We start from the raw sequence: 56,645 nt of genomic DNA on the forward strand, positions 1-56,645 counted from the left end.
CTGACCACGCGCTTTCCTGTGAAGGGCGGTTTCTTGCGCCGCACCGTGGCCAATGTCCATGCGGTGGAGGATATTTCGTTCACGCTCAACAAGGGGCGCACCCTGAGCCTTGTGGGGGAGAGCGGCTGTGGCAAATCCACTGCCGGGCGCTCGCTTTTGCGGCTGGTGGAGCCGCAGGCGGGCAAGGTAACCCTAGATGGGGTGGACATCATGGCGCTGCCCCCGCGTGGGCTGCGCAGGGCGCGGCTGGACATGCAGATGATTTTCCAGGACCCGTTCGCCAGCCTCAACCCGCAGATGAACCTGATGCGGCAGGTGGCGGAGCCGCTTGAAAACTATGGCGTGGCCAAGGGACAGGCCTTGCAAGACCGGATTGCGGCGCTGTTTGACCGTGTGGAGCTGCCGCGCTCTTTCCTGCGGCGCTTTCCGCATGAGCTTTCGGGTGGGCAGCGCCAAAGGGTGGCAATTGCGCGCGCGTTGGCGCTCAACCCCAAGCTCATCGTGGCCGATGAGGCCGTGAGCGCGCTGGATGTGAGCGTGCAGGCGCAGGTGCTCAACCTGATGATGGAATTGCAGGCCGAGCTGGGGCTGTCTTATCTCTTCATCAGCCATGATATGGCGGTGGTTGAGCGGGTGAGCCATGATGTGGGGGTCATGTATCTGGGGCGGATCGTGGAGTTGGGCCCGCGTGCGGCGGTGTTTGAGAACCCGCAGCACCCTTACACGCAGGCGTTGATGAAGGCGGTTCCGATTGCCGATCCGCGCCGGCGCAAGGACGAGCGCGAGCTGAATTTCAAGCCGATCCCCTCGCCGATCCATCCGGTGGGCCATGTGGCGGCGCCGAGCGCATATAAGGAAGTGAGCAAGGGGCATTATATCCTGACAACGGACAGCGGATATTGACAGAGTGGTTTCGCCTGCTGACGCAGGCGACCCGCTCGGCGGCTGTGCCGCCTCGCCACTGGCGCTCATCAAGAGCCGTTTGCGCTGAGGGGCGGGGTTGGAGTGGGGGCCAGCCCCCACGCCCCCGAGGTATTTTTGACCAGAAGAAGATGGGGCGTTTGGCCTTTTTCGCGCTGAGGAGATTGTGATGAGAGTGTTGACGCCCTTTGAGTTGATGGAGGCGCTTGTGAGCTTTCCCACGGTGAGCCGTGACCCCAACACCGATCTGATTGACTGGGTGGAGGGCTACCTGGCTGGCCACGGGATTGAGAGCCACCGTCATTGGCGCGACGAGGCGCGCACGCATTGTGCCTTGTTTGCCCATGTCGGCCCTGCGGTTGCGGGGGGTGTTGTGCTGTCGGGCCATACCGATGTGGTGCCTGTGGACGGGCAACCCTGGACCTCTGACCCCTATACGGTGACTGAGCGGGACGGGAAGTATTATGGGCGCGGCACCTGTGACATGAAGGGTTTTGATGCGCTGGCGATCTGGGCTTTGGTGGAGGCCAAGCGGCGCGGGGTGGCGCGGCCTTTGCAGATAGCGCTCAGCTATGACGAGGAGGTGGGCTGCACCGGCGCGCCGGCGATGATTGAGGCGATGCAAAGGGTTTTGCCCAAGGCCGAGCTGGCCATCATCGGGGAGCCGAGCCTTATGAAATGTGTGAACGGCCATAAGGGGGGGATCGGAATTGCGACCCATGTTGTGGGCTTTGAGGTGCATTCCTCGATCATGCACCGGGGCGTGAGTGCGGTGATGGAGGCAGGCAAGCTGCTTGTCTGGGCCAATGATATGAATGCGCAGACCATGGCGGCCACGCCCACGGCGCTGGCGCAGATGTTTGATCCGCCCTGGACCAACGCCCATGTGGGCACGATCGAGGGCGGCACAGCCAACAACATCACCGCCAAGGACTGCCGGTTTGTCATGGGGTTTCGGGTGGTGCCGGGGGAGCGCAAGGAAGACTGGGTGGCGCGCTACACCGCGCGGGTGCGCGCGGTGGAGGCCGAGATGCAGGCGGTGCATCCCGAGGCGCGCATTGATCTTGCGCCGCTCTTTGATGTGCCCGCGCTTGAGCCGGAAGACAACGGCGCCGCCGAGGCGCTTGTGCGCCGTCTCACCGGCGACAACGCCAGCCATGTGGTGAGCTATGGCACCGAGGCGGGGCAGTTTCAGAATGCTGGGTATTCTGCCGTGATCTGTGGCCCCGGCAGCATTGAGCAGGCGCATCAGCCGGACGAGTATATCGAGGTCAGCGAATTCGAGGCCGGTCAGCGCTTTATGGAGCGCTTGCTTGCGGAGCTTGCGGCATGACGGGGGCGATCCCCCTGGGGATGCAGGCCGCGCCCGAGCATGTGGGCGCGCTGCCGCGTGAGGCGGATGTGGTGATCATCGGCGGCGGGATCATCGGGGTTGCTGCGGGTTATTACCTTGCCAAGCGGGGCCTCAAGCCGCTTGTGCTGGAAAAGGGGCGTGTCGCCGCCGAGCAAAGCGGGCGCAACTGGGGTTGGATCCGCAAGACAGGGCGCGATTATGCCGAGCTGCCGATTGTGATCGAGGCGCAGGCGCGCTGGGAAGAGCTGGCGGCGGAGTGTGAAGACTTCGGCCTGAGGCGCGCGGGCGTGACCTTTCTGCCCAAGAGTGAAGCACAGCTTGCGAAATATGAGGGATGGCAGCGCGAATTTGGCGCGGCGGCGGGCACAGTTATGCTGAGCCGTGCTGAGGTGGCGGCGCTGTTGCCCGACGCGACCGACCCCTGGGGCGGGGCCATGCACACGTCAAGCGACATGGTGGCGGAGCCGTTTGAGGCTGTGCCGGCGATTGCGCGCGCCGCGGTGCGCGCAGGCGCGATGATCCGCGAGGGCGTGGCGGTGCGCGGCCTGTTGCGCGCCGCCGGCGCTGTGAGCGGGGTTGCGACCGAGGCGGGGGAGGTGAAAACCAAGCTTGTGCTGGTGGCAGCGGGGGCGTGGTCTGCGCTGTTTTTGCGCCGTGAGGGTGTGAACCTTCCGCAGCTCTCGGTGCGCTCCAATGTGCTGGCAACCGCGCCGATGCCCTCGTTTTTTGACGGGGCGGCGGGGGAGGATGCCATGTCGTTTCGCCGCCGCAAAGATGGGGGCTACACCATGGCCTCGCTGGGGGTTAACCACCTCTGGGTGGGGCCGGATGCGCTGCGGCATGTGCCGTATTACCGCCAGCTCATCACAGGCGGGGATTTTGGCATGAGCTACCGCCCGCCGGCCCCGCGCGACTGGCCCGACGGATTGCTGACGAAGCGGCGCTGGCGGCTTGACGAAGAGACCCCGTTTGAGCGGATGCGGGTGCTCAACCCTGCGCCGAGCGACAAGGCCCTTGAGCGGATGCTCGACAAGTTCGCTGCGCGCTTCCCCAAGATCGGCCGGCCCAAGGTGGCGCGGCGCTGGGCGGGGATGATCGACACCATGCCCGATGTTGTGCCTGTGGTGGATCATGCGCCCATTGCGGGGCTGAGCATCTGCACGGGGATGTGCGGGCATGGCTTTGGCATTGGCCCCGCCTTTGGGCGGATCATGGCGGATATGATGCTGGGACGCGACGTCGGACATGACCTGAGGCGATTTGCGCTTGCACGTTTTGACACCTATGCCAAGCTTGAGCTTGGGCCGGATGTCTGAGGAGCGCTGCCATGCCAGTGAAGAACCGCTTTGCCGAGCTGAGCGACGCGTTGACCGCGTGGCGGCGGGATTTTCACGCCCACCCGGAGCTGCGCTTTGAAGAGACGCGCACGGCGGGGTTGGTGGCGCAGCGGCTGCGCGAGTTTGGCTGCGACGAGGTTGTTGAAGGCTTCGGGCAGACCGGTGTTGTGGCTGTGATACAGGGGCGCGGGCAGGGCGGCAAACCGGGCCGTGGGCGCACCATCGGCTTTCGCGCCGATATGGACGCGCTGCCGATTGAGGAGGCCACGGGGCTGGGCTATGCCAGCAAAACGCCCGGCAAGATGCACGCCTGCGGCCATGACGGGCACACCACCATGCTTTTGGGCGCGGCGCAGTATCTCGCCGAGACCCGCCATTTTGATGGCACGGTTGTGCTCTGTTTTCAGCCGGCCGAAGAGGGCGGGGGCGGCGCGCGCGCCATGCTCGATGACGGGCTGATGGAGCGCTTTGAGATTGATGAGATTTACGGGATGCACAACTGGCCCGGGATCGAGGCGGGGCAGTTTGCCGTGCTGGAGGGGCCGCAGATGTCGGCGGCGGAGGCCTTTCGCATTGTTGTGACGGGCAAGGGCGGGCATGGGGCCATGCCACATCTCTCGGTGGATACGAGCCTTGTGGCGAGCCATATTGTTGTGGCCATGCAATCGGTTGTGGCGCGCGCGGTGAACCCGCTGCGCGCGGCGGTGATTTCGCTTTGTGGCATTCGCAGCGACACCGATATTTACAACGTGATCCCTGACAGTGTGACCATCAAAGGCACGCTCCGGTATTTTGACACGGAGGTGCGCAAGGTGATCGGGGCGCGTATGGAGGCGATTATTGCCCATACGGCGCAGGCTTATGGCGGCCGTGCTGTGCTGGAGTTTGCCAATGATGGCGTGCCGCCGACTGTGAACGACAAAGAGGCGGCGCGCCATGCGGCGGCGGCGGCGCGGGCTGTGACGGGGCGTGCGACAGTGGCGATTGACCCTGTGATGCCGGCCGAGGACTTCTCGGAGATGCTTCAGGTGCGCCCGGGGGCTTATGTCTTTATCGGCAATGGCGACAGCGCCGATCTGCACAACCCGCAGTATAACTTTAACGACGCAATCCTGCCGGTGGGTGCGAGCTTTTTGGCCGAGCTGGCCGAAAGCCGTATGCCTTTGGCAGAGTAAACTGGGAGAAAGAAAATGGCTGTTAAGAACCGCTTTGCCGAGCTTCAGGACGAAATCACCGCGTGGCGGAGGGATTTTCACGAGCACCCCGAGATCCTGTTTGAGACCCACCGCACCAGCGCGATTGTGGCTGAAAAGCTCAAGGAATTTGGCTGTGACGAGGTTGTCACGGGGATCGGGCGCACGGGTGTTGTGGGGGTGATCAAGGGCAAGAGCGACACCTCCGGCAAGGTGATCGGGATGCGCGCGGATATGGATGCGCTGCCGATGCCCGAGGAAACGGGGCTGCCCTATGCTTCCAAAACGCCCGGCGCAATGCACGCTTGCGGCCATGACGGGCACACGGCGATGCTTTTGGGCGCGGCCAAATATCTGAGCGAGACACGCAACTTTGATGGCACGGCGGTTGTGATCTTCCAGCCGGCCGAAGAAGGCGGCGGCGGCGGCAAGGAGATGTGCGATGATGGCATGATGGAGCGCTTTGGCATTCAGGAAGTTTACGGGCTGCACAACTGGCCCGGCAAACCTGTGGGCGCGTTCTCGATCCGCTCGGGGCCGTTTTTTGCGGCCACCGATGTCTTCACCATCGAGTTCACCGGTGTGGGCGGACATGGCGCGAAGCCGCAGGAGACCGTGGACACCACCGTGATGGCCGCGCAGGCTGTGCTGGCCTTGCAGACGGTTGCGAGCCGCAATGCCGACCCTGTGGAGAATATCGTGGTTTCGGTGACCTCGTTTGAGACAAGCTCCAAGGCGTTTAACGTGATCCCCGGCGGTGTGACGCTCAAGGGCACGGTGCGCACGATGAGCCCGGCGATGCGCGACTTGGCCGAAAAGCGGATTGGCGAGATCTGTCAAGGGATTGCGGCGACCTTTGGGGGCAGTGTGGACGTAACCTACACCCGCGGCTACCCTGTGATGGACAACCACGCAGCGCAGACGGAGTTTTTGCGCGAAGTGGCGACGCGCGTGTCGGGCGGCTGTGAGGAGGCCCCGCTTGTGATGGGGGGCGAGGACTTTGCCTTTATGCTCGAAGAGCGCCCGGGCGCTTACATCTTGATGGGCAACGGCGACACGGCCAATGTGCACAACACCAAATATGACTTCAATGATGCGGCCATTCCGGCCGGGTGCAGCTATTGGGCGGAGATTGTGGAGCAACGCATGCCGGCCGCCAGCTGAGGCCCGTTGGGCCGTGGGCGGTTGACAGAGCCGGCGCGGCGCAGGAAAAGGCGCAAGGCTGCAAAACAAGAGTGCCAGCGCGCCCCTGCGCTGGCCTGACGGCTTTGGCGGCTCAACAAGAGGATAAGGCCAGATGAAATTAGGTTCCCGCGAGATTGGTCCGAGCGCGCCGCCACTTGTGATCGCTGAAATCGGCATCAACCATGGTGGCGCTCTGGATGTGGCCAAGGAGATGGTGCGGCGCGCGGCGCAATCGGGCTGTGAATGTGTCAAACACCAGACCCATTTTGTCGAAGACGAAATGACCGAAGAGGCCAAGGCGATTTTCCCACCCAATGCGGATGTCTCGATTTGGGACGTCATGGCGCGGTGCGCGTTGTCAAAAGATGACGAAATCGCCCTCAAGCGCTATACCGAAGATCTGGGGATGCTCTATCTGTCGACGCCGTTTTCGCGGGCGGCGGCCGATTTTCTGGCCGAAATCGGTGTTGTGGGGCTCAAGATCGGCTCCGGAGAGGCCGACAACCTGCCTCTCATCCGTCACATCGCCCGTTTGGGCAAGCCGGTGATCATGTCCACGGGGATGCAGAGCATTCAGAGCCTGCGGGCTTCGGTGGATATTCTGGCTGGGGCCGGGATAGACTATGCTTTGCTGGAGTGCACCAACCTTTATCCGAGCCCGCCGGAGATTGTGTCTCTGCGGGGCGTCAGTGAGCTTCAGGCGGCGTTTCCGGATGTGCCTGTGGGCTTTTCGGACCATTCGATCGGCCCGGAAATGGCCTTGGCGTCGGTGGCTTTGGGCGCCTGTATCTTGGAGCGTCATTACACCGATACGCGCTATCGCGCCGGGCCGGATATTATCAATTCCATGGACCCGGCCGAGCTGCGCCACCTGATTGACCGCTCCCGTGAAATCTGGATTGCCGCCAACAACCCCAAGGCGCGGACAGCGGCAGAGGAAGATGTCTACCGCTTTGCCCGGGCCAGTGTGGTGGCGGACCGTGACTTGCCGGCCGGGCATGTGATTGGCGAGGCGGATATCTGGGCGCGCCGCCCCGGCACTGGCGAGATTGCCGGTTATGAGTTTGACGCCGTGATTGGGCGCACAACCACCCGGGCGCTGGCGCGCAACACCCAGCTCAAATGGGCAGATCTGACCGCGTGAAACACCGCCGTGATATTGACGGGCTGCGCGCGCTTGCCGTGGGCGGGGTTGTATTGGGCCATGCGGGTGTGCCGTTCTTGCCTGCCGGCTTTGTCGGGGTGGATGTCTTTTTTGTCATCTCCGGTTTCTTGATCGGCACGATCCTTGTGGCGCAGTTGGAGGCGGGCAGCTTCTCGCTCAGGGCGTTTTATGCCAAGCGGATCTGGCGCATTTTTCCGGCGCTCTATGTGATGGTGCTGGCAACGCTTCTGGCGGGCTGGTTTTTGCTCACGCCCCATGAGCTGCGCTATTTGGGCGGAGCGGCTCTGGCGGTTTTGATATTTGCCTCAAATATCTGGTTTTACATCCAGATTGATTATTTCAACCCGGATGCCAAATATGAGCCTTTGCTGCACACATGGAGCCTTGGGGTTGAGGAGCAGTTTTACATTGTTGCGCCCTTGTTTTTGCTGGGTTTGGCGGCGCTCGCACGGGCGCGCTTTGGGGCCGGGCGCAGGGCGCTGCGCGGGCTGATCTTCAAAGGGGTATTTTTGGCGGCCTGTGTGAGCTTTGCCTATGCGCTGTGGGCGGGCCCGCGGGATGCGCAGGGGATTTTCTATTTGCCCTTTGCGCGCGGGTTTGAGCTTTTGCTGGGGGTGTTGGCGGCGGTTGGCCTGCCCTGGATGCGCCAGCCTTCAGAACGGGTGCGCTCGGGTTTGGTTTTGCTGGGGGCGCTTGTTATTCTGGCCAGCTATGTGGTGGTCTCTGAAAGCGCGCTCTGGCCCGGCCCGTTGACGCTTGTGCCGGTTGGCGCAACTTTGCTTGTCTTGTTGTTTGGGGGCGCAGAGCTGCGCAGCACGGCGCTCTTGGGCGCGCGGCCCTTGGCGGCGTTGGGCGTGATCAGCTATTCCGTATATCTCTGGCACCAACCGCTGTTAAGCTATGGCCTGATCTTTGGATATGATGCGGCAAAGCTGTGGCATATTGTGCTGTTTTGCGCAGCCAGCCTCGCGCTTGCGGCTTTGTCCTGGAAATATGTCGAACAGCCGTTTCGCTTTGGCGCTCTGCGCCTTTGGGTGAAGCGGGGGCTGTTGTGGGGCCTTGCGCTGGCGATTGTGGGCTTTGCGGTGGGCGGGCATGTCACCAAGGGCTATCCGGGGCGGATGTCGCCGCAGGTTCTGGCGGCGCTGGAGGGCAAGACCTCTTATGCCAGCAGCTATCGCCGGTGCATCGGGGGGCGCAAAGAGGGCACCCGGCTGGACCCGGCGCAGGCCTGTGTGCATGGCGCCGATGTGGCTCCGCGCGTTGCTGTCTGGGGCGATTCTCATGCGGCGGTCTTGTCAAGCGCGCTAGGAGAGGCGCTGGCAGAGCATGGGGTTTCGCTGCGCGAGCTCACGGTTGGCAGCTGTATGCCGGTGCTGGACACCAAGAATACCAAGCTCAAGCGCACGGAATATTGTGCCGAGCACAACCGCAAGATGCTCGATTACATCCTGGCCACCCCAGAGATAGAGACCGTGGTGCTCCACGCCTATTGGAACTCCTACACCGAATGGCGCGATTTTGAGACCGGCCTTGGCTGGCGCATCGAGGATAAGATCGTTGCGCTGCCGCTGGAAGGACGCGCAGGTATGGCACAGGGCGCGCGGCTGGCCGCACTGGGTGCGCGCTATGAGGCGCAGATGCGTGCGCTGAGCGCGGCGGGCAAGCGGGTGATCGTGCTTGGCCCCTTGCCGCCAGCTGGCTTTGATGCGGTTGAGTGGCGCGCGCGGGCGCTTTGGACGAAGGGGAGCGCGCCCGAAGATCTGCGTTATCCGATGGCGGCCTTTACGGGCTACAGCGCGCTCAGTTGGGAGATGCTGGCCCGCGCCGAGGGGCTGCAAGGCGTGCAGCTCCTGGATTTGAGTTCAAGGCTGTGCTCTGCTCAGGCGGGCTGTGATGTGCTTGTAAACGGGGTGGCGCTGCACTTTGATGACAACCATCTTTCGAAAGCGGGCGTGGCGCGGATTGTGGGGCCTTTGGCTGCGGCGGTGCTTGCGCCCGGGGCTTTGGCGGGCGCAGTCTCAAATCCCTGAGGCTCACATCCCTGAGACTCACATCCCCGAGGCTCACATCCCCGAGGCTCAAACCCCTGAGGCTCAAACCCCTGAGGGGCCGCTTACTCAGGGATGGTGCCGCCGTGTTTTTGCCAATACTCGGCCATCCAGCCAACTTGCCCATAGCCCAGGTGGGGCAGGCTGTCCCAGCGGCGCAGCCCTTTGCGGATCAGCGTGATCGGGCGCGGATCGCCGTGAAAGGCAACCACGCCCGCCTCGGGCGGCGGGGCTTTGGGGGCGCGCAACAGATCGAGCCCGATTGGCCGGCGCAGCCAGCGTTTGAAGCTGATCACCCACTCCGCAGGCCAATAGGCGACGCTATGGGCATGGGCCTGAACCCAGACCTGTTCAATCTTGTCGGCCGCAAACGCGGCGGCGGGATCCGCTTGAAAGCGTTCAAGGATCTGGCTTTCGGCCCCCAATGTGAAGGCAAACACCCCTGTGCCAAGCAGCGGCGGATGTTTGCCCGCCGGGCCGGGGACACCGCCCCTGTGCCAGTTCTTGCCTGTGTCGATCCCGATCAGGGGGGCGTCATGATCAAAGAAGCGGTCAAGATTGCCGGTCACAACCGTGTCCATATCAATGAAGAGTGCCCGCCCGGTGAGCCCGTAGAGGTCTTTTGCAAAGACCGCCAGCTTGGGCCACGCCCCGTTGAACCACATTTCGGTGCTACAACCGATGTCGGGGATGGGAAAGGTTTCCACACCGCTTGAGAGCCCCGTGGCGTCATCGGTGAGGCAGACAAACCGAAAGGGGCCGCTGATATGGGCCTGGCAGGCGCTGTAGAGCACGTTGACGTAATCTGGCCCAAACAATGTGCCCCATTTCATACACAAGACGACTCTCTGCATCTGCTCGCTTCCTTTGGGGCCGCGCTGGCAGCCGGGGTTTTGCTGTTTATAGCGCAGGGTTTGGGAAGTTTCGATAGCTATGACGGCTCAGCCTTAATCATTTGCACGCCTGTTGGCGCATCGTTATAGGTAGGAAAAAAGTGATCATGCTCATGGTGAAAAAACTCCTTTTTGTAACCGGAACCCGGGCAGATTTTGGCAAGCTGGAGCCCCTGGCTGCGGCGGCGCGGGACGGGGGCTTTGAGGTTTCTTTCTTTGTCACCGGGATGCATATGCTGGCGCGCTACGGGCTGACGAAACTCGAGGTGCAGCGCACCGAAGGGGTGAGTGTTCACGAGTTTCTCAACCAACGCCCGGGCGATGGGCAGGATATGATCCTTGCCAAGACGGTGATCGGGTTTTCTGACTTTGTCACCGAGCACAAGCCCGATCTTGTGGTGGTGCACGGCGATCGTGTGGAGGCGCTGGCCTGTGCGCTTGTCGCGGCCACCAATTATATTCGCTCAGCACATATCGAGGGTGGTGAGGTCTCCGGCACGATTGACGAGATATTCCGCCACTGCAACACCAAGCTGGCGGCCCATCATTTTGTCAGCTCCCAAGCGGCTGCCAAGCGGGTGGCCATTCTGGGGGAGCCGGGCGACAACATCCATGCCATTGGCTCGCCGGAGCTGGATTTTCACGCAGCGGAGTCTGGTGTGAGCCTTGAGGCTGTGCGACAGCGCTATGATATACCCTGGTCTGATTACGGGATTTCGGTGTTTCACCCGGTCACCTCCGAAGCGGCCAGCATGGGCGCGCAGGCCGAGGCGCTCTATGGGGCGCTTGCGGAGTCCGGGCGCAATTATGTGTTGATTGCCCCCAACAATGACCCCGGATCTGAGGCGATTTTTGAGGTTATCCAGCGTTTGCCAAAGAGCCGGTTCCGGCTCATTCCGTCGATGCGGTTTGCGCATTTCTCCGAGCTGATGAAAAATGCGGCTGTGATGGTTGGCAATTCCTCGGCCGGGGTGCGCGAAGCGCCGTTCTTGGGGATTCCTTCGCTGGATGTGGGCACACGCCAGGCAAACCGTGCCTCGGCGCGCTCGCTGTTTTGTGCTGCGGCACAGGATCGCGCGGCGATTGCTGCATTTCTGGCGCAAAACTGGGGCAAGCGGTATGCCCCGCATATGGCCTTCGGGGAGGGCAATGCGGCGGCGCGTTTTGTCGAGATCCTCAAGCAAGACAGTTTTTGGAGCGCGGGGCTTCAAAAAGTATTCCATGACGCAGACTGAGCCACGCCTTGGCGGCGCGCCCCGGGTGTTGGGCGCAGGGCTGCTCGGGGCCTATCTTGGGCTGGCGCGCGGGCTGGGCTGGCTTGCGCCGGTGGTGCTCAAGCGCCGTCTGGCGCGGGGCAAGGAAGACCCGGCCCGCTGGCGCGAAAAGCTTGGCGAGCCGGGGGCTGCGCGCCCGGCGGGGCCGCTTGTGTGGCTGCATGGCGTCGGGCTGGGCGAGGTGATGGCCCTGCGCGCCCTTGTCTGGGCCTTGCATGAGCAGGATCCGGCGCTTGAGTTCTTGATCACCTCCAGCACGCGGGTTTCGGCGCAGGTCTTGGCCAAGAGTGGCCTGCCGCGCAGCCGGCATCAGTTTATGCCCCTGGATTCTCCGGTTTTTCTGCGCCGTTTTCTGGCCCATTGGCGGCCTGATCTGGTGATCTGGTCGGAGCAGGATATCTGGCCAGCGGCGATCGTGGAGGTGGCGCGGCGCGGGGTTGCGCAGGCCTATGTCAACGCGCGGATCACCCCGGCAAGCCTGCGCCAGCGGCAGCGTTTGGGGGCGCTGTTTGGCGCGGTTTTGGACAAGATGGCTCTGGTGAGTGCGCAGGATTTGGCAAGCGAGGCGCGGTTGCGCCAGCTTGGCGCGCGCCGCTTTGGGGCCGTGACACGCTTGAAGCCGAGCGCGCCGGCGCTGCCTGTGGAGGGCGCCGCGCTTGACGCGCTGCGCGGCCAGCTTGGCGGGCGGCGGGTGTTGCTCGGGGCCTCGACGCATGAGGGGGATGAACGCGAGATCATGACGGCCCTGCACAGCCTTGATCCGGCAGACTGGCTGGTGGTGATTGCGCCGCGCGATGTTGCGCGCGCGCCGGCGATTTCGCGCCGGCTGACAGAGGCCCTGCGCGCCCATGCGCTGCGCTCAGAGGGGCTTGTGGCGCAGACTCCGGTGTTTTTGGCGGACAGCTACGGCGAAATGGGCCTGTGGTATCAGCTGGCGGATGTGGCGCTGATCGGCGGGGGCTTTGACAGTGTTGGCGGGCACAACCCCTGGGAGGCTGTGCCGTTTGACACGGCCATCTTGCATGGGCCGGATGACAGCAATTTTGCCGAGGATTACCGCGCGCTCGCGGCCTGCGGCGCGGCGCGTCAGGTGGCCAAGGGCGGGCTTGTGGCGGCGTTGCCGGGGCCTTCTGATGCGCGCGATATGGCAAGGTGCGCGCAGCGCGCGCGCGCCAAAGAGGCGGCGTCCCTGAGCGCGCTGGCGCGAGCGCTTCTGGCGCTGCGGGAGGCAGGAAGATGACTGTGCGTGTGCGGATATTCCTGTGGCTCTGGTCAGCGCTCTTCAGCCTTGGGGTGCCGCTGATTTTGGCCTATCTGCTGCTGCGGGCGCGCAAGGACCGGGCCTATCGGGAGAAGCTTCTGGAACGGTTCGGGGTGTATTCAGAGGCCCGGCCCGCAGATGTGTGGATTCATGCGGTATCGCTGGGCGAGCTGCGTTCGGCTGTGCCGCTTGTCAAAGCATTTCTGGCGCAAAACAAGCGCGTGGTGATCACATGTTTCACACCGGCGGGGCGTCAGGAGGCTGCGCGGGTGTTTGCGCAGGAGATTGCTGCGGCGCGGGTGAGCCTTGTTTGGGTGCCGCTGGAGCTTGCGTGGGTCTGGCGGCGGTTTCTGCGGCGCTTCCGGCCGCAGTTCGGACTTGTGATGGAGATTGAAATCTGGCCACGGATGGTCTTTGCGGCCCGGGCGGCCTCGGTGCCTTTGTTTATGTGCAATGCCCAGTATCCCTCAAAATCGGTGGCGCGCGACAGCAAGGGGTTGCGTCTGCGCCAGCATGTGATGCGTGGTTTTGCCGGGGCGTTTGTGAAATCGGAGTTGCAGGCCCGCCGTTTTGAGGCGGTGGGGGTGCAAAACATTGCCGTGATGGGCGAGCTGCGGTTTGACCAGCCTGTGCCGCCGGGCCTTGTGCGTGCGGGTCTGGCCGCGCGGCGCGCCTTGGGGCTTGAGACGCGGCCTGTGGTGGCATTTGTCAGCACAATCGAGGGCGAGGATGCGGTCTATCTGGAGGCCATGAAGCGCCTCGCCGCCCGGCGCGCGGACATGTTTTTCATCTATGTGCCGCGCCGCCCAGAGCGGTTTGATATGGTGGCCGAGCAGATTGAGGCTGCCGGGTTCAAGCTCATCCGGCGCAGCGCGGGTTTTGCTGAAACGCTCTCGGAAACAGAGCCTGTTGCGGCCTTGCCTGCGGGCACGCAGGTGCTGCTCGGAGATTCGCTGGGGGAGATGTATTTTTATCTGGCGCTGGCCTGCCGTGTTGTGGTGGGGGGCGGGTTTTCCCCCAAGGGGGCGCATAACATCATCGAGCCGCTCGCACTTGGAAAGCCGGTTGTGACCGGACCTGAGACCTTTACAATCGAATATCCGTTTGAGGAGGCGGCGCAGGCCGGTGTGGCGCAGAGCGTGGCCGATGTGGGGGCGCTGGTGGCGGCGCTGGACAGCGCAACCCCGCCCTCAGAGGCGCAGATTGCTGCCTTTTTTGCCGATCATGCCCAATCGGTGCCTCGGTTTTTGAACGCCTTGCCGAGCACACTTGCGGCGGCGCGGCGTGGATCAGGCGGAGCTTAGCCGGTCTTTGAGCAGCAGCTCGACAAGGCGATAATCAAACGGTGTGTCAATGTCATGGCAGCGCTCGGCGGGGATCTCATAGGGCAGCACCCGGCCCTCATAGATTGTCTGCGCACGGCGCAGGTAGGCCGGGTCTAGCACATAGACAAGGCCGACGTGTTCAAAGACCCGGGGCGCATCTTGGCGCGCCCAAACCCCGCCAGGCAGCGGCTTTGAGACATGCAGCGCGCCGGTTTCATCGGCTTCCACGAGGTTGAAATAAGGGTTTTTACGGGCTTCGCAGACGCTCATGACCATATCCGGACGGGCGTTGCGAAAAGCGCCGATCGCGCCGGACACATCTTCGGGCAGGCGCAGTGGTGAGGTGCAATCCAGGTCGACGAAGAGCTCGACCGGCGCTGTAAGCTTTGCCTCGGCCGCCTCAAGCGCATGTTGCCAAACGCCCCATTTGGGGGCCTGATCGGTTGCCAGATGGGCCGGGCGCAACCCGATATCGAGCGCGCCACGCGCCAGCGCGTGCTCATAGATCCGCGCGTCATCTGTGGACACGACGACGGCATCAATCTCGGCGTTGTCAAAGAGATGGTCCAGCGACCAGTCAATCAGCGGTTTGCCCAGCAGCGGGCGAAAGTTTTTGCCCGGCACGCCCTTTGAGCCTTTGCGGGCGCCTATGTGACCAAGGATCATGGTGTTCTGTCCTGTTTTGCGGCGTCTTCGGCGCGTTTGAGCGCCAGGTAATACTCTTTGATGGGGTGTTGCACGGGGCCTAAAACCTTTTCTGACCAGATGAGGTGCCGCCCCTTACGGTCTGTTATTTCGGCATTTTCCGGCATCATTGCCAGATCTTGGCCCTTCATGTCCAGCCCCGGAAAGGTGAGGGCGGCGAGCCCGGCCCAGCGGCGCTTGAGCCAGGGCAAGCGGGCGCGCAGGTGCGCAACCCAACGGGCACTCCACATGAATTCGGTCGGGAATTTCACGACCAAGCGTTTGGGCACGGCGCGCATGTGAGGTTGCGCAACCCATGAGATGAAGCGTTCGTCCGCGATCATCGGGCGAAAGTTAAGCCCGTTGTGGCTGTGATAAAGGCTTTGGAAGCGCTCTGCGATATAGGTGCAGTGGGCGGGGTGAAACACCACGACCGAGGAATTGCCCCGCGCATAGCGGCGTCCTTTGGTGATACGATAGAGCCAGCGCGCGAGCCCTCCGAAGGGCAGCACCGCGCTTTGCAGGATGGCCACGGTTTGGGGCGTTGTGAGCAGCTGGGTGAGCTGGCCGATGTCCCCCATCACCAATGTGTCGATATCCAGAAGCACGGTTGGCAGATCTGCGGGCAGAAGGCCGGGCTCAAACACGCAAAGCTTGGCCTGGCAGCCGCCACGCAGAAACGCGGGGTTGCGAAAAAATGGCGGCATCTCGCGGCTGTGCACATCGGCGAGAAGCCCCGGGCGCGGGCGGTCACTCACAAGAACCACCCTGGGGGGCTCTGCGGCTTTGGCGCGCACTGCACCAATCAGGGCGTTCAGCTCGGTGACGGAGTATTTGTCCCCCCAAAGGACGATGGCGAGCTGCCAGCTATGGCCGGTTTCACTCATTGAACTCTCTTGCACAAAACAGGCACGGTCAGCCGCCTGTGTGGCTCATGTGGCGGCTCATCTTGCCGCCAACGGCTTGCCGGTCATAGTCAAAATCATGGCCCTTGGGCTTGCGGGCGATGGCGGCGCGAATGGCCTCTTCCAAGGCGCTGTTGTCATGCTCATGGGCGCGCAGGGGCGCGCGCAGATCGGCCATATCTTCCTGCCCGAGGCACATGAACAATTCGCCGGTGCAGGTGAGGCGCACGCGGTTGCAGCTTTCGCAGAAATTATGGGTGAGCGGGGTGATAAAGCCGATTTGCTGGCCTGTCTCAACCAGCTCGACATAGCGTGCCGGGCCGCCTGTGCGGTGTGAGAGCTCTTTGAGCGTGTAGCGGCTGGCTAGCTGCGCGCGCAGGTCTTTGAGCGGCCAGTATTGATCAAGCCGGTCCTCATTGCCGATGTCGCCCATGGGCATCACCTCGATAAAGGTGAGGTCCATATCCTCGCGCTGACACCACTCTGTGAGGGAAAAGAGCTCGTCTTCGTTGAAGCCCTTGAGCGCGACGGTGTTGATCTTGACGCGCAGGCCGGCCTTTTTGGCGGCCTCGATCCCTTTGAGCACCTGTGGCAGGCGGCCCCAGCGGGTGATGTCGGCAAATTTTTGCTCATCCAGCGTGTCCAGCGAGATGTTTACCCGGCGCACGCCGGCGGCGTAGAGCGCCTCGGCAAAGCGCGCGAGCTGAGAGCCGTTGGTTGTGAGGGTCAGCTCTTTGAGGGCACCGCTTTCCAGATGCCGTGTCATGGCGTTGAAAAATGTCATGATATCGCGGCGCACCAGAGGTTCGCCCCCGGTGATGCGCAGTTTTTCCACGCCCAAGCCAATGAAGGTGCTGCACATGCGGTCGAGCTCTTCGAGGGTGAGAAGCTCCTTCTTGGGAAGGAAGGTCATGTTTTCGGACATGCAGTAGACGCAGCGAAAGTCGCAGCGGTCTGTCACCGAGACACGCAGGTAGGAAATGGGACGGGCGAAAGGGTCGATCAACGGTGTGTTCATACACCACAGTTAAGTGTTGGGCTGGGGCGGGGCAAGGGTGTTTCTGCACTGGCCAAGGGGCGGGCACAGGCATAGGCTGGCCCCATGAGACATGGGGTGTTGATATGGATCGGGGCGGGGCTGTTGGGCGGGTGCGGCCTCGGGGTGGCCTTTGAGAGGCCGTCGGATGAGCCCGCCGGCCCGGACAGCGCGCCCGTTGCTGTGAGCCCGTCGGCGCTGCCCGCACCTGCGCCGGATGCGCGCAGCACGGCGCAGTTTGATACGGCCACTGCGGCGGACAAGGCTGCGGCGCGTGCGGCGGCGCGCAAGGAGGGCGCGGGCAAGCTGCTTGGGCAGACCGTGGCGTCTTTGGGCGATCCGGGCCAACCGGGGTTTTGGCTGCGCACCCCGCTGGTTGCCTCTGCGGCACGCGGGACCGTGCGGCTCAGGGGGACGGGGCGGGCGATTGCCGTTGATCTTTTGCCGCTTGACGGGCCGGCCACGGCGGGCAGCCAATTGTCCTTGTCGGGGTTTTTAGCGCTGCAAGCCCCGCTGACGGCGCTTGCGCGCCTTGAGGTCGCGCGAGACTGACCATCCGCAGATGGGCCATGCGCGCCTGCTGTGAGCAGATCAGGCCTCCTCGGGCAGGTGTTTGGCGGCTTCCTTGCGGGCGAAAGGTTTCATCTTTCGGGCGTGATTGGTCAGAAAGTAGCGCACCCGCTCCGGATCATGTTTGGACAGATCGCGCAGCCACCAGGCCACGGATTTCTGGATAAACCACTCCGGATCTTCGACATAGCGCACGGCCCAGCCCAACACGCGCTGGCGGATGGCCAGTTCTTCGGGTTTGGGGTGGTTCTGCTTGGTGAAGGGCAGGGTGACGACCATGGCTGCGCGGCGGGTCCAGTGGGCATCGGCCTGTGTCCAGGTTTCGACGTCCTCGATGCGCGACGGGTCGGCGACAAGGCGTTTCTGGCCGGCCATCATGGCATGATCGGCGATGGCCCAGCTGTCAAAATCGGGCACCCATGACACGATGAGATCCCAGACGGCCTGATCGGGGGTGATGCGGGCCTGGGTGAGCAGCTTGGCCGCGGCGAGGCGGGCTTCAAAGATATTTGTCTGCCAGAGTTGATCGGCCAAGGCCACGCGCTCTTGCACGCTGAGCTGGCTGCGCCACGCTTTGGTGAGGTCGTTGAGCGCGGGATTGGGCACGCCAATGTAGTCGCGCGGGACTTTGTGATAACCGGCCATGCCGGCTGCGCGACCAGGCTCTGAGGCGTTGCGCAGGGCGGTGAGGGCGTCGTCAAGGGTCATGGCAGGCTTTCATGTGAGGGCGGCAAATGCGGACAGCCAAGGTTACTCGACTGTCACGGATTTGGCGAGGTTGCGCGGCTGGTCCACATCTGTGCCTTTGGCAACAGCGGTGTGATAGGCCAGAAGCTGGGCCGGGATGGCATAGAGGATGGGCGAAAGGGCATTGGCCACTTTGGGCAGCACCAGGGTGATCCAGGCGTCATCTGCGGCCTCGGACGCGCCGGCGTCGTCGGTGATAAGCATCACCTTGCCACCGCGCGCCATAACTTCTTGCATGTTGGAGACTGTCTTTTCAAACAGCGCATCGCGCGGCGCTTTCACAACCACCGGCATGAATTTGTCGATCAGCGCTATGGGGCCATGTTTGAGCTCGCCTGATGCATAGGCTTCGGCATGTATATAGCTGATTTCTTTCAGCTTTAGCGCGCCTTCAAGGGCCAGAGGATACATCAGGCCACGGCCCAGAAAGAGCACGTCGCGGGCTTCGGCCAGCTTCTGGCCGGCCAGGGCGATTTGTTTGTTCAGGCCAAGCGCGGCGTTGACAAGCCCGGGCAGGCTGCGCAGCTCGGCGAGTTTGTCCGCCAGTGCGGCATCGTCCAAGCGGCCCCTGTCGTGTGCGGCTTTCAGAGCGAGCAAATAGAGCACCGTGAGCTGGCAGGTGAAGGCCTTTGTGGAGGCCACGCCAATTTCGGGGCCGGCCATGATCGGCAGGGCAAGATCACTTTCGCGGGCGATTGAACTTGTGGGCACATTGACCACCGAGAGGATGCTTGCCGCCTTGCCCGCACAATAGCGCAGCGCGGCGAGCGTGTCGGCCGTCTCCCCTGACTGGCTGACAAAGAGCGCGGCTGTGTTGGCCGTGATGGGCGGCTCGCGGTAGCGGAATTCAGAGGCGATATCCACTTCGACGGGCAGCCCTGCGATTTGTTCAAACCAGTATTTGGCTGTCAGGCAGGCATAAAAGGCCGTGCCGCAGGCCACCATGGTGAGCCGCTCTGTCTGGGTGAAGTCATGGCCATTGTCGGGCAGGGTGATGCTTTGGGCATCCTGCCCCGCGTAAAAGCCGATGGCCTCGGTGAGGGCGCGGGGCTGCTCGGCAATTTCCTTGGCCATGAAATGCTTGTGGCCGCCTTTGTCAATCTGGGTGCTGTCAATTTCGACGGTGGCGATTTTGCGGCGCACGGGCTGGCGTGCTGCGTCCAGGATCTCCACATGGGTGCGGCTGACAACTGCGAAATCGCCTTCCTCCAGATAGGTGATCTGGTCGGTCAAGGGGGCGAGGGCGATGGCATCTGAACCGATGAACATTTCGCCCTTGCCATGGCCGATGGCCAGCGGCGAGCCTTGGCGCGCGGCGATGAGCAGATCCTCCTCGCCCTCAAAGAGAAAGCACAGCGCATAGGCGCCGGTGAGCTTGTCGATCGTGGCGCGGGCGGCGGCTTGGGGCGCAAGACCCTCATCCAGATAAGCCTGTGTCATGAGCGCCACTGTTTCGGTGTCGGTGTCGGTGGCATGGCCGATGCCCTTGGCCGCCAGTTCGGCGCGCAGCTCCCGATAGTTTTCGATGATTCCGTTGTGCACCACGGCCACATGGCGGGTGCTGTGTGGATGGGCGTTGGTTTCATTGGCCGCGCCGTGGGTGGCCCAGCGGGTGTGGCCAATTCCGGCCTTGCCCGTGAGCGGCTCGTGGACCAGTTTGTCTGACAGGTTTACAAGCTTGCCAACCGCGCGGCGGCGGCCCAGGCGGCCCTTGTCGACCGTGGCGATACCGGCGCTGTCATAGCCGCGATATTCGAGCCGCTTGAGGGACTCAACCAAGAGGGGCGCGGCTTCATTGCTCCCCAATACACCAACAATACCACACATTATAAACCCTTACTTTCTGTTTGCTGGCGCGCTTTGCGGGCTCTGAGCTTGGCAAAGAGCTTGCGCGCGAGATTGATCTTGTTGTCTTGCGGTGCGCGCGCGATGGCCATGGCCCCCTCTGGCACATCTTTGGTCACGACCGCGCCTGTGGCGGTCATGGCCTCATCGCCCACGCTGACGGGCGCCACCAACATGGTGTTGGAGCCGATGAACGCGCGCGCGCCGATTTCTGTATGATGTTTGAAGACACCGTCGTAGTTGCAGGTGATCGTGCCGGCACCAATGTTTGTTTCGGCCCCCACTGCGGCATCGCCGATGTAGCTGAGGTGGTTGACCTTGGCCCCCTCGGCAAGGGTGGCGTTCTTGATCTCGACAAAATTGCCGACATGGACATTTTCGCTCAACTCGGCGCCGGGGCGCAGGCGCGCATAGGGGCCCACAGTGGCACCGCGGCTGACATGGGCGCCCTCAAGATGGCTGAAGGCCCGGATATGAGCGCCGTTTTCGATGGTGACGTTCGGGCCAAAGACCACATGTGGCTCGATGATCGTATCTGGGCCGACATATGTGTCATAGGCAAAGAAGACCGTGTCCGGCGCGGTCAGGGTGACGCCGCTTTCAAGCGCCTCGTGGCGCGCACGGGCCTGAAAGGCGGCCTCTGCGGCGGCCAGATCCAGGCGCGAGTTCACGCCCAGCGTCTCGCGTTCATCACAGGCCACCGCAGTGGCTTTCAGCCCCGCATCGCGGGCGATACCGATGATATCGGTGAGGTAGTATTCGCCGCTCGCATTGGTGTTGGTGATCTGCGAGAGCAGCGCGAAAATATTGTCAGCGGAGCAAAGAATAACCCCGCTGTTACAGAAGGTTATCGCGCGCTCCTCATCTGTGGCATCTTTGAATTCCACGATCCGCTCCAGCTGGGAGCCAGCCATGACAAGGCGGCCGTAGCGCGCGGGATCGGCGGCTTCAAAGCCGAGCACCACCACGTCGTTTTCTTTGCGCGCCTCTGTCATGGCGCGCAAGGTTTCAGGGCGAATGAAAGGCGTGTCTCCGTAGAGGACGAGCACATCTCCGCTGGCCTTCGCGAGGGCCTCGCGGGCGCAGAGCACCGCGTGGCCGGTGCCTTTTTGTTCAGTTTGCAGTGCGATGGTAGCCGTTTCGTCATAGGCGCGGGCGGCGGCGCTCACGGCCTCGGCCCCGTGCCCGGCCACGACAACGGTTTGTGCCGGCTCAAGGCTGGCTCCAGCCCGCATGGCATGAACCAGCAGCGGCGCTCCGGCAACCTTGTGCAGAACCTTGGGACTGTCTGAATTCATACGGGTGCCTTTGCCCGCGGCGAGGATAATCAGGTTTGTGCTCATCAGTTTTACTTGCCTTTTTGCTTGCGGCCCGTTTTATCCGCTCTGGCGCATAGCACAAGAGCGAGCTGTTCAAGCAATGTTGCGAGTTGTGTCATGAAAGGACCTGTCATGGAAACGGTTATCTTCGATCTGGACGGCACCTTGGCCGATACGAGCGGCGATTTGCTCGCTGCGGCGAACGCCTGCTTTCAGCAGATGGGCGAGGGGGATGTTTTGGGCCCGGCAGATGCGGGTGTGGCCTTGCGCGGGGGCAAATTCATGCTGCGCGCGGGGCTGGCACGGCTGGGCCGCCCGGACGAAGCCGTGGTGGAGGCCTATTATCCAAGGTTGCTGGAGGCCTATGCGGGGGCTCTTGACCGGCACACTGTTTTTTATGACGGCGCATTGGAGGCGGTTGAGGCGCTCAAGGCAGATGGTTTTGCGGTGGGCATTTGCACCAACAAGCCCGAGGGGCTGGCGCTGGAGTTGATGCGCCGCCTGGGCGCGCTGGAGCGCTTTGGCGCATTGGTCGGGGCCGACACGTTGCCTGTGCGCAAGCCCGATCCGGAACCTCTGTTTGAAGCGGTGCGCCGGGCTGGGGGCAACCCGCAGCGCTGTTTGCTGGTGGGAGACAGCGACACCGACCGCAACACCGCCCGCGCGGCGGGGGTGCCTTCGGTTCTGGTCACGTTCGGCCCGTCGGGCGAGGATATGGCCGCCCTTGCGCCAGAGGCGCTGCTGGATGACTATGCCGATCTGCTGGCCTTGGCACGCAGGTTGTTGCGCGGGTAGGCAAGGCGCTTTCGCACGCCCCACCCCCGGCAGGCGCTGGCGTGTTTGGCTGGCGTCACTCTGACCCACCCGCGCGCGAAAGCGCCTATTGGCGCTGTGCTTTTTCGAAAAGACAATTTCTCTATTCTTAAATGCACAGAAGAGAGGATTGACCTGGCTTTGCGATAACCGCAGAAAGGGCGCATGACAGAGGTATTCACCGGCAGCTTTACCCAGCAGGAGCCGATCCCCGAAGAGGGGATTTCGGCGGCGCTCGCTGTTCTGCGCTCTGGCCGTTTGCACCGCTATAATCTGGCCGAAGGCGAAGCCGGGGACGTGGCTTTGCTTGAGCAGGAGTTTGCGCAGCTGATGGGGGCGAAATACTGCCTTGCGGTGGCGTCAGGCGGCTATGCTTTGGCCTGCGCGTTGCGCGCTGTGGGGGTTGTGGCGGGGGATCGGGTTCTGACCAATGCCTTCACGCTGGCCCCGGTGCCGGGGGCGATTGCCAGCCTTGGCGCCGTGCCTGTTTTTGTGGGGGTCACGCAGGAGCTGACAATCGATCTTGAAGATCTGGCGGCCAAGGCTGACCAGGCCGATGTCTTGTTGCTCAGCCATATGCGCGGGCATTTGGCGGACATGGATGCGTTGATGGCGCTTTGTGACGCGCGCGGGCTCAGGGTGATCGAAGATTGCGCCCATACGATGGGCGCCCGGTGGCGGGGACGGCCTTCGGGCACAGACGGGCTTGTGGGCTGTTTTTCCACGCAAACCTACAAGCATATCAATTCCGGCGAGGGTGGCTTGCTTGTGACGGATGATGCCGAGATCGCTGCGCGGGCGACGGTGTTGTCGGGATCTTACATGCTCTTTGAGCGCCATTTGGCGGCCCCAAGCGCGGAGAGTTTCGCCCAGATCAAGTATGAAACGCCCAATGTGTCGGGGCGGATGGACCATCTGCGCGCCGCTATCCTGCGCCCCCAATTGCGCCGGCTTCAGGAGCAATGTGCAAATTGGAACGCGCGCTATCAGACGGTTGAAGCGGGCCTGCGGGGCACTCCGGGGTTGACCCTGGTCAACAGACCTGAGGCCGAGTCCTACGTCGGCTCTTCGATCCAGTTTTTGCTGCTGGATTGGCCGGATGAAACCATCGTCGCGCTGTTGGCGCGCTGTGCGGCCCGCGGGGTGGAACTCAAGTGGTTTGGCGCGGCTGAGCCCATAGGGTTTACCAGCCGCTATGACAGCTGGCACTATGCCCCAAGCGCGCCCATGCCCAAAAGCGACCGGGTGCTGAAGAGCATCGTTGACATGCGTTTGCCGCTGACATTCAGCCTGCAAGACTGCGCGCTGATCGCGCGGATCATCAAGGCAGAGGTCAGCGCTGTGGGCTAGATCGCCGAGCGCCTGCCCGCGCTCCCACCCATGCAGATGTTGCACGTGGGGTAAATGGCGCGCGAGCCCACCCCGCGCGTGCAGGCGCACGGATGATCTACAAGTGGTGCGGGCTGTGAGGGCAGGAGCCTCCGGCGGAGGTATTTGTGACCAGAAGAAGCTAGGGTTTCAGGAATGACCCCCGTTTGCACCAAGCACAAACGGGGGCTTCTCCTGGTGCGGCCATCGGCTCCTCAGCCTGTTCCGCAATACAAGCTTAGCCAATGATGGTTAACATTTCATTGCTTCTTCTGGTCATAAATACCTCAGGGGGTCTGGGGGACAGCGTCCCCCAGCGGGTCGCCGCGGCCGCGAAGCGGAGGCGGGGAAAACCAAGACACGCGAAACGGTTGCTACGAATCGCCGCCTGCGCTAAGAAATGAACAACTGTTCAATAAATGGAGGGCAAGCGCATGTTCATGGGTTCAATGAAATTTGATTTGGGCGAGGATGTGAACGCCCTACAGGAGATGGTTCATCGCTGGGCACAGGAGCGCGTGAAGCCGATGGCGGCGCAGATTGATGCCACGAATGAATTTCCGGCCGAGCTTTGGACCGAAATGGGAGAGCTGGGGCTGCTGGGCATCACCACGCCGGAAGAATACGGTGGTGCCGGGATGTCTTATCTCGCGCATGTCATTGCGGTGGAAGAGATCGCCCGGGCCTCGGCCTCGGTCTCACTCTCATACGGTGCCCATTCCAACCTTTGTGTCAACCAGATCAAGCTCAATGGCACCCATGAGCAGAAGCTGACATATCTGCCAAAGCTTCTTTCGGGCGAGCATGTAGGTGCTTTGGCCATGTCCGAGCCGAGTGCAGGGTCTGATGTGGTGTCCATGAAGTTGCGCGCCGAGAAGCGCAACGATCGGTTTGTGCTCAACGGCTCAAAATACTGGATCACCAATGGCCCTGACGCCGAAACGCTCGTTGTCTATGCCAAGACAGACCCGGACGCGGGCGCCAAGGGCATCACGGCGTTCATCATCGAGAAGTCTATGGCGGGTTTTAGCACGTCTCCCCATTTTGACAAACTTGGGATGCGCGGCTCCAACACCGCCGAGCTGATTTTCGAGAATGTCGAGGTGCCGTTTGAGAATATCCTTGGCGAGGAAGGCAAGGGCGTGCGCGTTTTGATGTCTGGTTTGGACTATGAGCGCGTGGTGCTTGCCGGGATCGGCACGGGGATCATGGCGGGCTGTCTGGATGCGGTCATGCCCTATATGGCCGAGCGCAAGCAGTTCGGTCAGCCGATCGGGAACTTCCAGCTCATGCAGGGCAAGATTGCCGATATGTACACCAAGATGAACTCGGCGCGCGCCTATGTTTACGAGGCGGCCAAGGCTTGTGATCGGGGCGATATCACCCGTCAGGACGCGGCGGCGTGCTGTCTTTATGCCTCCGAAGAAGCCATGGTTGTGGCGCATCAGGCGGTGCAGGCCTTTGGCGGGGCGGGATACCTCTCTGACAACCCCGTGGGGCGGATCTTCCGCGACGCCAAGCTCATGGAGATCGGCGCGGGCACAAGCGAGATCCGCCGGATGCTGATCGGTCGCGAGCTGATGGGGATGTATATCTAGATGTCGGACTTGGCACCAATTATTGCTTTTGGCGGGTGTTTGACCGCTGGCGTGCTTTGGTTGGCCAATTCATCTTTGAAGGCTCGTATTCGGATACTTGAAAACGATATTTCGCGACAGAAACAACAAAGTCTTGAAGACAAACTGCTCGCTGAGGAGGGCGCGAAAAAACTCAAGAATGCCCTTCTAGAACAGCGGGGTGAAACGTCGCAAATCAAAACAAAAAGCGAAAAACAGAAAGAGGTTATAGTAGGCCTAGAAAGCCTCATATTGGAAAAGAACCTACAATTTCCTTGGTTGGTAACGGCATTTTCTGACTTTCAAGAAATTCTTGGAAAAAGAGATGAAGAAGCACTGCGCTTCAAGACGCGAGCTGCTCCAAAGGCTGCTGAAAAGGTAAAGGAAGCGACCGAGCGCGCAAAAAATGCAGAGCGGCGCTACCGAATGCTCAAGTATCGGATCGATTTTTACGAGAAATACTTCCCTTGGATCACAGAGGTCACTGGAGACAATCTCGAAAGCTTGTTAAAAAACAGTGCTAATGGCGTTGAGGATGATCAGCAGCCTGCAACTGAAGACAGGGTGCAAAACTATTTATCTCTTGAAGAGTTTAAAGCGCTTTCTTTGACTGAACGTAACCAACTTGCTCTTGATCGGTGGAAGAAAAACCGAAAGTCGAGTTGGGAAATCGGGCGTTTATATGAACGCTTTATCGGATACGAATATGAACAGCAGGGTTATACTGTCGAATACTACGGCGCTATAAAGGGCTTCGACGATCTAGGACGCGATTTGATTGTCACCAAGGGGGGCAAGGTTCTTATCGTTCAATGTAAGTATTGGGCACAAGAAAAAACGATACATGAAAAACATGTGTTTCAACTTTTTGGATCTGTCGTTGAATATGTTGCACGACAAAATACGATTGGCGAAACTAAGCCCTTGTTTGATGCATTTGAGAAGCTTGCAGATATTCGAGCGGTCTTTGTGACATCAACAACACTAAGCGATCGTGCGAGAGATTTTGCTAAGCTTCTAAATGTTGAAGTTAGGGAAGGCGTCCCACTTTCTGACTATCCCTTGATTAAATGTAATATTTCTAAACGCGCAAGCGAACGTGTTTACCATCTCCCTTTTGATCAACAGTATGATCGCACTGTAATCGAGCGAAACACAGGAGAGTGCTATGCTTGGTCGGTTGCAGAAGCCGAAGCGTCTGGCTTCAGAAGGGCTTTTCGCTGGCGCCCAGAGGCAGGGGACTAAGAATTGTTGCAGCGCGACTTAGATTATGAGGCACTTCGCGACGGCTTTTCATGGGCCATTCCAGAGCGGCTCAATATGGCGGCGCAGGTTTTGGCGCAGCCTGCACAGCAGGTGGCGATCATTGATCTCTCCGAGGGGCGGCGCGACATCACCTATGGTGCGCTTTCAGATATGGCGGGGCGTTTGGCGCTGGCCTTGTCGCGGCGTGTTGCGCGTGGCGAGCGCGTGGGCGTGCTTTTCTCGCAGGACGCCTGGTGCGCGGCGGCGCATATTGCAATCTGGAAGATCGGCGCGATCTCTGTGCCCTTGTTCAAGCTGTTCAAGCGGGATGCTTTGGGGAGCCGCATAAGCGACAGCGGTTTAGCGCTCGTTGTGACGGATGGCGAGGGCGCTGCGATGCTCAGCGGCTTGGCGGAGGCTGTCTTGCCCTATGATCTGCCTGAGGGCGATGTGGCGATGGCAGAGACAGCGGCAGAAGACCCCGCTGTGCTCATCTACACCAGCGGCACAACGGGCAAACCCAAGGGCGCGCTTCATGCGCACCGGATGCTCACAGGGCATTTGCCGGGGGTTGAAATGAGCCATGATTTCCTTGGGCAGCCTGCTGATGTGCTCTGGACGCCTGCCGATTGGGCCTGGATTGGCGGCTTGTTTGACGTGCTCATGCCGGGGCTGGCGCTTGGGGTGCCTGTGGTGGCGGCGCGTTTGCCCAAGTTCACGGCTCAGGAGGCGGCGCGGATTTGCCGCGAGGGCGCTGTGCGCAACGTGTTTTTCCCGCCCACGGCGCTTCGGATGCTGAAGGCGGCAGATCAAAGCATTGCCGGCTTGCGCTCGGTGGCCTCTGGCGGTGAGCCGCTTGGGGCCGAGATGCTGGCCTGGGGGCATGAAGCCTTTGGTGTGAGCCTCAACGAGTTTTACGGGCAGACCGAGTGCAATATGGCGGTTTCGTCCTGCGGGGCGCTGTTTGCGCCTTTGGGCGGGGCCACGGGCAAGGCGGTGCCGGGGTTTGACGTGGCTGTTCTTGACGAGAGCGGCCAGAAAACCGCAGGCGAGGGCGATATTGCCGTGAAGCGCGGGGCGGCGAGCCTGATGCTGGGCTATTGGCGCAATCCTGAGGCCACGGCGGAAAAGTTTCGCGGCGACTGGCTGATCACCGGCGACCGTGGGGTGATGGAGGGTGAGTTCATCCGCTTTTTGGGGCGCGAGGATGATGTGATTTCCTCCGGTGGTTACCGCATTGGCCCGGCCGAGATTGAAGATTGTTTGATGACCCACCCGAGCGTGGCCACTGTTGGGGTTGTGGGCAAGCCCGATGCGCTGCGCCACGAGATTGTGAAGGCCTATGTTGTCTTGAAAGACGGGGCAGAGACCAGTGCTGAGGCGCTGCAGGACTGGGTCAGGACACGTTTGGCGCGCTACAGCTATCCGCGGGAAGTTGAGTTTTTGGCAGAGCTGCCCATGACAGTGACGGGCAAGGTGATCCGCAAGGCACTGAAGGCGCGCGCGGCCGCGGAGGCAAAGCCATGAAAGCTTTGATCCTTTCAGCTGCGGTGCTGTTCAGCGCAGGCACGCCCCTTGCGGCGGGGGATTTGATTGATCGTGCGCGTGTGATGGCCTGTTATCAGGAGCATATCGAGGCGCGGGAGGCTTTGAACTGTATCGGCGCGGCGGCTGCGGCCTGTCAGGAGATCCACACCGATCAGTTCGAGGGCAGCACGACCGTCGGGATTGCAGCGTGTTTGAGTGCGGAAACCGAGGTTTGGGATGCGCTGCTCAACACAAACTACCGCCTGCGCAGGGCCGAGATGGCGGCGCAAGATGCCGATCAGGGCACACCGCTGATGGCGCGGGTTGAGGCCTTGCGCCAGGCCCAGCGCGCCTGGATCGCCTTTCGGGATGCGGAGTGTCGCCGGTTGTATGCCGAACACCAGGGCGGCACGCTGCGCACCATCATTGGCGCGAGCTGTCATTTGACTTTGACGGCTCGGCGCGCCGTAGACCTTTATCTTGCTTCACCAGAATAGGACGCATGACAATGAAACTCTCTTCTCAAGCTCTCCCCAGCAGCGCCGATTTCAAGGCCAACCGCGAGGGGCATCTGGAGGCGCTGCGTGTGGTGCAAGAGGCGGCCGAGGCCGCCGCGCTGGGCGGTGGTGAGCGCGCACGCACGCGCCATGTCAGCCGTGGCAAGATGTTGCCGCGCGACCGGGTGGCGAACCTTCTGGATGCGGGCAGCCCGTTTTTGGAGGTCGGAGCGACGGCGGCCTATGGGATGTATGACAATGCCGCGCCTGCCGCGGGGGTGATTGCCGGGATAGGGGTGGTCTCGGGGCAAGAGTGCATGATTGTGTGCAATGATGCCACCGTGAAGGGGGGCACTTATTTTCCCATGACCGTGAAGAAGCACCTGCGCGCCCAGGAAATAGCCGAGCAGAACCATTTGCCCTGCATTTATCTGGTGGACAGTGGCGGGGCAAACCTGCCGCAGCAGGACGAGGTTTTTCCGGATCGGGACCACTTTGGCCGGATTTTTTACAATCAGGCGCAGATGAGCGCGAAGGGGATTGCCCAGATTGCCGTGGTGATGGGGTCGTGCACGGCGGGGGGCGCTTATGTGCCTGCGATGTCTGATGTGACCATCATTGTAAAGGAACAGGGGACGATCTTTCTGGCCGGCCCGCCTTTGGTCAAGGCGGCCACGGGGGAGGTTGTGACGGCGGAAGACCTCGGCGGCGGAGATGTGCACACGCGCCTTTCGGGTGTGGCAGATTATCTCGCGGAAGACGACGCCCACGCGCTGGCCCTGGCGCGCCGGGCCGTGAGCCATCTCAACCGCCAGCGTCCCGCGAGTGTGGATTGGCAGACCAGCGAGGAGCCGGCCTATGACCCCGAGGAGATATTTGGCGTCGTGCCTGCGGATTTGCGCAGACCTTACGACATTCGCGAGGTGATTGCCCGTCTGGTGGACGGTTCGCGCTTTGATGAATTCAAGCCGCGCTATGGCGAGACCCTTGTGACAGGCTTTGCCCATGTGAAGGGCTGCCCTGTGGGGATAGTTGCCAACAATGGAGTGTTGTTCTCTGAAGCGGCCCAGAAGGGCGCGCATTTTGTGGAGCTGTGCAGCCAGCGCAAGATTCCGTTGGTGTTCTTGCAAAACATAACTGGCTTCATGGTGGGCCGGAAGTATGAGAACGAAGGGATCGCGCGCCACGGGGCCAAGATGGTGACGGCTGTGGCCACAACGAGCGTGCCCAAGATCACCATGCTTGTGGGCGGCTCTTTTGGTGCGGGCAACTACGGCATGGCGGGGCGGGCATATTCGCCGCGCTTCCTTTGGAGCTGGCCCAATTCGCGTATTTCGGTGATGGGCGGCGAGCAGGCGGCGGGTGTTCTGGCCACTGTGAAGCGTGACGGGATCGAGCGGGCCGGTGGCAGCTGGTCTGCCGAGGAGGAGGCCAGTTTCAAGCAACCAACGATTGATATGTTTGAGGAGCAGGCGCATCCGCTTTATGCCAGTGCGCGGCTTTGGGACGACGGGATCATTGATCCGCGCAAGAGCCGCGATGTGCTGGCGCTTTCGTTGCGCGCCGCGCTCAATGCACCCATTCAAGACACCCGTTTTGGCGTGTTCAGGATGTAAAGATGACTGCAAGCGCGCCACGCCAACAGAGTTATCTCTTCCAGAGCGGCAGAGGGTGCTGCGGGCGGCGAATTTGCGATGTGAAACCAAAGGCGGGCGGGCAGAGCAGCCTGTTTTGCCGTGACACCGGATTAGACCCTGAGATGGCGCTCGTTTGCACGCCGTTTGCTGGGGGCAAGGATTTTGGAGAGAGCAATGTTTGACAAGATTTTGGTGGCCAACCGGGGCGAGATTGCCTGTCGCGTGATTGAAAGCGCCCGGGCGCTGGGGGTTCGGACGGTGGCGGTTTACTCCGATGCCGACCGTGCGGCCAAGCATGTGGCGCTGGCTGATGAGGCTGTGCATATCGGCGCATCTGCCCCGGCCGAAAGCTATCTGCGCGGGGATGTGATCATCGCGGCGGCCAAGGCCACAGGCGCGCAGGCGATTCACCCGGGATATGGCTTTTTGAGCGAGAACCCCGATTTTGTGGAAGCCGTCGAGGCGGCGGGGCTGGTCTTTATCGGGCCCTCTGCCAGCGCGATCCGCGCGATGGGCCTCAAAGACGCCGCCAAAGCCTTGATGCATGAGGCGGGTGTGCCTGTTGTGCCCGGCTATCACGGGGCCAATCAGGACGCGGCGTTTCTGGCCAAGCAGGCCGAGGAGATCGGCTATCCTGTGCTGATCAAGGCTGTGGCGGGCGGCGGCGGCAAGGGGATGCGCCTTGTGGAGGCTGCGAGCGGATTTGACGCCGCACTGGCCAGCGCCAAGGGCGAGGCCAAGACGGCCTTTGGCAATGAGGACGTGCTGATCGAGAAGTTTGTGACCCAGCCACGGCACATTGAAGTGCAGGTGTTTGGTGATGGCCAGAGAGCTGTGCATCTCTTTGAGCGCGATTGCTCGCTGCAACGTCGCCACCAGAAGGTGATCGAGGAAGCGCCTGCGCCGGGCATGACGGAAGAGATGCGCGCGGCCATGGGCGACGCGGCTGTCAAGGCCGCCGAGGCGATTGGCTATAAGGGCGCGGGGACGATCGAGTTTATCGTAGATGGCTCGCAAGGGCTGCGCGCGGATGGTTTTTGGTTTATGGAGATGAACACGCGCTTGCAGGTCGAGCACCCTGTGACCGAGGCGATCACCGGGGTTGATCTTGTGGAGTGGCAGCTGCGGGTTGCCGCAGGAGAGGGGCTGCCCAAGCGCCAAGACGAGCTGACCATCACAGGCCACGCCTTTGAGAGCCGTCTTTATGCCGAGGACGTGCCCAAGGGCTTTTTGCCCGCAACTGGCACGCTGGCGCAGCTGGCGTTTCCTGAAGGCGTGCGGGCAGACAGCGGCGTGCGCACGGGCGATGCGATCAGCCCGTTTTATGACCCGATGATTGCCAAGATCATCACCCACGGGCCAAGCCGCGCCGTGGCGCTCAAGCGCATGGCGAAAGCACTGATGGAGACGCAGGTGGCAGGGACGGTGACGAACCTGAGCTTTCTGGGCGCGCTCTGTGCGCATGAAGGCTTTGCGGCGGGTGAGGTGGATACGGGGCTGATTGGCCGCGACATCGACAGCCTCGTGCAAGCGCCTGTGCCGAGCGATGCGCAGCGCGCTTTGGCGGCTTTGGTGGCTCTGGGTCTCACGCAGGCCGAATGGCCCACGGGGGTCCATCTCTGGAGCGCGATGCGGCGGCAGGTGGCTTTGCGCTTTGGTGAAGACGTGTTTGAAGCCATTGTGGAAAGCCTGTCTGCCGACGCGCATGACGTCACGCTGGGTGAAGTGCGTGTTGAGGCGCGCCGCGTGGGCGGGCGCTGGCTGCTGAACGGAGGGGTTGCGCCAGAGGCGGTGCAAATTGGCGGACAGGTGTTTGTTTTTGCGCATTATGGCCTGAGCTTTGATGTGATTGATCCGCTGGATCGGGCGGCCTCGGCAGGGGCGGGCGCTGCGCTGATTGACGCGCCGATGCCCGGGCTTGTGAAGGCGGTGTTTGCCAAACCGGGCCAAGAGGTGAAGGCGGGCGACAGGCTGGCCATTCTGGAAGCGATGAAGATGGAGCACGCGCTATTGGCGGCGCGCGATGGAACCGTGGCCGAAGTGCTGGTTGAGGCGGGCGCGCAGGTGGATGCGGGTGCCGCGCTCATCAGGCTTGAAGAAGAGGCGGAGGTGGCGGCATGATCACGCTTCACCATGTGCCGCAGAGCCGCTCGATGCGGGTGCTTTGGCTGCTCAACGAGCTGGAAGTGCCTGACTTTCAGGTGCAGGTGCATCCGTTTGACAAGACCCTGCGCGACCCTGAATTCCTCACCCTGAGCCCAGCGGGGCGCGTGCCAGCGATGGAAATTGAAGGCGAACGGATGTTTGAGAGCGGCGCGATGATTGAATATCTTTGCGAGCGCTTTCCGGAGCGCCATATGGGTCGGGAACCGGGCAACCCGGACCGTATGGCCTGGCTGACGTGGCTGCATTTTGCGGAGACGGTGACGGTTCATGCGGCAGCACTCACCCAGCAACACATTATGCTTTATGAAGATCACATGCGCTCGCCCCATATCATGCGGCTTGAGGCCAAGCGGCTGGAAAAATGCTATGAGGCGATCGAGGCGCGGCTGTCGACACCTGTTGAAAACCGCGATTATCTGCTGACATCGGGCTTTTCGGCGGTGGATATTGCTGTGGGGCAGGCGGTCTATGTGGGGCGTCATTTTGCCAAGATTGATGGCTTTCCTGAATTGAGCGCGTGGTATGAGCGCATCACCGAGCGGCCCTCGTTTGCGGCGACGCAGGCTGTCGGCGAGCAGCGGCTTTATACGCAGCCCTTTTATGCGCCTTGGCCTGTGCCAGAGAGGGATGCGTAATGGTTGGATATGTCGAGATCTTTGAGGTCGGCCCAAGGGACGGGCTGCAAAACGAGGCGCGCCAGATACCGACGCGCGAGAAGATCGCGCTGGTGGATTGCCTCTCGGGCGCGGGGTTTAAGCGTATTGAGGTGGCCAGCTTCGTGAGCCCCAAGTGGGTGCCGCAGATGGCGGACAGTGCGGACGTTTTGGCAGGTATAACCCGCGCACAGGGCGTGTCTTATGCGGCGCTGACACCGAACATGCGCGGCTTTGAGGGGGCGCTGGCAGCGAAGGCCGACGAAATTGCGATTTTCGGCTCGGCCTCGGAAGGCTTTTCGCGCGCCAATATCAATGCGAGCGTGGCTGAGAGCCTTGAGCGCTTTGCCCCTGTCGCAGAGGCCGCAAGGGCGGCAGGCTTGCCTGTGCGGGGCTATATTTCTTGCGTGACGGACTGCCCCTATGACGGGGCCACACCGCCTGAGGCTGTGGCGCGTGTTGCGGCCGCGCTGCGCGCCATGGGGTGCTATGAGATCAGCTTGGGCGACACCATCGGGCAGGCCCATCCCGAGAGTATTGATGCGATGTTGGCGGCAGTGCTCGAGGAGATGCCTGCCGCGCAGCTGGCGGGGCACTATCACGACACGAGCGGGCGGGCCTTGGCCAATATCGAGGCCAGCCTTGCGCGTGGTCTGCGGGTGTTTGACGCGGCGGTGGGCGGGCTTGGCGGCTGCCCCTATGCGCCCGGTGCTGCGGGCAATGTGGCGACAGAGGCGGTGCATGACTGCCTCACAGCGCTTGGATATGAAACGGGTTTGAAGCGCGACGTGCTGCTTGAAGCCGCGCAAATGGCGCGCGCAATGCGCGGGGAGCAGGGCGATGTATGAAACACTTGAGATAGAGACAGACGCACGGGGAGTGGCCACGCTCTGGCTGGCGCGGGAAGACAAGCACAATGCTTTGAGTGCTGAGATGATTCACGAACTGACGGCGGCCGCCGAGGCGCTTGGGGCGGACGACGCTGTGCGCGTGGTTGTGCTGGCCGCGCGCGGCAAGAGTTTTTGCGCGGGTGGCGATCTGCGCTGGATGCAGGCGCAGATGGCGGCGGACGCCGAGACGCGCCGCGCGGGCGCGCGCGCGCTTGCGATGATGCTCAACACGCTCAACGAGCTGCCCAAGCCCCTCATTGCCCGGGTGCAGGGCAATGCTTTTGGCGGCGGCATCGGAATGATGTCGGTGGCTGATGTGGCGGTGGGGGTGCCGGAGGCGAAATTTGGGTTGACCGAAGTGAAGCTTGGCCTGATCCCTGCCACGATCAGCCCTTATGTTCTGGCGCGGATGGGCGAGGATAAGGCGCGGCGGGTGTTTATGTCAGCGCGGCTTTTTGGAGCCGAGGAGGCACAGGCACTCAATTTGCTGGCGCGGGTTGTGACGGCAGAGGCGCTTGATGCGGCGGTTGAGGCCGAAGTTCTGCCTTATCTGGCGGCGGCGCCGAAAGCTGTGGCTGCGTCAAAAGCGCTCGCGCGCAGCCTGGGGGCTGCGATTACGCCCCAGATTATCGAGGCGAGTATCGAGCGGCTTGTGCAAACCTGGGAGGGTGCGGAGGCCCAGGAGGGGATTGCGGCCTTCTTTGAAAAGCGTCAGGCGCCTTGGGTGCGTTGAACTTTTGGGGCTGGCGGGCCTGAGTATTTGGGCCAAGAAAAAGCAGTGGCGCGCGCAAGCAAGGGTGGGCGCGTTTTGTAAGTTGCTCCTACATATAGATTTTAGTGAATGTAATGCGCGGTCGGTTGACCCTGCCATGGGGCGGGAGTAAACCCATTTGCAATGAAAAGCTGCCAAACCTTTGCGCGAGTCTGCGCATGAAAGGAGCCTCAAGTGGAAGAGATGCTTCGGGAATACCTTCCCATTCTGATCTTACTGGTTATCGCGATCGGGCTGGGCCTTGTCCTTATTCTGGCTGCCCTTGTGCTGGCGGTGCGCAATCCGGACCCTGAAAAGGTTTCTGCGTATGAATGCGGGTTCAATGCCTTTGATGATGCGCGGATGAAGTTTGATGTGCGATTCTACCTCGTGTCGATTCTGTTCATCATCTTTGATCTGGAGATTGCCATGTTGTTTCCCTGGGCTGTGGCCTTCAAAGACATCAGCATGGTTGGTTTCTGGTCGATGATGGTATTCCTCGGGGTGCTGACAATCGGCTTTGCCTATGAATGGAAAAAGGGAGCGTTGGAATGGTCATGACTTCGACAGGCCTTCAAGCGGGCCTCAACACGGCGGGTGCGGACAAGGATGTGGCCACGCAGGCGCTGAACGCGGAATTGCAGGACAAGGGTTTCTTGCTCACATCGGCGGAAGACCTTGTGAATTGGGCGCGCACGGGCTCGCTGCACTGGATGACATTCGGCCTTGCGTGCTGCGCTGTGGAGATGATGCACACCTCGATGCCGCGCTATGATGCGGAGCGCTTCGGGATTGCGCCGCGCGCTTCGCCACGCCAGTCGGATGTGATGATCGTGGCCGGCACGCTGACCAACAAGATGGCGCCGGCCCTGCGCAAGGTCTATGACCAGATGCCGGAACCGCGCTATGTGATTTCCATGGGCTCCTGCGCGAACGGCGGCGGTTATTATCATTACAGCTATTCTGTCGTGCGCGGGTGCGACCGCATTGTGCCCGTGGACATTTATGTGCCCGGCTGCCCGCCCACCGCGGAAGCCCTGCTTTACGGGATCATGCAGCTGGCGCGTAAAATACGCCGCACAGGAACGATTGCGCGGTGAGCGCAGGCGAAAGGAAGAGACATATGAGCGAAGAGCTGCAAGAGCTGGGCGCGTTGATCGCAGCGAAACGGCCTGACTGTGTGTTGGGCTGGGATGTCTGCCTGGGGGAGCTGAGTGTTGATGTGGCCCCGTCCAATATTGCCGGGCTTGTCGAGTTTCTGAAAAGTGACACGGCGTGCAAGTTTTCAACCCTCGTGGACATCACTGCGGTGGATTATCCTGATCGGCCCAAGCGCTTTGAGATTGTTTACCACTTCCTGAGCATGTTCCAGAACCACCGTGTCCGGCTCAAGATGGCCATTCGCGAAGACGAGATTGTGCCGTCGATCACCGATGTGCACCCCTCAGCCAACTGGTTTGAGCGCGAGATTTTCGACATGTTCGGCATTCTCTTCAGCGGCCACCCTGATCTGCGGCGCATTCTGACGGACTACGGCTTTCGCGGTTATCCGCTGCGCAAGGATTTTCCGACCACAGGCTATGTTGAGCTGCGCTATGACGAGGCCCAAAAGCGGGTTGTCTATGAGCCGGTGAAGCTGGTGCAGGAATACCGCCAGTTTGACTTTATGAGCCCGTGGGAGGGCGCGGAATATATCCTTCCCGGTGATGAAAAAGGCGAGGGCGCGACATGATGGACGGCACAAGTTTTGACGATGCCCAGACGGGCGAACAAAAGATCCGCAACTTCAACCTGAACTTCGGCCCGCAGCACCCTGCGGCGCACGGGGTTTTGCGGCTTGTTCTGGAGCTTGACGGCGAGATCGTCGAGCGCTGCGATCCGCATATCGGCCTTTTGCACCGCGGGACGGAAAAGCTCATGGAGAGCCGCACCTATCTGCAAAATTTGCCGTATTTTGACCGCCTCGACTATGTCGGCACGATGAACCAGGAGCACGCGTGGTGCTTGGCCATCGAGAAACTCACAGGCGTTGAAATTCCGCGCCGCGCGAGCCTGATCCGCGTGCTCTATTGCGAGATTGGCCGCATTCTGAACCATCTGCTGAACGTGACAACGCAGGCTTTGGACGTGGGCGCGCTGACCCCGCCGGTTTGGGGGTTTGAAGAGCGCGAAAAGCTTATGGTGTTTTATGAGCGGGCCTGTGGCGCGCGCCTGCACGCGGCATACTTCCGCCCCGGTGGCGTGCATCAAGACCTGCCGCCAGAGCTGATTGACGATATTGAGGACTGGGCCAAGGGCTTTCCGAAGTTTCTGGAAGATTTGGGCGGGCTTCTCACGGAGAACCGCATTTTCAAGCAACGCAATGTCGAGATCGGCGTGATCACCGAGGAAGATGTGCTCGAATGGGGCATGTCGGGTGTTATGGCGCGCTCGGTTGGCATGGCTTGGGATTTGCGCCGCGCGCAGCCCTACGAGTGTTATGACGAATTCGACTTCCAGATACCTGTGGGCAAGAACGGCGATTGTTATGACCGCTACCTCATGCGCATGGAAGAGATGCGCCAGTCGGCCCACATTATGATCCAGGCCTGCCAGAAGCTGCGCGAGCCTGACGGGCAGGGCGACATCCTTGCGCGGGGCAAGCTCACACCGCCCAAGCGCGCCGAGATGAAAACCTCAATGGAAGCCCTGATCCATCACTTCAAGCTCTATACCGAGGGTTTCCATGTGCCCGAGGGCGAAACCTATGTTTGCGTTGAAGCGCCCAAGGGCGAGTTTGGCGTTTATCTGGTGTCTGATGGCTCCAACAAGCCCTATCGCAGTAAAATCCGGGCGCCGGGCTATCTGCATTTGCAGGCGATGGACCACATCGCCAAGGGCTATCAGCTTGCCGATGTTGCCGCGATTATCGGAACTATGGATGTTGTGTTTGGAGAGATCGACAGGTGAGCCTGCCCATCGTTAAGCTACGAAAGAAAGAGAAGAACTGATGCTTCGTCGTCTTTATCATGATCAGCCAGAAAGCTTTGCTTTCACGCCTGCAAACCAGAAGTGGGCCGAGGCGCAGATCACCAAATACCCCGCAGGCCGCCAAGCCAGCGCGGTGATTCCGATTTTGTGGCGCGCACAGGAGCAGGAAGGCTGGATCACCCGTCCGATCATCGAGACGGTGGCCAAGATGCTTGAAATGGCAGAGATCCGGGTTTTGGAAGTCGCCTCTTTTTACTTTATGTTTCAGCTTCAACCCGTTGGGTCAGTTGCACATATTCAGGTTTGCGGCACGCTTTCCTGCATGATTTGCGGTGCGGAAGACCTTATCGCCGTCTGTAAAGACAAGATTGCCCCAAAGCCGCATCAGCTTTCTGAAGATGGGCGCTTTTCTTGGGAAGAGGTTGAGTGCCTCGGAGCGTGTTCCAATGCGCCGATGGCCCAGATTGGCAAAGATTATTACGAAGACCTTACGGCCGAAAATTTTGGCAAGATATTGGATGAGCTTGCGGCGGGCCGGGTGCCTGTTCCGGGGCCGCAAAACGGGCGGTATGCCAGCGAGCCATTGTCTGGCCTGACATCTTTGACGGACCACGACAGCGGCAAGACCCAGTATAATGCGAGCGCGCAGCTGGCGGTGGACCTTGGCGAGACAATCAAGCGGATTGATGGCACCGAGGTGCCGATTTTGACACCCTGGCTGGATCGTGCGGACAAGCGCAGCACTGGCAATGCCAAGCCCGCGCCCAAAAGCGCCGCCACTCGCAAAGCCCCAAGCGCAAAACCGGCTGCTGCGCAGGGCGATGTGTCTGAGAAGAAGCCCCGCACGATGAGCGCGCCGCGCAAGGCCGGAGCGGACGACCTCAAACGGATCAGTGGCGTTGGCCCAAAGCTTGAGCAGACCCTGAATGAGCTTGGCTTTTGGCATTTTGACCAGATCGCCAAATGGGGCGTTGCAGAAATTGCCTGGGTGGATGCACGTTTGAAATTCAAAGGGCGCATCACGCGGGATGATTGGATGGCGCAGGCCGCCGTTCTGGCCGCGGGTGGCGAAACCGAGTTTTCTCAAAAGACGAAGAAGAAATAATGTAGTGGTGATGATTGACGGTAAGGGGGACGACCAATGAGACAGACTTCTGGATTGGGACTGTGCGGCTGGGTTTGCTGGCTGCTGGGGCTTGTGGCCGGGATTGTGGCCTATAGCCTGGCGCAGGGCGCTGTTGGGGTTATCGGGGCGTTGCTGGTTGGCCTTGCTGTTGGGATCTTTATCGGCCTTGTGCTGAGCGCTCTGTTTTGCAAGGCGGCGCAACCGGTTCAGCCCGTTTCTGCGCCTGTGACACAAGCAGGCGTTGTTCAAAACACGTCAGATCAACCTGCTGCGCAGATGGATGATGGTGCGGCTGCGCGCGCGGCCGCTGAGGCCAAACATGCAGAGGAAACCGCTGCGGCAGCGCCTGTGCAAGAGGCTGTCGCACCCAAGGCGGTGGTGAAACAACCCGCCAAACCGGCCGCGCAGAAAACCGCAGCTAAGAAAACCGCAGCCAAGACAGCAGCTACAAAGACAACAAAAACCAAACCAAGCACAGCAGCTGCGAAGCCTGCATCCAAGGGTGGGGGCGAGAAAAAGCCGCGCACCCTGAGCGCGCCGCGCAAATCGGGTGCGGACAATTTGAAGCTGATCAGCGGTGTTGGGCCGAAGCTGGAGCAGACCCTGAACGAGTTGGGCTTCTGGCATTTTGACCAGATTGCAAAATGGGGTGCCGAGGAGATTGCTTGGGTGGACAGCCGGCTGCGCTTTAAGGGGCGTATCGAGCGGGACGACTGGATGGCACAGGCCAAAATCCTTGCGGCGGGCGGCGAGACCGCGTTTTCCAAGAAAAGCAAGAAAGCTTGATAGGACATGACCATGAGCGGTGAACACGACCACAAGCTGGCACGCAAGGGGCGGGGTGTTTCCCTCGTCATTGCGGGGGCCATGCTTTTGTGGTTGGCCGCGCAGTGGCTTGGGCCCCAGTTGGGGCTCGCAGGGCGCTATGCGCTTTTGATAGATTTTGCGGCAATTGGCGCGCTCGTCTGGGCGCTGATTGTCTCGTTGCAGCTCTGGCGCACGCGCCAGGACAAGAAGGGTTAAGACATGCTCAAAGATCAGGACCGTATCTTTACCAATATCTACGGAATGCACGAGCGCACCTTGAAGGGTGCGCAGGCGCGTGGGCATTGGGACGGGACCGACAAGCTCATTGGCAAGGGCCGTGACTGGATCATCGAAGAGATGAAGGCCAGCGGCTTGCGCGGGCGCGGCGGCGCGGGCTTCCCGACGGGTCTCAAGTGGAGCTTTATGCCCAAGGAAAGCGACGGACGGCCCTCTTATCTGGTGGTGAATGCCGATGAATCCGAGCCGGGCACATGTAAAGACCGAGAGATCATGCGCCATGATCCGCATACGCTGATCGAAGGATGCCTGATTGCCAGCTTCGCGATGAATGCCCATGCCTGTTATATCTACATCCGTGGCGAATATATCCGCGAGAAAGAAGCGCTTCAGGCGGCGATTGACGAGGCTTATGATGCGGGTCTTGTGGGCAAGAATGCCGCTGGCAGCGGCTGGGATTTTGACATTTACCTGCACCACGGGGCGGGCGCTTATATTTGCGGGGAAGAGACCGCGCTTCTGGAGAGTCTGGAGGGCAAAAAGGGAATGCCGCGCATGAAGCCGCCGTTCCCTGCGGGCGCGGGGCTTTATGGCTGTCCGACCACTGTGAACAACGTCGAGAGCATTGCTGTGGTGCCTACGATATTGCGGCGCGGCGCGAGCTGGTTTTCAAGCTTTGGACGCGCCAACAATGCTGGCACAAAGCTTTTTGCCATTTCAGGCCATGTCAACACACCCTGTGTGGTAGAGGAAGAGATGAGCATCAGCTTTGAAGAGCTGATCGAAAAGCATTGCGGCGGTATTCGTGGCGGCTGGGACAATCTGAAAGCGGTCATTCCGGGGGGCTCCTCTGTGCCTTGTGTGCGTGGTGAGCACATGAAAGACGCGATCATGGATTTTGATTACCTGCGCGGCGAGCTTGGCTCCGGCCTTGGCACGGCGGCGGTGATTGTGATGGACCAGAGCACGGATATCATCAAGGCGATCTGGCGTTTGGCAAAGTTCTACAAACACGAGAGCTGCGGGCAGTGCACACCTTGCCGTGAGGGCACGGGCTGGATGATGCGCGTTATGGAGCGTTTGGTGCAAGGCAATGCAGACCCGGAAGAAATTGACATGCTTTGGGATGTAACCAAGCAAGTTGAGGGCCACACGATCTGCGCGCTTGGTGATGCGGCGGCTTGGCCTATCCAGGGTTTGATCCGCAATTTCCGCGACGAGATCGAAGACCGTATCAAAGCCCAGCAATCTGGCAAAACGCTGGCGGCGGAGTAAGCATTTGACCCGCAGAGCCCATCATAAGGTCCACATGGCAGCTGGAAGTGCGCGCGCGCATGTGCGGCTCGGCGCAGGCTTTGGCGCCGCGCTGCTTGCTGTGGCGCTGCTTGGTGGCTGTGACAGGGCGCGTGGCGGTTTTGGGGCCCAAAGCTACAATTACGCCGGGTATGCGTTCAAAGGGGCTGTGCGCGCCAACAAGACAGATCGTGCCGAGTTTGCGGTGAGCGTGCGCGGCGCACAGCGCGGGCTTGTCGGGGCGCAGGAGGCGGCACGCATTGCGGCCAACCGCTATTGTATAGAGCAATATGGCAGCAGTGATATCAGCTGGCAGGGCCAGGGGCCGGATACGGAAGCCGAGGCAGTTGCCCTCGCGCCCGGCGGGCAGCTTGAGATGCGTGGGCGGTGCGCAGCATGGTGAGGGGGGCAACGCATGTGACCCGCGCCGATGGTGCGTTGGCCGACCTGGGTGCACGTTATTGCATAGCAGCGTCTGTTGCCCCCATGTCTTGCCCGGCGGGGGGCCGCGCGTCCGCGCTGCCTGGTTCGCAAGACGGGAGTAATGATATGCGTTTGTTTACCACGGCTGTTGTTGGGGCGGCCCTGATTGGCTCTGTGGCAGCGGCAAAGCCGCAGCTGCGCGATGTAAAAGAGATTGACAGCAAGATGCTTGAAATCGGCATTGCGTTGGAAATCACCAAGCAGTGCGAGCGGATATCGGCACGCAAGCTCAAAGGGTTGGCCGTGTTGTGGCAGCTCAAAATGCGCGCCAACACGCTTGGATACAGTGACGACGAAATCAACGCCTATCGCAAGAGCGAGGCTGAAAAAGCTCGCCTCCGTGCGCTTGGGCAGGACTATGTGAAATCAAAGGGGTTGAACCCGCAGAGCGCTGCTGACCTGTGCCGTCTTGGTGATGCCGAGATTGCCAAGGGCAGCGTGATCGGGCGCCTGCTGAAAGCGAAGTGAGACGACATGAGCGATTTACGCAAGATCATCATTGATGACCAAGAGGTCGAAGTTGACGGCGCGATGACGCTGATCCAAGCCTGTGAAGAAGCGGGCATCGAAGTGCCGCGCTTTTGTTATCACGAGCGCCTCAGCATTGCTGGCAACTGCCGGATGTGTCTTGTGGAGGTTGTCGGCGGCCCGCCCAAGCCTGCGGCCTCTTGCGCGATGCAGGTGCGCGATCTGCGCCCCGGCCCGGATGGGCAGCCACCTGTCGTCAAGACCAACTCGCCCATGGTCAAGAAGGCGCGTGAAGGGGTGATGGAATTTCTCCTGATCAACCACCCGTTGGATTGCCCGATTTGCGACCAGGGTGGGGAATGCGACCTGCAAGACCAGGCTATGGCTTATGGTGTTGATTTCTCGCGCTTCCGCGAGCCCAAACGTGCGGTGGATGATCTTGATCTTGGTCCGCTTGTCGAGACCCACATGACGCGCTGCATTTCCTGCACCCGCTGTGTGCGCTTCACCACCGAGGTGGCGGGCATCACCCAGATGGGCCAGACCGGGCGTGGAGAAGACAGCGAGATCACGGCCTATCTTGGCGAGACACTCGACAGCAACTTGCAGGGCAACATCATTGACCTGTGCCCGGTGGGTGCGCTTGTTTCCAAGCCCTATGCTTTCACCGCGCGCCCCTGGGAGCTGCGCAAGACCGAAACCATTGATGTGATGGATGCGCTTGGCAGCAACATCCGGGTAGACACCAAGGGCCGTGAAGTGATGCGGATATTGCCTCGCAATCACGATGGCGTGAATGAAGAATGGATCTCGGACAAGACCCGTTTTGTCTGGGACGGTTTGCGCCGTCAACGCCTTGACTCGCCTTATATTCGTGAGAACGGCAAGCTGCGCAAGGCGAGCTGGAGCGAGGCTTTGAGCCTGGCTGCTGCGAAGATCAAAGGGGCATCCAAACTTGCCGGTCTTGTCGGCGATCTGGCCCCTGTTGAGGCTGTCTTTGCGCTGAAACAGCTGGTGCAAGAGCAGGGTGGCCATGTGGAGTGCCGCACAGATGGTGCAAAGCTGCCGGCGGGCAACCGCTCGGGCTATGTTGGCACAGCCAGCATCGAAGACATCGACAGCGCGCAGATGATCCAGCTGATCGGCACCAACCCGCGCGAGGAAGCGCCGGTGTTGAATGCACGCATTCGCCGTGCTTGGGCGCGTGGGGCCAATGTGAGCCTCATTGGGCAAGCCGTTGATCTGACATATGAATATACGCATCTGGGCGATGATCGGGCGGCACTGGCCAAGGCATTGGAGGGTGCATCCAAGGAGGCTCTGGAGGCTGAAAGCCTTGTGATTGTTGGCCAGGGTGCCCTGCGTGAGGCTGATGGTGCTGCTGTTCTGGCGGCGGCGATGAAGCTGGCCGAGACGACGGGCTCCAAGCTTTTGGTGTTGCACACGGCGGCGAGCCGGGTGGGCGCGCTGGATGTTGGTGCGGTGACTGAGGGCGGGCTTACGGCCGCCACCGACTCCGCTGATGTGGTTTACAATCTTGGTGCCGATGAGGTGGATATCGCGGCGGGCGCCTTTGTGATTTACCAGGGCAGCCATGGTGACCGTGGCGCGCACCGCGCGGATGTGATCTTGCCTGGTGCAGCCTATACAGAAGAGCAGGGGCTCTTTGTAAACACCGAGGGCCGCCCGCAGCTTGCGTTGCGCGCCGGCTTTGCGCCCGGTGAAGCCAAGGAAAACTGGGCGATCTTGCGCGCCCTTTCGGCCGAGCTTGGGGCGACACAGCCTTGGGACAGCCTTGCACAGCTTCGTCAGGCGCTGATTGCGCAGGTTGCGCATTTGGGCGAGTTGGACGAGGTGCCTCAAAACCCATGGCAGCTTGAAGCTGCGGGTGAGCTTGGCAAGGCCGGGTTCCGAGGGGCGATAGGGGATTTCTACCTGACCAACCCGATTGCCCGCGCCTCCCAGCTGATGGCGGAGTTGAGTGCCGGAGCAAAGAGCCGCCACGCGCAGAAAGTGGCCGCCGAGTGAAAGCTGTGTTGCGCATAAGTTTGTCTGCGGCCGCTCTTGCGATGCTGGCGGCCTGTGCCGAGGCGGCGCGCGAGGACTTGCCCGCGCAAACGCCGTCTGAGCGCCCGGCGCTTTCTTATGGGGGCATTGAAACGCGGCTTCTGGACGGAGATCTGGTCCAGTTTAAGGTGGCCATGGCAGGGGCAGCCCTGCCTGAAGACGTGAGCCGTTATGCAGAATGTGCTGCGGCGCAGTATTCGCTCATTCGCGGATACGGATTTGCGCGCCATCTGCGCACAAATGTTGAGATTAAGGGTGGCCAGTGGCGCGGAGATGCGGTTTATACCATCTCGGCTGCGCTGCCACGCGGTTTGAAAACGATTGATGCAGAAATCGTCGTTCAGAACTGTATAGAAGACAAAATACCGATGGTGTGAGGGGCTGATGGCTGAATTCTTTACCAACACGAATCTGGGGATTTTCCTGCTTATCGTAGGTCAATGCTTGCTGATTATCGTGCCGCTGCTCGTCGCACTGGCGTTTTTGCTCTATTTTGACCGCAAGGTCTGGGCTGCTGTGCAGATGCGGCGCGGCCCCAATGTGGTCGGGGTTTTCGGGCTGTTTCAGAGCTTTGCGGACTTCATCAAATATGCGGTGAAAGAGATTGTTGTGCCTGCCGGCGCGGACAAGTTTGTATTCTTTTTGGCTCCGCTGGTCAGTTTTGTGCTCGCCATGGCGGCCTGGGCGGTGATCCCGTTCAATGACGGGTGGGTATTGGCCAATATCAACGTGGCGGTGCTTTACATTTTTGCCTTCTCCTCGCTTGAGGTTTACGGCGTGATCATGGGCGGTTGGGCGTCAAACTCCAAATATCCGTTCCTAGGCTCGCTGAGGTCTGCGGCGCAGATGATCTCTTATGAGGTTTCGTTGGGTCTGATCATCATCGGCATCATCATTTCGGCAGGCTCGCTGAACCTTGGTGAAATCGTTCATGCGCAGGATGGCGACTATGGGCTTTTCAGCTGGTTCTGGATCCCGCATTTCCCGATGCTCTTCCTGTTTTTGATTTCGGCCATGGCCGAGACAAACCGGCCTCCTTTTGACTTGCCTGAGGCCGAGTCAGAGCTGGTGGCGGGCTATCAGGTAGAATATTCCTCAACGCCGTTCTTGCTGTTCATGATTGGCGAATATGTGGCCATCGTTCTGATGTGCGCGCTGGTGTCGCTCTTCTTCTTTGGCGGCTGGTTGTCGCCCATCCCCGGCCTGCCAGACGGCATTATGTGGATGTTTGGCAAGATGTTCCTTGTCTTCTTCATCTTCGCGATGGTGAAGGCAATCACGCCACGGTATCGCTATGACCAGCTGATGCGGATTGGCTGGAAAGTGTTCTTGCCGATGAGTTTGATCTGGGTCGTTTTCGTGGCCTTTGCAGCGAAATTTGACTGGTTCTGGGGCACGTTCGCGCGCTGGAGCGTAGGAGGATAATATGGCGAATATCGACTATAAACGCGCGGTTGGTTACTTTTTCCTCTCTGATTTTGTCGAGGGGTTCCGGCTTGGGCTGAAGTATTTCTTCGCACCAAAAGCGACGTTGAATTACCCACATGAAAAGGGGCCGCTGAGCCCGCGTTTTCGCGGTGAACATGCCCTGCGCCGCTACCCCAACGGGGAAGAACGCTGCATTGCCTGCAAGCTTTGTGAGGCGATCTGCCCTGCGCAGGCGATCACCATTGATGCGGAGCCGCGCGACGATGGCAGCCGCCGCACCACACGCTATGACATCGACATGACAAAATGCATCTATTGTGGCTTTTGCCAGGAGGCATGCCCGGTGGATGCGATTGTTGAGGGTCCAAATTTTGAATATGCGACGGAGACCCGCGAAGAGCTGTTTTACAACAAAGACAAACTTCTGGACAACGGCGACCGCTGGGAAGCCGAAATCGCCCGCAACCTCGAGCTGGACGCGCCCTACCGATGACAAAAACACCCTTTGAAATGATGATGGAACAAGCGAGCGACATGGCCAAAGCCATGGCGCCCGCGCTTGAGACGTTTTCACCCAAAGGGATGGAAGCGCTCTGGCCGACCATGTCCAAAGAGATGATGGAAGCCACGTTTGGCAAAGGGTTGAACGAAAAGGGGCTGGACGCGAAGACGCGTCTTTTGCTCACGCTTGCTGGGCTGACCATGCAGGGCGCGCAGGGCGAAGCGCAAATCAGGTTGACGGTGCGCCACCTTGGCGAAGCGGGGGCCACGGACGAAGAAATAGCCGAGACAATTGCCATGATGGCAATGTTTGCGGGCATTCCTGCCATGACACGGGCGATGGAAATCGCCAGGGATGTGATGGAACAAAGCAAGGATGATGAGACATGAGCGTTGTTACACTGGCCTTCTACCTGTTCGCGGTCGGCGTCTTGGCGGGCGGCTTTTTTACGGTGCTGAGCCGCAACCCCGTGCATTCCGTGCTGTGGTTGATCTTGGCTTTCATGAGCGCCGCTGGGCTGTTTGTTCTGTTGGGGGCCGAGTTTATCGCAATGCTGCTGATGATCGTTTATGTCGGTGCGGTGGCGGTTCTCTTCCTGTTTGTCGTGATGATGCTGGATGTGGATTTTGCCGAGCTCAAAGCCGGTATGGCGCAATATATGCCAGTGGCACTGGCCATTGGTATTGTCATGTTGATGTCGCTTGGGCTGGCCTATGGCGATTGGCAAATGGCCGATGGCGCTGCGGCGGCGCGCGTGGCGGTGACGCCTGAGAACACGCAAAACACAGCCGCTTTGGGGCTTATTCTTTATGACCAGTATTTCCTGATCTTCCAGCTAGCGGGGTTGATCCTGCTGGTGGCGATGATCGGGGCGATTGTGCTGACGCTGCGCCACCGTGACGGGGTGAAACGCCAGAACGTGCTGGAGCAGATGTGGCGCGATCCGAAAGACGCGATGGAACTGAAAGACGTAAAACCGGGGCAGGGGCTTTAAGCCCGTTGCCGCGAGAACAATAAAGAACCGAGGGACGACATGATCGGACTTGAACATTATCTGACGGTGGCAGCAGTGCTGTTTGTCATCGGCATATTCGGGCTTTTCCTGAACAGGAAGAACATCATCATTTTGCTGATGTCGATCGAGCTCATCCTTCTGTCAGTGAATATCAATTTTGTCGCCTTTTCGTCCTACATGGGCGATATGGCCGGGCAGGTGTTTACCCTGTTTATTCTGACGGTGGCGGCCGCTGAAGCCGCGATTGGCCTTGCGATCCTTGTGGTCTTCTTCCGCAACCGTGGCACGATTGACGTCGAAGACGCCAACGTGATGAAGGGATAAGCTTCATGGAACAGATTATTCTCTTTGCCCCGCTGGTTGGTGCGCTCATTGCCGGATTTGGCCACAGGGCCCTTGGCGACAAGACAGCACAATGGCTGACGACGGGTCTGTTGTTTCTGGCCGCAGCGCTCAGCTGGGTGGTGTTTCTACAGTTTGACGGTGTCACGCGGCAAATTGAGCTCTTGACCTGGATACAGTCGGGCACGCTTGATACAAGCTGGGCCATCCGCCTTGACCGTTTGACAGCGATTATGCTGATCGTGATCAATTCGGTGTCAGCGCTCGTGCATCTGTATTCTATGGGTTACATGGCCCATGACGAGAACTGGAAAGACGGCGAGAGCTATCGCCCGCGCTTCTTTGCTTATCTTTCGTTCTTCACCTTCTCCATGTTGATGCTTGTGACAGCTGACAACCTGATCCAGATGTTCTTTGGTTGGGAGGGCGTTGGTGTCGCCTCTTATTTGCTGATCGGGTTTTACTATCGCAAACCAAGCGCCAACGCGGCGGCGATCAAGGCTTTCGTTGTCAACCGTGTGGGCGACTTTGGCTTTGCGCTCGGGATTTTCGGTCTGTTCTACCTGGTGGGCAGCGTGAACCTGGATGATGTGTTCGCCGCGGCCCCCACGCTGGCGGACACGCAGCTGAGCTTCCTTTGGACCGAGTGGAACGCCGCAAATCTATTGGCCTTCCTGTTGTTTGTGGGGGCGATGGGCAAGTCTGCCCAGCTGTTCCTGCACACCTGGTTGCCGGACGCCATGGAAGGCCCGACCCCTGTTTCGGCGCTCATTCACGCCGCGACCATGGTGACAGCCGGTGTCTTTTTGGTTTGTCGTATGTCGCCGTTGTTTGAATTTGCGCCCGAGGCCAAGGCGTTTATCGTCTTCCTTGGGGCCTCAACGGCCTTCTTTGCGGCCACTGTCGGCCTTGTTCAAAACGACATCAAACGCGTGATTGCGTATTCAACCTGTTCGCAGCTGGGCTATATGTTCGTCGCTGCCGGCGTGGGGGTCTACTCGGTTGCGATGTTTCACTTGTTCACACATGCCTTTTTCAAGGCGATGCTCTTCCTTGGCGCAGGGTCGGTCATACACGGGATGCACCACGAGCAGGACATGCGCAACTACGGTGGCCTGCGCAAGAAACTGCCCTACACGTTTTGGGCCATGCTGGTTGGCACGCTTGCCATCACCGGTGTGGGTATTCCGCTTACCGGCTGGATCGGGTTTGCGGGCTTTGCCTCCAAAGATGCGGTGATTGAAAGTGCCTATGCCGGCACAGCTGGCGGCTATGCCTATTGGATGCTTGTGATTGCGGCGCTCTTTACGAGCTTTTACAGCTGGCGCCTGATGTTCATGACCTTCTGGGGCAAGCCGCGGGGCGACAAGCACACCCACGAGCACGCGCATGAAAGCCCTGCGGTCATGCTTATCCCGCTCGGGGTGCTCGGGCTTGGAGCGATCTTTGCCGGGGCGATCTGGTATGGCAGCTTTTTTGGCAAGACCAACGAGGTGGTCAAGTTCTTCGGTGGCAAATACGGCGCGCCGACGGCCGAGCTTGTGGAGGCCGTGAAAGAGCGCAGCCCCAAGGCTTCAGAGCTGCACTACGTTATGGAGAGCAAGCCGGGTGAAGCGGCGATCTATATTGCGCCGCAGAATACGCTGCTGCATGAGGCGCATTATGTGCCCACTTGGGTCAAGCTCTCGCCCTTTGTGGCGATGGTGATCGGGCTTCTCACGGCGCTTTGGTTTTATATCTGGAGCCCGGGTCTGCCGGCGAAACTGGCGACAAGCCAGCGCCCGCTTTACCTGTTTTTGCTCAACAAATGGTATTTTGACGAGATATATGACTTTCTCTTTGTCAACCCGGCCAAGGCGCTTGGCCGCTTCCTTTGGAAGAAGGGCGATGGCCGCGTGATTGACGGGACGATCAACGGTGTGGCCATGGGGATCATTCCCTTCTTCACCCGCCTGTCCGGGCGCGCCCAGTCGGGTTACATTTTCACTTACGCATTCGCCATGGTCATCGGGGTTATCGTCCTCGTCATGTGGATGGCCTTTACGGGGGGCACACGGTAATGGACAATCTTCTTTCCATTGTCACTTTCATTCCTGCGCTCGCGGCGCTGATTTTGGCGCTGTTCTTGCGCGGTGATGATGCCGCGTCTGCGCGCAATGCCAAATGGGTTGCGCTGATAGCCACCAGCATTACATTTCTCGTTTCACTGTTTATTCTGGCAGAGTTTGACCCTTCCAACACCGGGTTTCAGATGGTGGAAGAGCGTGCATGGCTGATGGGCCTGACCTATAAGCTGGGCGTTGACGGGATCAGCGTTTTGTTTGTCATGCTCACCACCTTCATGATGCCGCTCACAATTGCCGCCAGCTGGGATGTGAAGACGCGGGTTAAGGAATATATGATTGCCTTCCTGGTGCTGGAAACGCTCATGCTTGGCGTGTTCATGGCGCTGGATCTCGTGCTGTTCTATGTCTTCTTTGAGGCCGGTCTCATTCCGATGTTCCTGATCATCGGGATCTGGGGCGGCAAGGAGCGGATCTATGCGAGCTTCAAGTTCTTCCTCTATACTTTTCTTGGCTCCGTCCTCATGCTGGTTGCCATGGTGGCGATGTTTGCCGATGCCGGCACGACCGACATTCCCACTTTGATGCGCCACAGCTTTGCCTTTGACGGGTTTTCCATCCTCGGTGTGCAGATTGTTGGTGGCTTGCAAACGCTGTTGTTCCTCGCCTTCTTTGCCAGCTTTGCTGTCAAAATGCCGATGTGGCCGGTGCACACCTGGCTGCCGGACGCGCACGTTCAGGCGCCAACAGCTGGCTCTGTCGTTCTGGCGGCGATCCTGTTGAAGATGGGGGGCTACGGCTTCCTGCGCTTCAGCCTGCCGATGTTCCCTGTCGGCTCAGACGTCATTGCGCCTTTGGTGCTTTGGATGAGTGCGATTGCGATTGTCTACACCTCGCTTGTGGCGCTTGTTCAAGAAGATATGAAAAAGCTGATTGCTTACTCATCGGTGGCGCATATGGGCTTTGTCACCATGGGCATCTTTGCTGTGAACCAACAGGGGGTTGACGGGGCGATCTTCCAGATGATCAGCCACGGCTTTATCTCGGGGGCGCTCTTCTTGTGTGTTGGGGTCATTTATGACCGGATGCACACCCGCGAGATTGACGCTTATGGCGGCCTCGTGAACCGGATGCCGGCCTATGCGCTGATCTTCATGTTCTTCACGATGGCCAATGTCGGCTTGCCCGGAACCTCTGGCTTTGTGGGCGAATTTCTCACGCTGATGGGGATTTTCAAAGTGAACACCTGGGTTGCAGCGGTTGCGGCACTTGGTGTGATCCTCTCGGCGGGGTATGCGCTCTGGCTCTATCGTCGGGTTGTCTTTGGCGACTTGATCAAGGAAAGCCTCAAGACGATCAGCGATATGACAACGCGCGAGAAGGCGATTTTTGCACCGCTTGTTGTGATGACGTTGCTCTTGGGTGTCTACCCGAGCCTTGTCACCGATATCATCAGCCCTTCTGTTGAAGCGCTGGTATCCAACTATCACACCGCCTTGCTTGATGCAGGCACGGCCGCCGCTGCGCTGGCCCAATCGCACTAACGGAGAGAGTTATGCAGGCTGATCTGAATACAATCCTGCCGGAAATTGTTATTTCCGTCTATGCGATGCTGGCCCTCTTGGCCGCGGTTTACACGCAGAAGGACAGGCTTGCAGGGCCGCTGACATATGGCACGGCGGGGCTGTTTCTTGTTGTGGCCCTTTGGATAGGTCTTGGGGGGCAGGGCACAAGCAGCGCCTTTGGCGGAATGTTCGTTGAGGACGCTTTTGCCCGCTTTGCGAAGGTGACAATCTTGCTCTCTGCGGCTGCGGTGCTTGTGATGGGCATGGGGTATCTTGAGCGCCACAAGATGATGAAATTTGAGTATCCCCTGCTGGTGGCTCTGAGCGTTGTCGGGATGATGTTCATGGTTTCAGCGGGAGATCTGATGGCGCTTTACATGGGGCTGGAGCTGCAATCGCTTGCGCTTTATGTGATCGCGGCCATGCGCCGTGACAGCCTGCGCTCAACAGAAGCGGGCTTGAAATATTTTGTGCTGGGCGCGCTCTCGTCGGGCTTGCTGCTCTATGGGGCTTCGCTGGTTTATGGCTATGCCGGCACCACGCTCTTCTCGGGGATTGTGGCGGCTGCGGGCGACGGGTTGGCCCCTGTCGGGCTGTTGTTCGGCCTTGTTTTCGTGATGGCCGGGCTGGCTTTCAAGATCAGCGCTGTGCCGTTTCACATGTGGACACCGGATGTTTATGAAGGCTCACCCACGCCTGTGACTGCCTTTTTTGCAACGGCGCCAAAAGTGGCTGCCATGGCCTTGTTTGCGCGCGTTTTGCATGACGCCTTTGGCGGCGTTTCATCGGATTGGAGCCAGGTGCTCGTGCTGTTGTCGGTTTTGTCGATGTTTCTTGGCGCGATTGCCGCGATTGGCCAGACCAACATCAAACGCCTGATGGCCTATTCCTCGATTGCCCATATGGGGTATGCCATGATCGGGCTGGCGGCGGGCACTGCGCTTGGCATCGAGGCGATGCTCACTTACATGGCGATTTATGTGACCATGAATATTGGCACCTTTGCTTTTGTTCTGAGCATGGAGCGCGATGGCGTTCCCGTGACGGACATCAATGCGTTGCGGATGTATGCCAAGGTTGAGCCCGGCAAAGCCTTGGCGCTTCTGGTCCTGCTCTTTAGCTTGGCGGGCGTGCCGCCGATGCTTGGCTTTTTTGCAAAGCTGGGTGTTTGGCAAGCCGGTGTCGATGCGGGGCTGTTTTGGCTTGTGACGGCCAGCGCCGTTGCGTCTGCGATCGGGGCTTACTATTACCTGAGAATTGTCTACTTCATGTATTTTGGTGAAGAGACACAGGGGGCTCTGGATGAAAATACCTCGCCGGTTCTGTGGACCATGTTGATGGGGGCGGCGCTGATCATGGTTGTTGGTTTGGCCGGCCTCTTTGGGGTTGATAGCGCGGCGGCCACAGCGGCGGCTGCACTTGTAAACTGAGCATGATAGAGGCCAGCGCCTGGCCCACCGGTTTTGGGTTGCACAGCCTGCAAGAGGTTGACAGCACTATGGCAGAAGCCGCGCGGCTTTTGCCGCAGGTGGCTGGGCCAACCTGGGTATGGGCCAAACACCAGACGGCAGCGCGCGGACGGCGCGGGCGTGTTTGGGCAATGGCGCGCGATAATTTTAGCGCCAGTGTTATCCTGCCACGCCCAGGCCCCGCCAGCGCAATGGGGTTGCGCTCTTTTGTGGCCTCTCTGGCGCTTTATGATGCGATCACGGCGCTCACCGGCTCGGCGCAACTTGCCTTGAAGTGGCCCAATGATGTCTTGCTCAACGGTGGAAAAATGGCGGGCATTTTGCTGGAAACGGCAGGTGAGGCGCTGGTGATCGGGATTGGTGTGAACCTCGCTCAAGCGCCGGCGCAGGCCGACGTGGAAACGGGGGCTCTGCGCCCGGTCTCGCTGCTTGGGGAACTGGGGATTGAGATTACTTCGCAAGAGTTCCTGCTGGCGCTTGCGCAGGCTTTTGCGCTTTGGGAGCAGCGCTTTTGCACCTATGGCTTTGGGCCGGTGCGTGAGGCGTGGCTGGCGCGGGCCGCCAAACTTGGCGAAGTGATCCGTGTGCGCACGATGCGCGAAGAGATGCTGGGCACTTTTGAAACGGTGGACGCGCAGGGACATTTGGTAGTAACCAGCGCTGCGGGGCGTCAGAGCATCCCTGCGGCAGATGTCTTTTTCTGAAGGAGTAGGCCATGCTACTGGCAATTGATTGTGGCAACACAAACACCGTTTTTTCCATTTGGGATGGCGAGAAATGGCTGTGCACCTTGCGCACCTCAACCCACCATTCCCGGACAGCGGACGCCTATTTCACCTGGTTCACAACCCTGATCAGCCATTACCGGATCAAGCCGGACATCACCGATGTGGTGATCAGCTCGACAGTGCCACGGGTTGTCTGGAATCTGCGGGTTTTTGCGGACCGCTTCTTTGATTGCCGTCCACTGGTTGTGGGCAAGCCAGAGTGTCTTTTGCCGGTGCCCCCACGGGTTGATCCGGGCACCGGGGTTGGTCCTGACAGATTGGCCAATGCGGCAGGCTGTTTTGACCGTCACGGTGGCAACGCCATGGTGATCGATTTTGGAACGGCCACGAATATTGATGTTGTGGCCACAGATGGGGCTTATGTGGGCGGGGTGATTGCACCGGGTGTTAATCTCAGCTTGGAAGCGCTACACCAAGGGGCCGCGGCCTTGCCGCATGTGGATATAACCCAGCCTGAGAAGGTCATTGGAACGAATACGGTGGCGTGTATCCAGTCTGGGATTTTTTGGGGCTATGTCGGGCTGATCAAAGAGCTGACCCGGCGTGTGCGCGCCGAGTTTGGCGGGCCGATGAAAGTGATCGGGACAGGCGGGCTTGCCCCGCTTTTTGCCCAAGGAGAAGAGCTGTTTGATACAGTGGAAGACGACCTCACGATGCATGGGCTTCGTGTGATTCATGACTATAACAAGAAGCAGGGAAACATATGAGCACTGAGCGACTAATCTACCTGCCCCTCGGCGGGGCTGGCGAGATCGGAATGAACTGTTACGTCTACGGGTATGGCCCAAAAGATAAGGAACGGCTTATTCTTGTCGATCTGGGCGTTACCTTTCCCGATATGGACACAAGCCCCGGGGTTGATCTGATCTTTCCCGATCTGGCCTGGCTCACCGAGCGGCGCGACCAGCTTGAGGCGGTGTTTATCACCCATGCCCATGAAGACCATGTGGGGGCAATTGGACATTTCTTTGGCGGGTTGGATGTGCCCGTTTATGCGCGCGCCTTCACGGCCAATATCGCCCGGCGCAAGCTTTCCGAACATGGCTTTGGTGCGGAGACGGTGACAACGCTTGCGCCCTATCCGGAGACTGTTGCGGCGGGCCCGTTTTCTGTGAGCTTTGTGCCGGTGTCCCATTCGATCCCGGAAAGCTCGTCTCTGTTGATCGAGAGCCCCGGTGGGCGGGTTTTTCACACCGGGGATTTCAAGATTGATCACAACCCGATTGTTGGCGAAGCGTTTGATGAAGCGCTTTGGGAAGAGATTTCAAAAGGCGGTATCAAGGCGATGGTCTGTGATTCCACCAATGTTTTCAGCCCTCATGCGGGGCGCTCGGAAAGCGAGTTGGGCGAGAACCTTGAGGCGCTCATCAAAGGGGCCGAGAAGATGGTGGTGGCGACCACCTTTGCATCCAATGTGGCGCGGGTGAAAACGCTGGCCGAGGCTGGCGCCCGCGCGGGGCGCTCAATTTGCCTCATGGGCCGCGCCATGCGGCGGATGGTGGAAGCCTCGGTGGAAACCGGTGTGCTCAAAGACTTCCCCACAACGGTGTCGACTGAAGATGCGCGCAGCATCCCGCGCGAAAGCCTGATGCTCCTCGTGACTGGCAGCCAGGGCGAGCGGCGGGCCGCCTCGGCACAGCTGGCGCGCGGCAAGTTCAACGGGATCGAGATGAAGGAGGGGGATTTGTTTTTGTTCTCCTCCAAGACGATTCCGGGCAACGAACGGGGCGTGATCTCCATCATGAACCAATTCTCTGAAATGGGTGTTGATATTTTTGATGAAAACGACGGGCTTTACCATGTTTCAGGCCACGCCAACCGGCCTGACATTGAGAAAGCACATGAGCTGATGAACCCGCAGATGGTGATTCCGATGCATGGTGAGCACCGGCATTTGCGCGCTCATGCAAGGCTGGCCGAGGAAAAGGGGCGTGCCAGTGTTGTGGCGGTAAACGGCATGATGATTGAGCTGAGCGGGAACGCTCCGAAGGTTGTGGAATATATCGAAACCGGACGGCGCTATCTTGATGGATCGACCCAGATTGGCGCACTCGACGGTATTGTGCGCGACCGGATCCGGATGGCGCTCAACGGACATGTGATTGTCACGGTGATCTTGGAGGAAAACGGCGAACCGCTGGGAGAGCCCTGGTGCGAAGTCATGGGCCTCCCGGAAACCGGGCGCAGCAAAGCTCCGCTTGTCGAGGTGTTGGAGCAGGATCTCGCGCAGTTCTTGGGACGTGCAAGCGATAAAACGCTGGTAGATGACTCCAAGATTGAACAGGAGTTGCGCAAAATCGCGCGCCGCTCGGCGCTGGATGAAATAGGCAAGAAGCCTGAAGTGAGCGTGATTATCAGCCGTTTGGCCTGATTGCGACGCGGCTTTGTCGAAAAGCCAACAGAACAAGCAAGTTTGAGCCGCTCTCCTGAAGAAAATAGGGAGGGCGGCTCATGTCAGCACACGACTACATCAACTTGGAAGACTACCCGATTGGCACGGAGAGTGTTAAGCGCGAGGCTTTGCTGGCGCGGGTGCGGGCCGATCTTGCCACTGACGGCTGTGCGGTGCTCAAAGGGTTTTTGACCCCTCTGGGGGTTTCGGCGCTGACGCAGGAGGCGGACAGTATGGCCGCACAAGGCCACCGCTCCTTCAACCGCACCAATGCTTACTTCACCCAAGATGACCCGAGCCTGCCCGACACGCACCCAAAGCGGCAGTTTTTTGACCGCTCCAATGCGTTTATCCCGGCAGATAATTTTACCGCCGAGGGGGCGTTGCGCCAAATCCACGATTTTGAAGGCTTTGACGGGTTTATCCAAGAGTGTCTGCAAGAAGAGAACTTCTTTCGCTACGCCGACCCGCTGGCGGATGTGATCGTGAACATGGCCGAGGAGGGCGAGGGCTTCCCCTGGCATTTTGACACCAACAACTTCACCGTTACGCTGGCGATCCAGAATGCCGAGGCGGGGGGCGCTTTTGAATATGCCCCGGCGATCCGCGCAGAGAGTGAGAACTTTGATGAGGTGGCGCGGGTGCTGCAAGGCCGTTCAGACAAGGTCAAGGTTCTGGAGCTGGAGCCCGGTGACTTGCAATTGTTTCGTGGGCGTTACTCGCTGCACCGGGTGGCACCGTTAAAGGGGAAACGGCGACGCTATGTGGCCATCTTTTCTTATGTCCAAGAGCCCAATATGGTCGGCGCGCCCGAACGCACGCAACAACTCTATGGGCGCACGCTGCCCATTCATCATGAACGGGCAGGGCAAAGGGCAGATGCGCTGATTGACTAGCCTTCCATGCGCTCTTCAAAGCTCTTGGCGATGAAGGTTGGCATATGCTCGCCCATCCCCACCTGCTTTTGGCCGGTGTTGCGCCCAGAGGCGCGGCTGCGCTCTGGCTTGGCATCGGCTGTGTTGGTAGGCTGATGGGGCTCTGAGCGGGGCTTGGCGGGGGGCGGTGTGGCATCCTGGGGCGCGTCTGTTTGCAGCTCTGCCTGAGGCGTGGATTCATCCGGCTTGGGCTTTGAGGCGCGCGGCTTGCGGGTTCTTTTGGGCTTCTCGGTGGTCTCGGATGGGGCCGCCTCTTGAACCTCGGCGTCGCTCACGGACTCAGCACTGCGCGGAATAGTGGTTTTGACCAGCGCTTCGATGTCATCGAGGTTGCGCGTGTCGCGCACGCTACAGATCATGATGGCCGTGCCTTTTTTGCCCGCGCGGCCTGTGCGGCCGATGCGGTGCACATAATCTTCGGCGTGGCTGGGCACATCGTAGTTAAAGACATGGCTGACGTCGGGAAT

At 60.3% G+C, this 56,645-nt stretch carries 54 protein-coding genes (2 of these 54 only partly in view); 46 read left to right on the top strand and 8 right to left on the bottom strand.

Annotation, left to right across the window (positions count from 1 at the left end; genetic code table 11):
• The 7 genes from Q0478_RS02545 to Q0478_RS02575 all read left to right on the top strand — a co-directional run.
• A protein-coding gene (locus tag Q0478_RS02545) for an ABC transporter ATP-binding protein (RefSeq protein WP_298675906.1) crosses the window boundary here: on the top strand, window positions 1-903 show its 3' portion. The gene continues 930 nt to the left of window position 1, outside the view; 903 of the gene's 1,833 nt are visible here — the last part of the coding sequence; the start codon falls outside the window, past its left edge; it ends in the stop codon at window positions 901-903.
• A 184-nt stretch (window positions 904-1,087) separates the two neighbouring features.
• Window positions 1,088-2,254, top strand: coding sequence for an acetylornithine deacetylase (gene argE, locus Q0478_RS02550; protein WP_298675908.1), 1,167 nt, complete (start codon window positions 1,088-1,090; stop codon window positions 2,252-2,254).
• Window positions 2,251-3,591: an FAD-binding oxidoreductase gene (locus Q0478_RS02555; RefSeq protein ID WP_298675910.1), complete on the top strand. Its 1,341-nt coding sequence runs from the start codon at window positions 2,251-2,253 to the stop codon at window positions 3,589-3,591. Before argE ends, Q0478_RS02555 begins: the two co-directional genes overlap by 4 nt.
• Window positions 3,592-3,602: 11 nt before the next feature.
• Window positions 3,603-4,787, top strand: coding sequence for a M20 aminoacylase family protein (locus Q0478_RS02560; protein ID WP_298675911.1), 1,185 nt, complete (start codon window positions 3,603-3,605; stop codon window positions 4,785-4,787).
• A gap of 15 nt (window positions 4,788-4,802) precedes the next feature.
• Complete coding sequence (locus Q0478_RS02565; protein ID WP_298675912.1) at window positions 4,803-5,969, top strand: M20 aminoacylase family protein; 1,167 nt, start codon at window positions 4,803-4,805, stop codon at window positions 5,967-5,969.
• Window positions 5,970-6,102: 133 nt separating this feature from the next.
• A complete protein-coding gene (locus Q0478_RS02570) occupies window positions 6,103-7,134 on the top strand; it encodes an N-acetylneuraminate synthase family protein (RefSeq protein ID WP_298675914.1) in 1,032 nt (343 codons plus the stop codon).
• Window positions 7,131-9,188 carry an acyltransferase family protein gene (locus Q0478_RS02575; protein WP_298675916.1) on the top strand — a complete coding sequence of 686 codons (2,058 nt, stop codon included), beginning with the start codon at window positions 7,131-7,133 and terminating at the stop codon, window positions 9,186-9,188. The genes Q0478_RS02570 and Q0478_RS02575 overlap by 4 nt, the downstream gene beginning before the upstream one ends.
• Before the next feature lie 83 nt (window positions 9,189-9,271).
• On the opposite strand, the gene Q0478_RS02580 is transcribed toward Q0478_RS02575, so the two are convergent.
• Window positions 9,272-10,060: a hypothetical protein gene (locus Q0478_RS02580; protein WP_298675918.1), complete on the bottom strand. Its 789-nt coding sequence runs from the start codon at window positions 10,058-10,060 to the stop codon at window positions 9,272-9,274.
• 152 nt (window positions 10,061-10,212) lie between these two features.
• Here Q0478_RS02580 and neuC point away from each other — a divergent pair, with 152 nt between their 5' ends.
• The 3 genes from neuC to Q0478_RS02595 are packed head-to-tail and all read left to right on the top strand — an operon-like array spanning window position 10,213 to window position 13,938.
• Window positions 10,213-11,334 carry a UDP-N-acetylglucosamine 2-epimerase gene (gene neuC / locus Q0478_RS02585; RefSeq protein ID WP_298675920.1) on the top strand — a complete coding sequence of 374 codons (1,122 nt, stop codon included), beginning with the start codon at window positions 10,213-10,215 and terminating at the stop codon, window positions 11,332-11,334.
• Window positions 11,321-12,613: a glycosyltransferase N-terminal domain-containing protein gene (locus Q0478_RS02590; protein WP_298675922.1), complete on the top strand. Its 1,293-nt coding sequence runs from the start codon at window positions 11,321-11,323 to the stop codon at window positions 12,611-12,613. The genes neuC and Q0478_RS02590 overlap by 14 nt, the downstream gene beginning before the upstream one ends.
• Window positions 12,610-13,938 carry a glycosyltransferase N-terminal domain-containing protein gene (locus Q0478_RS02595; RefSeq protein ID WP_298675924.1) on the top strand — a complete coding sequence of 443 codons (1,329 nt, stop codon included), beginning with the start codon at window positions 12,610-12,612 and terminating at the stop codon, window positions 13,936-13,938. Before Q0478_RS02590 ends, Q0478_RS02595 begins: the two co-directional genes overlap by 4 nt.
• On the opposite strand, the gene Q0478_RS02600 is transcribed toward Q0478_RS02595, so the two are convergent.
• From Q0478_RS02600 to moaA, 3 genes are read right to left on the bottom strand one after another with little or no spacing between them, the layout of a single operon-like run.
• Entirely contained in the window at window positions 13,924-14,625 is a 702-nt protein-coding gene (locus Q0478_RS02600) for an acylneuraminate cytidylyltransferase family protein (RefSeq protein WP_298675926.1), read from the bottom strand. The two genes, Q0478_RS02595 and Q0478_RS02600, sit on opposite strands and share 15 nt — an antisense overlap.
• Complete coding sequence (locus tag Q0478_RS02605) at window positions 14,622-15,530, bottom strand: hypothetical protein (protein ID WP_298675928.1); 909 nt, start codon at window positions 15,528-15,530, stop codon at window positions 14,622-14,624. Before Q0478_RS02605 ends, Q0478_RS02600 begins: the two co-directional genes overlap by 4 nt.
• A gap of 28 nt (window positions 15,531-15,558) precedes the next feature.
• The gene (gene moaA / locus Q0478_RS02610; RefSeq protein WP_298675930.1) at window positions 15,559-16,566 is read right to left on the bottom strand and encodes a GTP 3',8-cyclase MoaA; all 1,008 of its coding nucleotides are present in this window, start codon (window positions 16,564-16,566) and stop codon (window positions 15,559-15,561) included.
• A gap of 84 nt (window positions 16,567-16,650) precedes the next feature.
• On the opposite strand from moaA, the gene Q0478_RS02615 reads away from it, so the two are divergent.
• On the top strand, window positions 16,651-17,136 hold the full coding sequence (locus Q0478_RS02615; RefSeq protein WP_298675931.1) for a hypothetical protein: 486 nt from the start codon (window positions 16,651-16,653) through the stop codon (window positions 17,134-17,136).
• A 39-nt stretch (window positions 17,137-17,175) separates the two neighbouring features.
• Here Q0478_RS02615 and Q0478_RS02620 read toward each other — a convergent pair whose 3' ends face one another.
• From Q0478_RS02620 to glmU, 3 genes are read right to left on the bottom strand one after another with little or no spacing between them, the layout of a single operon-like run.
• The gene (locus Q0478_RS02620; RefSeq protein ID WP_298675933.1) at window positions 17,176-17,862 is read right to left on the bottom strand and encodes a DNA alkylation repair protein; all 687 of its coding nucleotides are present in this window, start codon (window positions 17,860-17,862) and stop codon (window positions 17,176-17,178) included.
• A 42-nt stretch (window positions 17,863-17,904) separates the two neighbouring features.
• Complete coding sequence (gene glmS, locus Q0478_RS02625; protein ID WP_298675934.1) at window positions 17,905-19,728, bottom strand: glutamine--fructose-6-phosphate transaminase (isomerizing); 1,824 nt, start codon at window positions 19,726-19,728, stop codon at window positions 17,905-17,907.
• Window positions 19,728-21,089, bottom strand: coding sequence for a bifunctional UDP-N-acetylglucosamine diphosphorylase/glucosamine-1-phosphate N-acetyltransferase GlmU (gene glmU / locus Q0478_RS02630; RefSeq protein WP_298675935.1), 1,362 nt, complete (start codon window positions 21,087-21,089; stop codon window positions 19,728-19,730). Before glmU ends, glmS begins: the two co-directional genes overlap by 1 nt.
• A 108-nt stretch (window positions 21,090-21,197) precedes the next feature.
• Between glmU and Q0478_RS02635 the strand changes: the two genes are divergently transcribed.
• The 35 genes from Q0478_RS02635 to Q0478_RS02805 all read left to right on the top strand — a co-directional run bounded on the left by Q0478_RS02635 (window position 21,198) and on the right by Q0478_RS02805 (window position 56,139).
• The gene (locus Q0478_RS02635) at window positions 21,198-21,860 is read left to right on the top strand and encodes an HAD-IA family hydrolase (RefSeq protein ID WP_298675937.1); all 663 of its coding nucleotides are present in this window, start codon (window positions 21,198-21,200) and stop codon (window positions 21,858-21,860) included.
• A gap of 183 nt (window positions 21,861-22,043) precedes the next feature.
• Complete coding sequence (locus Q0478_RS02640) at window positions 22,044-23,228, top strand: DegT/DnrJ/EryC1/StrS aminotransferase family protein (RefSeq protein WP_298675939.1); 1,185 nt, start codon at window positions 22,044-22,046, stop codon at window positions 23,226-23,228.
• Between the two features lie 452 nt (window positions 23,229-23,680).
• Entirely contained in the window at window positions 23,681-24,844 is a 1,164-nt protein-coding gene (locus Q0478_RS02645) for an isovaleryl-CoA dehydrogenase (RefSeq protein ID WP_298675941.1), read from the top strand.
• The gene (locus Q0478_RS02650) at window positions 24,845-26,107 is read left to right on the top strand and encodes a restriction endonuclease (protein ID WP_298675942.1); all 1,263 of its coding nucleotides are present in this window, start codon (window positions 24,845-24,847) and stop codon (window positions 26,105-26,107) included. It begins immediately after the preceding gene.
• Between the two features lie 75 nt (window positions 26,108-26,182).
• On the top strand, window positions 26,183-27,634 hold the full coding sequence (locus tag Q0478_RS02655; protein ID WP_298676143.1) for an AMP-binding protein: 1,452 nt from the start codon (window positions 26,183-26,185) through the stop codon (window positions 27,632-27,634).
• Window positions 27,631-28,131: a lysozyme inhibitor LprI family protein gene (locus Q0478_RS02660; RefSeq protein WP_298675944.1), complete on the top strand. Its 501-nt coding sequence runs from the start codon at window positions 27,631-27,633 to the stop codon at window positions 28,129-28,131. The genes Q0478_RS02655 and Q0478_RS02660 overlap by 4 nt, the downstream gene beginning before the upstream one ends.
• 11 nt (window positions 28,132-28,142) lie before the next feature.
• Window positions 28,143-29,747, top strand: a complete 1,605-nt coding sequence (locus Q0478_RS02665; RefSeq protein ID WP_298675946.1) for a carboxyl transferase domain-containing protein — start codon at window positions 28,143-28,145, stop codon at window positions 29,745-29,747.
• 195 nt (window positions 29,748-29,942) lie between these two features.
• Window positions 29,943-31,889, top strand: a complete 1,947-nt coding sequence (locus Q0478_RS02670) for an acetyl/propionyl/methylcrotonyl-CoA carboxylase subunit alpha (RefSeq protein ID WP_298675948.1) — start codon at window positions 29,943-29,945, stop codon at window positions 31,887-31,889.
• The gene (locus tag Q0478_RS02675; protein ID WP_298675950.1) at window positions 31,886-32,569 is read left to right on the top strand and encodes a glutathione S-transferase family protein; all 684 of its coding nucleotides are present in this window, start codon (window positions 31,886-31,888) and stop codon (window positions 32,567-32,569) included. Before Q0478_RS02670 ends, Q0478_RS02675 begins: the two co-directional genes overlap by 4 nt.
• Window positions 32,569-33,435: a hydroxymethylglutaryl-CoA lyase gene (locus tag Q0478_RS02680; RefSeq protein ID WP_298675952.1), complete on the top strand. Its 867-nt coding sequence runs from the start codon at window positions 32,569-32,571 to the stop codon at window positions 33,433-33,435. Before Q0478_RS02675 ends, Q0478_RS02680 begins: the two co-directional genes overlap by 1 nt.
• Window positions 33,428-34,210, top strand: coding sequence for a crotonase/enoyl-CoA hydratase family protein (locus Q0478_RS02685; protein WP_298675954.1), 783 nt, complete (start codon window positions 33,428-33,430; stop codon window positions 34,208-34,210). The genes Q0478_RS02680 and Q0478_RS02685 overlap by 8 nt, the downstream gene beginning before the upstream one ends.
• Before the next feature lie 213 nt (window positions 34,211-34,423).
• On the top strand, window positions 34,424-34,789 hold the full coding sequence (locus Q0478_RS02690) for an NADH-quinone oxidoreductase subunit A (RefSeq protein WP_298675956.1): 366 nt from the start codon (window positions 34,424-34,426) through the stop codon (window positions 34,787-34,789).
• A complete protein-coding gene (locus Q0478_RS02695) occupies window positions 34,786-35,328 on the top strand; it encodes an NADH-quinone oxidoreductase subunit B family protein (RefSeq protein ID WP_298676145.1) in 543 nt (180 codons plus the stop codon). The genes Q0478_RS02690 and Q0478_RS02695 overlap by 4 nt, the downstream gene beginning before the upstream one ends.
• Before the next feature lie 23 nt (window positions 35,329-35,351).
• Entirely contained in the window at window positions 35,352-35,960 is a 609-nt protein-coding gene (locus Q0478_RS02700) for an NADH-quinone oxidoreductase subunit C (RefSeq protein ID WP_298675958.1), read from the top strand.
• Window positions 35,960-37,177, top strand: a complete 1,218-nt coding sequence (locus tag Q0478_RS02705; RefSeq protein WP_298676147.1) for an NADH-quinone oxidoreductase subunit D — start codon at window positions 35,960-35,962, stop codon at window positions 37,175-37,177. Before Q0478_RS02700 ends, Q0478_RS02705 begins: the two co-directional genes overlap by 1 nt.
• Window positions 37,178-37,217: 40 nt before the next feature.
• Entirely contained in the window at window positions 37,218-38,303 is a 1,086-nt protein-coding gene (gene nuoE, locus Q0478_RS02710; protein ID WP_298675960.1) for an NADH-quinone oxidoreductase subunit NuoE, read from the top strand.
• Window positions 38,304-38,339: 36 nt separating this feature from the next.
• On the top strand, window positions 38,340-39,110 hold the full coding sequence (locus tag Q0478_RS02715; RefSeq protein WP_298675962.1) for an NADH:quinone oxidoreductase: 771 nt from the start codon (window positions 38,340-38,342) through the stop codon (window positions 39,108-39,110).
• A gap of 12 nt (window positions 39,111-39,122) precedes the next feature.
• Window positions 39,123-39,347, top strand: a complete 225-nt coding sequence (locus tag Q0478_RS02720) for a DUF5337 domain-containing protein (RefSeq protein WP_298675964.1) — start codon at window positions 39,123-39,125, stop codon at window positions 39,345-39,347.
• 3 nt (window positions 39,348-39,350) lie between these two features.
• On the top strand, window positions 39,351-40,643 hold the full coding sequence (nuoF, locus tag Q0478_RS02725) for an NADH-quinone oxidoreductase subunit NuoF (protein WP_298675965.1): 1,293 nt from the start codon (window positions 39,351-39,353) through the stop codon (window positions 40,641-40,643).
• A 34-nt stretch (window positions 40,644-40,677) separates the two neighbouring features.
• Window positions 40,678-41,064: a hypothetical protein gene (locus Q0478_RS02730; protein WP_298675967.1), complete on the top strand. Its 387-nt coding sequence runs from the start codon at window positions 40,678-40,680 to the stop codon at window positions 41,062-41,064.
• Window positions 41,065-41,210: 146 nt separating this feature from the next.
• On the top strand, window positions 41,211-41,612 hold the full coding sequence (locus Q0478_RS02735; RefSeq protein ID WP_298675969.1) for a DUF5333 domain-containing protein: 402 nt from the start codon (window positions 41,211-41,213) through the stop codon (window positions 41,610-41,612).
• A 6-nt stretch (window positions 41,613-41,618) separates the two neighbouring features.
• Complete coding sequence (gene nuoG, locus Q0478_RS02740) at window positions 41,619-43,640, top strand: NADH-quinone oxidoreductase subunit NuoG (protein ID WP_298675971.1); 2,022 nt, start codon at window positions 41,619-41,621, stop codon at window positions 43,638-43,640.
• A gap of 41 nt (window positions 43,641-43,681) precedes the next feature.
• Window positions 43,682-44,056, top strand: a complete 375-nt coding sequence (locus tag Q0478_RS02745) for a hypothetical protein (RefSeq protein ID WP_298676148.1) — start codon at window positions 43,682-43,684, stop codon at window positions 44,054-44,056.
• A 7-nt stretch (window positions 44,057-44,063) separates the two neighbouring features.
• The gene (nuoH, locus tag Q0478_RS02750; protein WP_298675973.1) at window positions 44,064-45,104 is read left to right on the top strand and encodes an NADH-quinone oxidoreductase subunit NuoH; all 1,041 of its coding nucleotides are present in this window, start codon (window positions 44,064-44,066) and stop codon (window positions 45,102-45,104) included.
• A gap of 1 nt (window position 45,105) precedes the next feature.
• Window positions 45,106-45,600, top strand: coding sequence for an NADH-quinone oxidoreductase subunit NuoI (gene nuoI, locus Q0478_RS02755; protein ID WP_298675974.1), 495 nt, complete (start codon window positions 45,106-45,108; stop codon window positions 45,598-45,600).
• Entirely contained in the window at window positions 45,597-45,998 is a 402-nt protein-coding gene (locus Q0478_RS02760) for a carboxymuconolactone decarboxylase family protein (protein WP_298675976.1), read from the top strand. The genes nuoI and Q0478_RS02760 overlap by 4 nt, the downstream gene beginning before the upstream one ends.
• Window positions 45,995-46,603: an NADH-quinone oxidoreductase subunit J gene (locus tag Q0478_RS02765; RefSeq protein WP_298675978.1), complete on the top strand. Its 609-nt coding sequence runs from the start codon at window positions 45,995-45,997 to the stop codon at window positions 46,601-46,603. Before Q0478_RS02760 ends, Q0478_RS02765 begins: the two co-directional genes overlap by 4 nt.
• A 39-nt stretch (window positions 46,604-46,642) precedes the next feature.
• A complete protein-coding gene (nuoK, locus tag Q0478_RS02770) occupies window positions 46,643-46,948 on the top strand; it encodes an NADH-quinone oxidoreductase subunit NuoK (RefSeq protein ID WP_298675980.1) in 306 nt (101 codons plus the stop codon).
• 5 nt (window positions 46,949-46,953) lie between these two features.
• Window positions 46,954-49,026 carry an NADH-quinone oxidoreductase subunit L gene (gene nuoL, locus Q0478_RS02775; protein WP_298675982.1) on the top strand — a complete coding sequence of 691 codons (2,073 nt, stop codon included), beginning with the start codon at window positions 46,954-46,956 and terminating at the stop codon, window positions 49,024-49,026.
• A complete protein-coding gene (locus Q0478_RS02780) occupies window positions 49,026-50,573 on the top strand; it encodes an NADH-quinone oxidoreductase subunit M (protein WP_298675984.1) in 1,548 nt (515 codons plus the stop codon). The genes nuoL and Q0478_RS02780 overlap by 1 nt, the downstream gene beginning before the upstream one ends.
• Window positions 50,574-50,584: 11 nt before the next feature.
• A complete protein-coding gene (gene nuoN, locus Q0478_RS02785) occupies window positions 50,585-52,024 on the top strand; it encodes an NADH-quinone oxidoreductase subunit NuoN (protein WP_298675986.1) in 1,440 nt (479 codons plus the stop codon).
• Between the two features lie 2 nt (window positions 52,025-52,026).
• On the top strand, window positions 52,027-52,767 hold the full coding sequence (locus tag Q0478_RS02790; RefSeq protein ID WP_298675988.1) for a biotin--[acetyl-CoA-carboxylase] ligase: 741 nt from the start codon (window positions 52,027-52,029) through the stop codon (window positions 52,765-52,767).
• Window positions 52,768-52,778: 11 nt separating this feature from the next.
• A complete protein-coding gene (locus Q0478_RS02795; protein WP_298675990.1) occupies window positions 52,779-53,558 on the top strand; it encodes a type III pantothenate kinase in 780 nt (259 codons plus the stop codon).
• Window positions 53,555-55,222, top strand: a complete 1,668-nt coding sequence (locus Q0478_RS02800) for a ribonuclease J (protein ID WP_298675992.1) — start codon at window positions 53,555-53,557, stop codon at window positions 55,220-55,222. The genes Q0478_RS02795 and Q0478_RS02800 overlap by 4 nt, the downstream gene beginning before the upstream one ends.
• Before the next feature lie 80 nt (window positions 55,223-55,302).
• Window positions 55,303-56,139 carry a hypothetical protein gene (locus Q0478_RS02805; RefSeq protein WP_298675994.1) on the top strand — a complete coding sequence of 279 codons (837 nt, stop codon included), beginning with the start codon at window positions 55,303-55,305 and terminating at the stop codon, window positions 56,137-56,139.
• Here the strand turns inward: Q0478_RS02805 and Q0478_RS02810 are convergent.
• Window positions 56,136-56,645, bottom strand: the 3' end of a protein-coding gene (locus Q0478_RS02810) for a DEAD/DEAH box helicase (RefSeq protein WP_298675996.1). It continues 951 nt past the right edge of the window; the window shows 510 of its 1,461 coding nt (coding positions 952-1,461); its start codon lies beyond the right edge, outside the window; it ends in the stop codon at window positions 56,136-56,138. The genes Q0478_RS02805 and Q0478_RS02810 overlap by 4 nt on opposite strands.

It is taken from the genome of uncultured Lentibacter sp. (assembly GCF_937123735.1).
GTDB lineage: Bacteria > Pseudomonadota > Alphaproteobacteria > Rhodobacterales > Rhodobacteraceae > Lentibacter.

Coding starts and splice junctions, on each gene's coding strand:
- Q0478_RS02795 (WP_298675990.1), top strand. CDS start 52,779: ATGCTACTGGCAATTGATTGTGGCAACACAAACACCGTTTTTTCCATT.
- Q0478_RS02565 (WP_298675912.1), top strand. CDS start 4,803: ATGGCTGTTAAGAACCGCTTTGCCGAGCTTCAGGACGAAATCACCGCG.
- nuoG (WP_298675971.1), top strand. CDS start 41,619: ATGAGCGATTTACGCAAGATCATCATTGATGACCAAGAGGTCGAAGTT.
- Q0478_RS02620 (WP_298675933.1), bottom strand. CDS start 17,862: ATGACCCTTGACGACGCCCTCACCGCCCTGCGCAACGCCTCAGAGCCT.
- Q0478_RS02600 (WP_298675926.1), bottom strand. CDS start 14,625: ATGATCCTTGGTCACATAGGCGCCCGCAAAGGCTCAAAGGGCGTGCCG.
- Q0478_RS02595 (WP_298675924.1), top strand. CDS start 12,610: ATGACTGTGCGTGTGCGGATATTCCTGTGGCTCTGGTCAGCGCTCTTC.
- Q0478_RS02705 (WP_298676147.1), top strand. CDS start 35,960: ATGGACGGCACAAGTTTTGACGATGCCCAGACGGGCGAACAAAAGATC.
- Q0478_RS02715 (WP_298675962.1), top strand. CDS start 38,340: ATGAGACAGACTTCTGGATTGGGACTGTGCGGCTGGGTTTGCTGGCTG.
- nuoK (WP_298675980.1), top strand. CDS start 46,643: ATGATCGGACTTGAACATTATCTGACGGTGGCAGCAGTGCTGTTTGTC.
- Q0478_RS02800 (WP_298675992.1), top strand. CDS start 53,555: ATGAGCACTGAGCGACTAATCTACCTGCCCCTCGGCGGGGCTGGCGAG.
- Q0478_RS02605 (WP_298675928.1), bottom strand. CDS start 15,530: ATGAGTGAAACCGGCCATAGCTGGCAGCTCGCCATCGTCCTTTGGGGG.
- glmU (WP_298675935.1), bottom strand. CDS start 21,089: ATGAGCACAAACCTGATTATCCTCGCCGCGGGCAAAGGCACCCGTATG.
- Q0478_RS02735 (WP_298675969.1), top strand. CDS start 41,211: ATGCGTTTGTTTACCACGGCTGTTGTTGGGGCGGCCCTGATTGGCTCT.
- Q0478_RS02760 (WP_298675976.1), top strand. CDS start 45,597: ATGACAAAAACACCCTTTGAAATGATGATGGAACAAGCGAGCGACATG.
- nuoE (WP_298675960.1), top strand. CDS start 37,218: ATGCTTCGTCGTCTTTATCATGATCAGCCAGAAAGCTTTGCTTTCACG.
- nuoL (WP_298675982.1), top strand. CDS start 46,954: ATGGAACAGATTATTCTCTTTGCCCCGCTGGTTGGTGCGCTCATTGCC.
- Q0478_RS02790 (WP_298675988.1), top strand. CDS start 52,027: ATGATAGAGGCCAGCGCCTGGCCCACCGGTTTTGGGTTGCACAGCCTG.
- Q0478_RS02635 (WP_298675937.1), top strand. CDS start 21,198: ATGGAAACGGTTATCTTCGATCTGGACGGCACCTTGGCCGATACGAGC.
- Q0478_RS02555 (WP_298675910.1), top strand. CDS start 2,251: ATGACGGGGGCGATCCCCCTGGGGATGCAGGCCGCGCCCGAGCATGTG.
- Q0478_RS02615 (WP_298675931.1), top strand. CDS start 16,651: ATGAGACATGGGGTGTTGATATGGATCGGGGCGGGGCTGTTGGGCGGG.
- Q0478_RS02560 (WP_298675911.1), top strand. CDS start 3,603: ATGCCAGTGAAGAACCGCTTTGCCGAGCTGAGCGACGCGTTGACCGCG.
- Q0478_RS02570 (WP_298675914.1), top strand. CDS start 6,103: ATGAAATTAGGTTCCCGCGAGATTGGTCCGAGCGCGCCGCCACTTGTG.
- Q0478_RS02780 (WP_298675984.1), top strand. CDS start 49,026: ATGGACAATCTTCTTTCCATTGTCACTTTCATTCCTGCGCTCGCGGCG.
- nuoI (WP_298675974.1), top strand. CDS start 45,106: ATGGCGAATATCGACTATAAACGCGCGGTTGGTTACTTTTTCCTCTCT.
- Q0478_RS02680 (WP_298675952.1), top strand. CDS start 32,569: ATGGTTGGATATGTCGAGATCTTTGAGGTCGGCCCAAGGGACGGGCTG.
- Q0478_RS02640 (WP_298675939.1), top strand. CDS start 22,044: ATGACAGAGGTATTCACCGGCAGCTTTACCCAGCAGGAGCCGATCCCC.
- moaA (WP_298675930.1), bottom strand. CDS start 16,566: ATGAACACACCGTTGATCGACCCTTTCGCCCGTCCCATTTCCTACCTG.
- Q0478_RS02765 (WP_298675978.1), top strand. CDS start 45,995: ATGAGCGTTGTTACACTGGCCTTCTACCTGTTCGCGGTCGGCGTCTTG.
- nuoH (WP_298675973.1), top strand. CDS start 44,064: ATGGCTGAATTCTTTACCAACACGAATCTGGGGATTTTCCTGCTTATC.
- glmS (WP_298675934.1), bottom strand. CDS start 19,728: ATGTGTGGTATTGTTGGTGTATTGGGGAGCAATGAAGCCGCGCCCCTC.
- Q0478_RS02580 (WP_298675918.1), bottom strand. CDS start 10,060: ATGCAGAGAGTCGTCTTGTGTATGAAATGGGGCACATTGTTTGGGCCA.
- Q0478_RS02655 (WP_298676143.1), top strand. CDS start 26,183: ATGGCGGCGCAGGTTTTGGCGCAGCCTGCACAGCAGGTGGCGATCATT.
- Q0478_RS02745 (WP_298676148.1), top strand. CDS start 43,682: ATGCTGGCGGCCTGTGCCGAGGCGGCGCGCGAGGACTTGCCCGCGCAA.
- Q0478_RS02720 (WP_298675964.1), top strand. CDS start 39,123: ATGAGCGGTGAACACGACCACAAGCTGGCACGCAAGGGGCGGGGTGTT.
- Q0478_RS02700 (WP_298675958.1), top strand. CDS start 35,352: ATGAGCGAAGAGCTGCAAGAGCTGGGCGCGTTGATCGCAGCGAAACGG.
- Q0478_RS02685 (WP_298675954.1), top strand. CDS start 33,428: ATGTATGAAACACTTGAGATAGAGACAGACGCACGGGGAGTGGCCACG.
- Q0478_RS02730 (WP_298675967.1), top strand. CDS start 40,678: ATGGCAGCTGGAAGTGCGCGCGCGCATGTGCGGCTCGGCGCAGGCTTT.
- Q0478_RS02675 (WP_298675950.1), top strand. CDS start 31,886: ATGATCACGCTTCACCATGTGCCGCAGAGCCGCTCGATGCGGGTGCTT.
- Q0478_RS02695 (WP_298676145.1), top strand. CDS start 34,786: ATGACTTCGACAGGCCTTCAAGCGGGCCTCAACACGGCGGGTGCGGAC.
- Q0478_RS02650 (WP_298675942.1), top strand. CDS start 24,845: ATGTCGGACTTGGCACCAATTATTGCTTTTGGCGGGTGTTTGACCGCT.
- Q0478_RS02590 (WP_298675922.1), top strand. CDS start 11,321: ATGACGCAGACTGAGCCACGCCTTGGCGGCGCGCCCCGGGTGTTGGGC.
- Q0478_RS02660 (WP_298675944.1), top strand. CDS start 27,631: ATGAAAGCTTTGATCCTTTCAGCTGCGGTGCTGTTCAGCGCAGGCACG.
- nuoF (WP_298675965.1), top strand. CDS start 39,351: ATGCTCAAAGATCAGGACCGTATCTTTACCAATATCTACGGAATGCAC.
- Q0478_RS02670 (WP_298675948.1), top strand. CDS start 29,943: ATGTTTGACAAGATTTTGGTGGCCAACCGGGGCGAGATTGCCTGTCGC.
- neuC (WP_298675920.1), top strand. CDS start 10,213: ATGGTGAAAAAACTCCTTTTTGTAACCGGAACCCGGGCAGATTTTGGC.
- Q0478_RS02805 (WP_298675994.1), top strand. CDS start 55,303: ATGTCAGCACACGACTACATCAACTTGGAAGACTACCCGATTGGCACG.
- nuoN (WP_298675986.1), top strand. CDS start 50,585: ATGCAGGCTGATCTGAATACAATCCTGCCGGAAATTGTTATTTCCGTC.
- Q0478_RS02665 (WP_298675946.1), top strand. CDS start 28,143: ATGAAACTCTCTTCTCAAGCTCTCCCCAGCAGCGCCGATTTCAAGGCC.
- Q0478_RS02645 (WP_298675941.1), top strand. CDS start 23,681: ATGTTCATGGGTTCAATGAAATTTGATTTGGGCGAGGATGTGAACGCC.